This is a genomic window from Candidatus Magasanikbacteria bacterium, assembly GCA_021648085.1.
GTDB lineage: Bacteria > Patescibacteriota > Patescibacteriia > Magasanikbacterales > UBA922 > JAKITS01.
Genome location: JAKITS010000001.1, coordinates 1 through 57,671, shown reverse-complemented (window position 1 = coordinate 57,671; position 57,671 = coordinate 1). Strand labels below are relative to the sequence as shown.

The following is a 57,671-nucleotide window of genomic DNA, read 5'->3' as shown; positions in this document are numbered from 1 at the left end:
CAACGCTTTACGACAGGGTGTGTAAAACTAGCCTCTCTACCATCATTTGTACCCCAAAGAGTAAAGACAAGTTCCATTGTGTTCCAATTTATATCAGCCTCGAGCAAGATATAATTTTCTGTATCATTTAGAAACCTAAAGTCTGGATTTGGGTCATAAATTGTAGCATCTGTTCCAGGGAGATGGTTTACAGGATCATTATAATAAGGAATTGCGAGAGAGTGATTTCTACGCTCGGTAATCTTCATACCACTGTTCATAGCCATTCTAAAAAGTGTTGTTCCTATTTGGCACAAACCACCACCAATTTCTGGAATTATCTGATCACCTTTTATAACCAACTCTGGTAAATATCCGCCAGATATTGTATATGGTTTTGTATGTCTAATTGTGGAAAACTCTTCTCCTGGTTTTATCAAAACTCCGTTTAATTTATTTACTGCATTTTTAATATTTTTGATGCGATTTGAGGGACTACCAGAAAAATCAGAAATACCAGTCCCTAACATTTCTGTAATCCCCAAATCATTTACATCTCCGGTTGAAATCTCTGATACTGCTTCAGATATTATCAAATCAACCGTACTTGAAACCAATTGCAGGTCTACCCCCTCCTCCAAAAAATTTCTACTTACAAATAAATTGTTCAAACTTTTATAATTCTCCTCTAGATCTACCTTAAAACCAAGCCTAGATCCTTGAAATTCTGTCACTTTACTGTTTTCATTTATCTCAAACTTTGCATCACGCGGTTCTATGTCCACTTTTGATGCTATTTTTTCATCTATAAATTCGAATGTCCTGTCTTTGTTTAATCCAAAAACTACAACATCGTCTTGTACTTGTGCCTCAATCCATTCACTTATTTGCTGTGGTGTCACTTCCCATGTTTTTTTACCTCTAAAAACAAAGTTGTCTGCTGTTGAAAAATCATAAGTTAGAAATAGTGAACCATGCAAAAACATATTTTTAAGTGCATCTTCTGCACCATTGAAATCATCCTCTACAAAATTTGGATCTATAACATCTTTTTCGACTTCCACATTTGGAACAATCAATTTTGACCATTGCTCCCTAATCTGAAACACAGTGTCTTGATAGTCAAATACTACACCAATCGATGATGATGTTATTTTAAACTCCAAAGGATTTGTTTTAAGTACTATTACAGATGCATCAACTGCCTCAGACTCATACATACTCACCAAACTTTTAATTTCTTCTATTATTTTTTCATCGCTTATCTCTATATATTTTAAAGAAATACTTGGCTTTCCTAATGCTGAAATTATATTACTAACCCCTTTCAACATTACACCACCACTCTTTCCAAAACGAATTATACGCTCTACTTCTGCTTGTATATCCGTATAGATGAGTTCATATGCATAATCATCTGAAAGTATAACAGGATAAAGTGTTATCTCTTTTTTCCCCTCTCCATCCTTAAAAGATAAGTTTATGCCAGTGCCAACAAGTTGATCATTTTTGTTTTGTAAAAACTCTTTTAACTCATCTTTTGTAAAACCACCCACATCATAATTCCCAATCCTTAACCCTGGTGCAACCCTTTCTGAATATTGAATTCCAACCACTACCGATGTAATAGCAAAAATTGCAATAAATACACTAAAAACAATTGCAGAAACAATTAGTGCAACAAGCGCTGGGCTTTTTTTCTTTGATTTTGGCAAAATATCTGTCATATTATTCTTCTACTACAAAAACAGGTATTTTTGTGTCTGTTATTTGTTTTGGTATAGTTATTTTTAAAATTCCATTTTTATATTCTGCTTGTGCTCTATGACCTTGAACATCTACTGGCAAAACAATTGTTCTGGAAAAAGCTCCCCAAAAACACTCATTTAAATGCATTTTTCCATCACTAAGCTCTTCTACTGGCATCTCTCTACTTCCTTTTACAGTTAGTAGGTCATTGTGGACATATATTTCCACACTATCTGTTTTTGTACCAGCAATTGTAGAAATTATTACAATTTTATTTTCTGTTTCAATAACATCAACAGCAAGCTCACCCTCTTGGCGGCTCTCTTGCCAATCTTGATTGGTAGGCTTACTACCTACCATAATCCCAAAAATGTCTGTTTTGTTTTCTAACACAGATTTATATAAGAATATACAATCACTATATCATATTTTATGTTTTTTACAAAATATAAAAACTATTGACTTATTGTTTAAAATAAGATAAACTATTATCGTATTGTTTGAATATTTTTAAAAAATAAAACTGGAGAGATGGCTGAGTGGTCGAAGGCGGCGGTCTTGAAAACCGTTGAGGGTTTGCGCCCTCCGTGGGTTCGAATCCCACTCTCTCCGCAGGATAGAAGCGACACAAAGTCTTGTGTCGTGTGTGGGATGAGAAGGATACGAGTACGCGCAGTATCCAGGCTCGAGTCGGAGCGAGAGGAATCCCACTCTCTCCGCAGGATAGAAGCGACACAAAGTCTTGTGTCGTGTGTGGGATGAGAAGGATACGAGTACGCGCAGTATCCAGGCTCGAGTCGGAGCGAGAGGAATCCCACTCTCTCCACAAGAATTTAAAAAACAAAAAATACTGGAGAGGTGGCTGAGTGGTCGAAAGCGGCACACTGCTAATGTGTTGTCCGGGTATTTCCCGGACCGCGGGTTCGAATCCCGCCCTCTCCGCAAAGAAAGGGAACGAGTAAAAATCTTTACTCGTGTCTGGATGAGAAGGATACGAGTACGCGCAGTATTTATGCTCGAATCGGAGTGAGAGGAATCCCGTCCTTTTTGTAAAAATAAAAATCAGCTAAAAAGCTGGTTTTTGTTTTTATTTAAAATTTGTTATAAAGAAAAAATAGAAGACTTGCAAAAAAAAAGATTATAGTATACTAAATGTAGAAATTTATATAGAATTTCGTTATTAATTAATTAATTTTATTGCCATATGGTAACACAAGAAAGCATGGGAAAACCTATTTCCCAAAAAGAAGCAAAAAAAGATATGTTAGACCAAGAAGCTGAAATTCTTACTAATAAATCAATTGACATAAAGGAGTATAATGATATTATTGAGAAAGCTTTTGAAAATATTCCTTCTTTTGAACAATTAAAAATAGAAATTTTAGAAAAACTTAAAAATGCAGGCATTCAACTTGAAGAAAACCATCCACTTGTTGAACATGCAGTATTTAGACTATCTGAAATAAAAAAATCTCGAGCATTGGAAAACATACGAGATACAATTGATCTAGATGTTTATATGGATATATCAGATGGTATATATCAATCTGGTAGCACTAATGCACATTCTTATTTTAATTATATTGGAGGAGGGGATTTGACATTTACTACGTCAGCCTTGCAAATAAACCCAAATACAGGTAAACTTCGTGCAAATGAAATACGCGAACAAACTTCAAAAGAAAGGAAAGAACTTTCATCTGAAATAAACCGGGTTTTGAAACAAAAATAAATAAATTATTTATTTTTTATAATATATTTTAGCTAATTAGCTTTTTAATATTATTTAATCTTCTCCGCAAATACAAAAACCAGCTGAAAAGCTGGTTTTTGTTTTTATTTAAAATTTGTTATAAAATATAAAAATAGATAGAACATATAAAGATCTTTTTAGAGAAAAAAATAATTACAAAAATAAAGGAAAACTAATAATACTTGCCGCAGAAGGTTAAAAAAATATAATATTTAGAACATAAAGTATTATAGTGAAAGAACACAAAGATTACCCCCCAAAAAGAACAAGAATTAACTGCAAAAACCAGAAAATGGCTAGAAAAAAAATATCCGTACTGGAGAAGGATAAACTATTATTGGAACTGAAATTTAAAATAAGACATATAATTTATTTATATACCTTATTAATTGACAAAAATAGTAAAAAGATATAAAGTAAAAGCGGTTCATTTCAATTAAAGAATAGACAGTGAGGAAATTCATGTTTCAACAAATAATAATACTAACTCATACTATTCTTGTTATTTTGCTAATCTTACTAATTATACTATCTTTTGTAAAAGCAAACCTAGCTAGCAATCCAAAATTTGAAGGTATACATATTACAAATTTAATTGCATTATTTGTATCTTCTGGAATAATATTTCTATTTGATACAACACAAACAATGCGTTTGATGATAACTATAATTTGGGGAATACTCGCGATAATTACAATAAAAAGATCTTATTTTTGGAAAAAATACCAAAAATAATAAACACTCTGAAACATCATTCATTTGGTGTTTTTTTAATTGAAGTAAAAAAACGATAGTTTGGAAAACTATCGTTTATATTTTTAAATTGGCAAAATTTCCCAAAGTTTTTGACCTCCTGCCCCGAGAGATCTTAGACCAGACAAAACCTTACCGCCAACACCATACACAGAAGATAAAAAAATATCAGTACCTTTGAAGTAATCATCTTGCAGTAGTTTTGTGTCTTTTGGTTGGATAATAAAATCAGATCTTGTTAAATTGGCAAAAGGTCCAATCTCACAAACTTTAAGTTTTAAAGGGTAAGACTCTACAACCTCTGCAATACAAAGAGGTATTACACCTACAAGCATAACTACCAAAAAATCACCTTCGTGAGTTGTGTACAAATGCTCACTCATTTTAACACCTCCTTTTTTGTTTATATAAAGATCGACGAAGTATAAATTTACCAAATATTTTATGAATTGTCAATAGTTTATGTATTTTTTTATCCACGAACAAGAACAAAACTATCCACAGTTTGCACACCTCCACTGTGCAAAACATTTGCGCATTCATTTATTGTGCTACCTGTGGTGTAAACATCATCCACCAACAAAACTCTATTATATTTTTGAAAATCTTTTTGCGTGGTAAAAGCTCCAACAACATTTTTTATTCTTTTGTGTTTTTTCAATTTTGCTTGTTGTTTTGTATATCTTTTTCTTTTCAACAAATTCACAACTGGTTTTTCCAAAACTTTTGACAAACTTTGTGCTATTATTTCAGCCTGATTGAAACCGCGCTCAGCAAACCTACGCGGATGAAGTGGAACTGGAACAATCGCATCTATTTCTAAAAATAAAGAAAAATTACTTCGAGCAAATTCTTGCGCAAAATTATCAATGTTTTCTACCAATTCTTCTGCGTATTGATATTTCCATATACTTACCAGATTGCTAGCATTTAAATTTTTCTTGAAATTGAAAACCGCACAAACAGATTCTAAATTTGTCTTTTTCTTACATTTATCGCAAGTTTTTCCAAAAACTGTATGTGTTTTGCAAACCGCACACAAAAAAATTCCATTTGTATCAAAACTAAATCTACAATTGTCGCAAATCCACTTACCTTCTGTATCACAACCCAAACAAAAAATTGGAAACAGTGTTTCCTTTAGAAAATTATTTATTTTCTCTAAAAATTGCATATTTATTTAAGTCGAAAGTTCATAAAGTAAAAAACTCGATTTTTAAGATATTATTTTGAGCGAAGCCGAAGGATCTCGAAACAGTTTCACAAAACTAGCAATTATCAATTAACAAAGAACAAAAAGAAAGACGGACTAACGTTTTATTTTAATTATTTATATTCTGGTTATACTGCACAGGGATCCGTTCGACTCCACTTCGTTCCGCTCAGGATGACGTAAAATATTCACGTCATCCTGAGCGAAATGTAGCAAAGCGGAATGAAGTCGAATGGATCTCGAAACAGAATCATAAGAACATAAAATATTCATAATTCTGGTTATACTTTTTTGAGATATTTCGACTCCACTTCGTTTCGCTCAATATGACGCGGTCCAAGTTAAATAAGAGACTACTTTTTTTGCTCAAAATAATATATTTTTAAAATTAAGTCAAAAGCTAGAAAAAACCAAAATATAAAAAAGAAGGATTCCCCTCTTTTTTATGTTTTGCTTAATTTGATTTTTTAATCCCAAAAAAATCCACTCACTTTCCACTCTCCAGAAACCTTTACAAGCTCTATTCTACCACTTTTTTGCTCTGTATTCTCCCCTTCACTATTTTCCACTGTCTGTCGTGCTTCTATATTTACGGTCACACTACTACTTTCCAAATTTGATACATTGCTAGCTAAAATTTGAGTTGTAACACCCTCATAATCCAAACTTTTGTCTACTTTTTGAGCTCTTACCCACACAGCCATACTATCTGTGACCAAATGTATCACATCATCTATATGTTTATTATCGTTTTGATTTGAATAAGTCTGAAACCTCTCTACAAAAAGACGCGCAGTCTGTTTTGCACTCACCTCTTCTGGATTTTGCGGTGGCATATCTTCTACAGTTGGAGCTCGTTTGACCACTTCTTCTATCTCAAAAATTTCTTCTACATTTTCTTGTTGCAGATCTTCCACCTGTTGAGTGCCTTTGTTTTCTCCTCCTGTAACGGCTAATATAATCACAACTACAATAATAACAGTAAATGAAACCAATCCTATTATAATTAAAAGTCTTTTTCTAATATCTTCCATATATTTTATTTAGTTTCTTCACCTTTATCTTGCAGAAGTTTTTCTTCATATTCTTTTTTGGATTTTTCAATTTCCAAAAGCTGTTTTGGATCAGATGTAATTAGTTGATCTTCTGTATAAGATGCTACGATTTTAATGGCAGCATGCTTTAGACCTGCAAAAAATATCCCCTCGCCAACTGCACTTTCCAAAAGTAAAAACTTTTCGCCTTCTGTAAGCATAAAAGTCTTTTGTATTAAGTTTACTGCAGATGGAGACTGTTTGAGTAAAAGCTGAAGTGAAGAGTTGTTTACAATAGATTGTCCATACGGTGATCGTAAAAAATCGTTTACATCTTGTGTAATTGTAGTAATTCCAAGATAATATTTTCTACATCTTTTTACAAGTGCAAAGATAAATTTAGCACTATCTTCGTGCATCATAAGCCACCAAGCCTCGTCGATAATCAACAATCTCTTCTTTCTTTCTGATCGTACAACATTCCAAATATAATTTATAAGAGAATATAAAGCAACCGGCCTTAATTCATCTTCTAAATCACGCACACTAAAAATTACAAGCTGGTTATTTACATTTACATTAGTTGGAGAATTGAAAAGTCCTGAAAAAGTTCCTTCTGTGTATTTACGAAGTTTCAAAACCAAATTTTCTCCACCTTCCATACCTTCCAAAATTTCCAATAAATCCTGCATAATTGGTGGCTCTACTGTCGCCAAGTCTGAATCTGCTGTTATGTCTTTTTTAGCATAAGTTTCTATCAATGCTCTATCTAAAACAGAATCTTCTTGCGGAGATATTTTACCAAACATTATTCTAAGCTGACCTTTCATTGTAATAACTGCATTCCTAACAACATCTTCTGTGGAAATCTTTTGCCCAACAGGTCTCGGTAAATCAAATGGATTTACTTTACTTTCAGAGGAAAGAGAAATATTTATATAAGTCCCACCAACCGCATCATTCAAATGTTTATATTCCATTTCCGGATCAATTACAATCACATCTGTACCAAACATCATACTACGCAAAATCTCTAGTTTAATTGCATATGATTTTCCAGCTCCAGATGTTGCAAATACAACCATATTTGCATTTTGTAGACTAAATCTATCAAAAAGAATTAAACTATTGTTATGTCTATTTATACCATAAAGTACACCATTATCACTTGTAAGCTCTGCAGAAATAAATGGAAATGATGATGCAATAGGAGACGAATTCATATTGAATGCAACCATCAGCTCATCTATTCCAAGTGGTGCAGTAGAATTGAATCCCTGTTCTGCTTGGTACAAAACACGCTTACTATATATCAAAGTAGAACCAAAAACACTTTCTACATCTTCACTCAATTTATCTAATTCTTTTTTACTTTTTGCATAAATTGTAGTATAAAATGCAAATTGGAAAAAATGTTCAACACCTTGCGTAAGATCATCTCTAAGTTTTTCTATATCTCGCAAAGCTGTTTCTCGCAGTGGATCTCTTGGTGCTCCTTTTTCTCTGTCAGAGCTAAGTTGTGCCTGCAATGCTCCCACTTTTTTCTTTAGTTGTTTCAAAATTATCTCCGCTTTTATAGGATAAAAAAACATTGAGATATCCATGGTAATGCTCATATTCAAAATAGGAGAACTCCAACCAACTGCAATATACCTTGGATAAGAAATTACAAAAATAGTTCTCAAAAATACATCGCCCAACTGCAAAAAACTAGAATCAACTTTGAATGCAGAAGGTGCAATTAAGTCTTTGATTGCAACTGTCCCAGAACGAAAAACTCTTTCTTCTTCCAGACTAACTAACTCTTTTTGGACTTTTAATTCTTCTGTTTTCTTATCCCCTTTCTTGAGTCCTGGAATATTTTTTTGTTTTGTAGAAATTGGTTTAAATGCCATAGTTAAATCTGTTCAACTTGAATCTTATTTATATCCTGAAGTTGTTGCGCATAAGCTATATCAGGATTATATGTTGAATAATAAAGCTCTACCAAAGCCTGTGTATCTAGCTCCGCAACCTGCAAGCCCATACTTCCCAGTCCAGAAACTACCTGCCGAACGCGCGATGACAAGTCTTCTTTTCTTTTATCAAATCTCTCACCTTTCAACCTTATCGATGTTACCGGTTTTACAGCTTCTTGAAATCTAGACCAAAAACTTTTCTTCTTATTTGATAGCGGATCATACGGAACCACCACATAAAAACGCTTGGACATTATCTCTCCTATATCCACCAATTCACTTATAAAAGATCCGTAGTCACCTATCTGTGCTTTCAGCAATTCATTTGTCTGTTCTTTTTGCATTTTTAGCAAATTTTCTATATATGGCTGAATTTGCAATTTTCTAGACTGAATTACAACCTGCAAAGGATATTCCAAAGAATTCAAAAAACTAGCATAAGAAGAAATCAGTGCATTTTGCTCATCTTCAGATTTAAGCGCAAAATTGATACTTGAAACCAAAAGTACAGAACGCATTGTCCCGTCTTTCAAAACAACAACACCGTCTTTTATCTGTGCAATAGGAAGATAAGACTGACTTGCTGGTTTTTTACTTTTTTTACTTTTTTTATTTTTAACCATATTTATTCTTCTCCTTTATAAAACCCACCCGTGTTTACAATTAGGGATAGGTCTCTAATTTTTCTATGTGTTGTTATTTCTTTTTTCTGCTCTTCTTCTATTTCTTCTTTCATTCCAAATTTTCTCAAATATTCCAAATCTTCTTTTGAATAATCTTTTTTCCACACACGCAACCCAGGCTTTTTTAGTGTTTGAAAAATATTTAATATAAAATAATGAAAAGCCTGACCATTTACTTTTACAAAAGCCACAACGAGTGAAAAACCACCCAAAAGTAAAGTTAGCAAACCAAATAAAACAATATCAGCAAGTTTAAAAATAATAAAAAGTATCAGTGCAGTCACCAACAAAATCAAGAATTGTCTAGTTGTGACTGGACCAAAAATTTTGTCTTCTACATCTATAAATTGTGGGACTACAAATTGCTGGGGCATATTATATTTAGGACTAGGAATTATGATTTAAGAATTAAGTTAAGAATATTATTTTATTAAATTTTTATTTTCTTGTTAATTTTTACAACTACATAGAAATCTTCTGCTGAAATCTTGTGCCTATCTTCGTTCAAAACATCCTCTATTTTTCTGTTGCTATTCACCGCATCAAGCAAAACTTCCTGATAACTTTTATAAAAAGGACTTTGCAACCAAGCTTTTACAGCATCCATATAAAGTAAAAATGAACTACTTTTTAAGACACTCACCTTATTCAACAATTTTTCTATAGCTTTTCCTGCATCTTTGTTCAATCTGTGAAAATCTTCTGATTTAAATGTTCTTATCTCGTCCACCGGCCCCATTCTAATTTCACCACCTTGTACTTTTTTTATATCGTGCATTGGTTTTTTGCGTGCAAAATCACTTTTTATGTTTGTTTTTATAGAAGAAATTTTTGTAATTACTGGAGCCTGAACAGATGTTTTTTCTTCTTTCTTCTCACCTACCATTTGTGCGATTGTAAGCTTTTGTAATCCGGTAGATCTAGTTTTTTCTTTTTCAATAATTTGAGAAACTACATCATCTGTTTTTGATGGTTTTTCTGTAATACTTCCCACAGATTTCAAAAAACTTTCTTCTGCAGACTCTACGACATTAATACCCTCCTGACTTCTTTTTGTTCCAGAAACAAACCTTACTAATTCATCAGTATTTTTACCGTTCAAACCTAAACCACCATCTAAAACTTTTTTTTGTGCATATTCTCTCAACTGATCGTCATCTCTTACATCTTTCAATCTAGAAAGTATTAAAGTTCTAAGTCTTCCTTGCAAATCGTCTGCAACTTTAAAATTCATACTAGAAATTACCCTATTCGCAACAACTTCTTTGTCTGCACCACCATCATTTATATTGTTAGAAATATTTCCCAAATCTTCATCCAACGGTGACTTATAGTCACTATCTCTCCATTTCTTTTTTGGAATCTCTGCTAATGGTTTTTTTTCTTGTCTTTTTTTTGCTTCCAAAACTTTTTCAGCAACAACCTCATCTTCTTTTAGAAAACTCTTCTTTTTTTCCTTTTCTAATTCAATATAATTTTCTTCTTTTTTAACCCTAACATCTTCCACTTTTATTTTCTCTGGTTTTGGTTCTGGTTTTGGTTCTGGTTTTGGTTCTGGTTCTGGTTTTGGTTCTGGTTTTGGTTCTGGTTTTGGTTCTGGTTTTGGTTCTGGTTTTGGTTCTGGTTTTGGTTCTGGTTTATTCTCAGTTATTTCATCTTCAATTAAATCTGCTATTTTTTTCACCTCTTTATTTTCTTCTTTTTTTGAAATTTTACTCTTTTTCTCCTCCTCTTTTTTTGCAATATCTTTTTTAATCAATTCGGAAATTGGCAAATTGGCTGGAACTTTCATTTCTTTTTTTGCAAACTCTACAACAGCAGGAAGATTTTCTTCTTTTTTCATCAATTCATGCGGGGTCTGTTTTATAAGTCCAGTTTTTTCATAGCGTTTTCCTTTTTTCTCTTCCTTTTTTTGTTTTACAGGTTTTGACTGTTTCTTATCTTTTTTTGGTAATTTTTCTTCAAAATCCTTCTTCATCTTTCGGGATGATATTCCATCATTTTTTACCTCTTCTAGTTTTACCTCTTTTTTAACATTTTTATATTCCCTAAATTCAGCCATTGTCATTTTGACAGCAGTTCCATCTGATTTTTTTACCAAAATTGTAGGTCCTTGTGACATATATAAAAATTAAATATTCCAAGTAAAATCACCTTTTTCTTCATCAAAATAATACAGCTCTCGCAAACTTTCATCTTTTTGATCATCTGCAATAGAATTTAACAAAGTAAACACACTTTCTATATTTTCTATTTTTCCCTCTTTATCTGCAAACCTAGACTCAATCATTTTTTTTATATCTTCCAAAGACATTTTACTTTCTTCTGGCTTTTCTTCTAAAATAGGCTTTGTGATTTTTGTTGGAATGACTTTTTCTTCAGCTGGAGCTACTAAAGCTTCTTCCACAACAGTTTTTTCTACAGGAACTTCTTCTATTTTTTCAAGTTCAACTTTTTCTTCTACAGCCAATTCCTCTTTTAATTCTTCAATAATTTCTGCTGGTTTTTCTTCTACAAATGGAGTTTCTACAACCTCTTCTTTTTTAGGTTCTAACACTTCTTCTTTTTCTTCTTCTAAATTTTTAAGATACTCTTCAGTTTTTTCCGCGGCTTCTATTAACTCTGGATACATAAATATTTCTACGACACTTGGTGCATTTTCTGGTTTAACACCCAGGAAAAAAGCAACCAAACTTCTTAAGCTTTTTATAAAATCATTTATATCAACTTCTATATACTTATTTACAATACAACTCTGCTCTTTTATTATAGTTCTAATTTTGTCATAAAATTCTGCAGTTTCGATACTATCTTCATCTTTTCTTTCTAAAATTTTTACTTTTTCCACAAAATCACGAACTACATAATCTTTTCCATTACTTTTTCCCAAAAACGCTCTTGAATTCATAAAAGCGTCCCTAATTTTCACATAAAGACTTGCTAATTCTTTTTCTTCATAAGTTCTTAATCCTAAATACCACATTAATCTTTCCCAAACATCATAATTTAACATGAGTGCCATTGGAATTTGCAAAGCAACTGCCACATTTACAACCGCATCTTCTGGTAAAGCGTTTAATCTTTTCCAAGTTAATTCTGTATACCAACGCCAATAAGTCTCCCAATGTTTCTGAACATCAGAAAAAGTAGCATTCTTAAAAAACTCATGAAGTTCTTTCCAAGTTTCTTCTGCTTTTTTAGGGTCAGCAATCATTAATTGAAATTCTTTTTCTTTTTCAACTACTTGATCTACTGTAAGTTGTGCTAATTTAGCTGTCATATTTTATATATCTAAATTTATATGAACTTTAGAATTATAATCTGATTTTAAAGGTTTTTTCTTTTTAAAAAATTATTTGTGTTAATTCTTTATTATGTAATTTTTAAACTATTTATTTTGGTTGTGCTCTTGTTTCAAAAAGTTTTTTAGCATCAGGATTTGTCAATTCTTTTTCAGCAATATCTATTATATTCTTTCGTACTGATTCTTTAAAGCTCCTCAATTCTGCAAAAAAAGCCTCAGGTATGTGTTCTATTGAAAAAGCATTTTTACCTCTAATTATATCCCTAAAATTTCTCTTATCTGTCTCGGATAAACTTTTAACTGTTCCTGAGGCATCTTTTTGTACAAAACCATCCAAACTATTTAATTTTTGTATACCAACCCTTCCTGCAGCGTATTTACTTGCATTCATGTCTTGTGTCATTTCAAGCTTATTAAGTTTGTTGACTTGCTTTTGCTGTGATGGTGTGAGTTTATTTATATCTTTTATTCCAGAAGAAATTTGTCCTAATGACTTGTCTTTTGGATTTAAATAAATTAAAATTTCTTCATTTTTATCTCTCTCAACAGCCTGCTGTCCAAAACTGTAAACAAGTTTACCCCTCTTATCTATTCGACTTCCAATAAGACCCATTTTATTAAAGCCCCCATCCATTCCAGCAGAGGTGTATGCAGCAGAAAGATTACGAAATGTTCCTTGTGCATTTTTTGCACCACCATAAGCCTTCTCTATTTCAACTTGGGCAGCAGCTTCTTCTCCCTTTTTAACAACTCTTCCCAAAATACTAGTTTGTTCTTTTCTAATCTCACCTGATGGTCCAGTAAAATCCCCTTTTACTTCTGGATCAATTATTGCCAAAGTAGCAGCAAGACCAGCAGCCCCAGTTTCAGACCCCTCAGAAAGAAGGGAAGCTCGAACAGAAGCAGAATCTCTAATAGCTTTATCAAGAACATGACCAAGGTTTTCTATTTCTTTTTTATTTGCCGTTGAATTTTCTGATTTTAATTTAGTTATTTGGTCTCTGGTTGATTGTGCTTGATTAGTTAGTTCTTGTGCAACAGCAATTTTTGCTGGATAATCCATATAAGAAAACTGTTTTTGACTTTCCTGTCTTTGCTCATACAATCTTTTAGCATCAAGATTTGCAGCCTCTGCTTTAAGACCTCTCTCTCCTAAAAGTTCTGCTTCTACTGCTGTGGCAGAACTTACTGCTTTTTCTTTCTCTTCTTCTTTTCGATATTTTTGTTCTACTAAATCCTTATATCTTATATCTTCTTTATTAGCTCCTTCCATTCTTTTTTGGTGTAATTCAGCCTTTTTTTGTACTTTTCCTTGTTCTTTTACTGCTGTTTTTACTTCAATTTCACCTTGTATTTTACTTAAAGCCTGGCCGCCAGAACTTTCTGAAGCCTTTGAATACAATTTTAGCTTTTCCTTCATAGCTTCTGAAGTATCTTCCCATTTTTGTGCTCTTGCCTCTTTTCTAAATTTTGGCTCTATTATATGTCCTAATGTACCCAAACCCAACCTACCAATAAACTTACCTACTTTTACCCCACCACTATCATTATCTGTTGATTTTAAAGCACCTCGCAGATTGTCAGTTCCTCTACCACGCCAAAGATCAAAACCTCCTTTTGTTTTGTCAAACCTTCCTTTTAGTCCTTTTCCGTATCTTGCTAAGGCCTCCGTTCCAACTAAAGGAACTTTTTTTGCTACGACCCCCGGAACCTGCGCGACTTTAGCACCCAAATATCCTGCGGCAGCCGCACCAGTTGCTATCATAGCCCATTTTGTACCCAAACCTGTGGCTTGTCCGGCGAGAGTTCCCCCTACCAAACCAAGCTTGCTTACCTGCTGAAGACCTACAAACAAAAATGCGACAGCTATAAAAAAGCTAGCCATAGACTCCCATTCTGTGACAGCACTAAGTGATGCGCTGATTTCTGACTCTCTAGATCCACTTGACGGTGCCTGATCACTAATTGCTGCACCTTCTACACTTACATTACTTGCCACTTCTTGATTTATATTTCCACTTCCCATAGTTGCAAAAGCAAGCCAAAGGAAAAACACCATTACAGGGCCTGCAATTACATATTTTATAAATTCTTTCCAATATTCATCTGCATATTTTTTGGTGGCAGGAAGAACAGACATAAGATATGCGAGCGGTGAGAGGATTATCAAAACCCAAAGCACAAGCATACGAGAAAGCATTACCACAGCGTAAGCACCAATAGTAAGTAGTGCCACAAAAGAAAATAAAAAAGCTGCAACTGAACCACCCAAAACCTTTAACAATAAATCTCCTTCTGAAGGATTGTCCATAGCAGAACCAGCAAAAGTCATCATATCGCCCAACTTAAACATATTTATAATGTTTCCACCAGCAGTTGCAACTATTGCGTTTAAAAATGTAATTGTAAAAACATGGGCAGCGTCTATAATTATTCCAGCGATTAACTTACTAAAGTTTATAAAAATTGCTGCCAAAATTAATTTTACTGTTAACTTTTTCCACTCATACTGATCTAAACCTAAAATAGTTCCAAATGCAATTGCAAGTAGAATAACTACAAAAAACATATTGGAGACATCTCGAACCATAGTCCAACCCAAAACAACAGTATCTGCCAAAGTATGGTTATTGTACGCGGCTATTTCTACAAAGTATCTAAGTGCAAAAATAGTAAGAGCCATAAAAAAGTTAGCCAGAACTAAGAACATTCTCGCAGCGCCTTCTATAAAAAAATTGGCGACACTTTCTGTAGCACTTTGTGCAAAAACAGGGTTTATTATTAAAAAAACACCTATCGTAGCAACAAACAAAAATACACCAAACTTAGAAATTAGATGTCTTCTTTTTACACAAAAAGAATTAAGACGCTTTAGAATTTTTCGCATCTTTTTAAACTCATCACCAATCATGACTAGTTAAATTACTTTCTTTTATTGAATATAGATATTATAACACAAATTTAACTAACAATTAATAACGGACTTTTATTTTAAGTTATTTACTTTCCTATTTTAATGTTTTTTATAATAGTTAGATTTTCATTTCTTATTTCTAATTTGATTGCAGATTTATGGTTTTTATTACAATGCAATTATTAAAGTTTATGTATTTTTATATGAAAACAGTTCTAGTTTGCAGACTCTAAATTCCCAATTAGTATGAGAATAACAACAATAACTCACGTAATATTGAGCGGAACGCAGTGGAGTCGAAATATCTCGATGCTGTATCATTAGAACTTTGAATATTTTATGTTCTAATGTTTTTGAATCGAGATCCGTTCGACTTCATTCCGCTTCGCTCCATTTCGCTCAGGATGACGTGTGTTTTGTGCACATCATATTGAGCGGAACGCAGTGGAGTTGAAATAGATAGATCGAGTAAAAACATTGGGGACAATTGGAGTAATAGAACATTTAAAATTTTACAAACCCCCAGCTTTACAAAAAAAGTATTTTATGATATTGTATTATCGCTCGTTCCTAAACAACCTAAGGAGGAAAAAATGAGAAAAGAAAATTGTAGTGGTGCATGTGAAGACTGCAACAATTCAAAAGCTGAATCAGAATCAGAAAAAGCTTACAATGAAGGTTTGAAAAGTCTAAATTCAAACAAAGAAGTTTGGAGTATATTTTTGTCATTTTTAGGTCTTTTCTCTATAATTATTATTTTGTATATTTTATTTACAAGATAGAAAAATGACGGCCTCAATTAATTTTGAGGTCTTTTTTATTGCAAAAAACTAAAATAAGTTATAAAGTTAACATAAGTTCTTTTTAATATTACACAAGGAGAAAAAATGAAAAAGTTTATATTACTATTTTCAATATTTTTTTTATTATTTAGCACATCGTGCATTGAGGAAGATTTTGCTCCAAAAGTTGACGATACAAATATTTACAATTCTAAATACAACGACTCCAATGGAAACAAATTAGATGAAAATAATCCTAATGACCAAAAAGAAATAAGTAAAACTAAATGTGACAAAAATACAAAACTACCTATGAATTGTTGTACAGACCTTGAACAAAATTGTAAATACACAGAATGTAATTTTGTGTTAGTAGATGAACAATGTGTATTATCATGTGACGGTGTTTCGGTAAATATATCTGTAAATAGCACTCCAAATTGGACTGGTATTCAAAATGATAATGAGTTTGGACTACCTCCACTACCTCCACCTACAGATCCACCAATACCAGGATCACCTCCAAACAATCCAGATGGACCTCCACACCCGTACCCATCGACACCAATATCATGTTCTCCTTGGTAAAAAAATACCCTGCATTTTGTATGCAGGGTATTATTTTTAATTAAAGGAATTGTAAACAGAAGACCTACAAGCATTGTTCTGACCATCCATCCATTCAATATCATAACCACAACAACACTGCCAATATGTTGGCTTTTTGTCTTGTTCGCCACTCCAATTTCCACAATTTGGAGGAGTGTCCGAATAACAATCACTGGTCCAAAGAGGGGGCGATCCATACCCACTTCCATAATTTTCACACGACAACATATCCCAACATTGAAATTTCATACCCGGCAGACAAGTTCGAGGACAGTTTATCTCTGGTTCAGGTGCTGGAGGATTTGGTTCTGGTTCTTGCGTAGGAGGAGGTGGATCTGGTTCAGGTTCAGGTTCGAGATCTGGTGCTGTGCCGACAAGCTCAACATCACCATATTCTCCCCATTTTTCCACACAATTATTTCCACCGCTTCCATCCCAATCTATAGGAAAACCACAACAACATTCCCAACTTTCTGGATATTGTATTTCTAAACCATAACTTGAGACACATTTTGGAGGAAATTCTTCTGGAAGTACTGGACTCCAAATATCTGGACTAAAATAACCACTTCCATCACAAGTTTGTGCATCCCAACAATAAAGTTGTTGAAATTCATCACAATAATCACCCAAATCTGCGTTATATTGCCCTTCATTTTCTGTGCAAGGCTCTAATATATCACATTGTGAGACTATATAATTTGTTGGGTTATTTACATTTTCCGTAAAATTATAACAATCGAAAAGTCCACCGTTATAAATATATACATTTATATTTTGTGTAATACCCCAAGTCAAAAAACATCTTTCAAAAATCTGGTAAGATTTGACTCCTCCAGCTTTTTCTTGAACCCAATAAGGAACATCTCTACTTTCACCCATTACTGGTGCACCACAAAAATCAAAAGCATCTTGCCCGTTTATATATATTTGTTTATACAAATTCCAAAACCCACCTTTAACAACATAAGCTTTGTTATCTCCACCTAAAATTTCTGAATTATTTGTAATTAAACTGGTGTTATTATTTGGGTCATAAATTATTGTAGAATTTTTCAAAAAAGCCTTGTGCGAATTGTAAAATTCCTGAATAAAATACTTATAGTAATTTGGATAACTATAAATATAATCCACAGCCGCCTCATTTGTAACATTATTATAAACTGTAAACCCTGGCCAATATCCATCTTTTTGACTTTTGTTGTAAGCGTCTACAAAAAGATAAGAAAACTTTTTACTCCAATTTACTGCATATTGATAATCTTGTACTTTTATTTTTTCTGTTAGAGTTTTTGTATCATTTGCCAAGTCCAGTGAGACTTCACCAACAGGATATCCATCTGTAGGATACTCCTGATAAGACACACCATAACCATATTTCCAACTCAGATACCCAAACATAAAGTTTTGATAAGTTCTTCCATTTTCTACAAATTCATTTGATAATGGAACGCCAAGTTTTGAGCGAGGACCCGAGGTGTTTACACCGCTTGAATCTTGAAGCCAACCGTGGTTTGGATCTTCTACAAAACCAGAGTGAACAACATAACCCCTGCGAGCACCATGAAGTACATCGTAGACAATCGCCGAGCGACGATTTTCTGTGTAATTTTGCCAATCTTGAATTAGGACATTATTTTGGTTTGTTGATGAAAATGATGTGCTTCCATTTACAACAAAATCGTAATACCAATGAATTCCTCTATAACCTAAATTATTATACAAAATATCACCAAAAAAGTTTGTGCCAAATTCCTCTTCTATTCTTTTGAATTCGAAGTCGTTTGTTGATTTTATGTTTATAATATCACCTTTTAAACAATCCTTTTCGCTATAATCATGTTCACCAATTTTATTAAATGGAATTGATGAATAAACTCCGTTTTGTTTTTCTTCAATACAATAATGACCATGTGCAAAAGTAGAATCCCCCTTAGAGCCACAATAACTAATTATTTGACCTTTTTTTACACATTCGCCAACCTTTAAAAAACTAATCTCATCGTGATGACCCATTTTGAACTGAATATTTTTATCTTCAGAAGATTGAATAATCAATAAATTTCCATAACCACCACTTAATTCATTTTTTACAACACAACCATCGAAAACTGCAAAAAAAGGCATTCCCAAATCACTATTACCTTTATTAATATAATTTATATCAATACAGTTTCTATCTTTTTTACCTACAAAATGAGCGCTACTTTCATATTTAGGATTATTAACATTTGAACACCAACCACCACCATAATTCCACTCATCTCCAGGAGCCCAAGGTGCCTCAAAATTAGTCCCAGAAGAAGTCAATTCTCCGGTATCCTCAAAATAGTTTCCACCTTTTCCATCATCTATTTGTGGTAAAATCCCATCTTTTTCTTTGTAATCTAGAAATTCACAGCTAAAAAATAAAAAACAGCTAAAAATACACAGAAACGCTTTTTTTGTTTTCATCTTCCCATTCTCTGTTCTGTTTACATAGATTGTAAAGAGCCTACCTCCTTACTACAAAATACCTACAAGCTAGATATTTTGTAAAAGAAGTCCGTCTTAATTAGACAGCAATTCTAATGAATTTATAATTTCTTCAAATTCTTTATGCAAAGGATTAAATTTTTCGGCTTCTTTTATGTTTATATCACTAACACCTTGCAAATAAATATAATTATTATCCAAACAAATATAAGCAGACATAAAAGTACCAGGACTTTCATAATTACTTGTATATAAAAGCTCTTTAATCAAGAAATTCTCATTTTCTATTGTTTTCAAAGATTCAACAACTTGAACATACTCACCATCAATAAGTCCTGTGTCGTAACTTATTTTTTTATCAATAAATTCTTGATTACATTTTTCACTATCAAGCAAATTGTGAATGTTTATAGAATAGTTTAACCATTCATTATAAATTCCCATAGTTCCACACTCGTCAAACTGCATACACTCTTTATTTGCCAAATTAAACACATAATAGTCTGCATAATCTGGTTTTCCAAAATCTTGATACTCAACCTCATCAGGAAATTCAAAAGAGAAACCGTGGGTTTTATTTATATATTTTTGTTTTGGACCTTCTAGGTCTATTATTTCTATATCTAACTCTTCTATTGCAACCTCTTGTTGTTGCTCTTGGGTTTCTTCTATCTTACTTCCTTGTTTTGTAAGCAAAGTAAACAATCCCCACACTAAAAATGGGACTATTACAATTGTTAAAATAATTTTAAGTCTTTTGTCTGACATATTATTCCGATAATAATTCTAGTGAATTTACAACTTCGTAAATCTGTTTATACAAAATATTAAATCTTTTTGTATCATCGATATAAGTATTAATATTTCCATTAAAATTTAATAATGTATCTTTATTTAAACATAAATATATATTTATATCGCTGTTTTTTCTGTGTGTTTTTACTCTAATTTCAGGCTGACCTCCAACTGGTTCAATTATTTTTTTATTAAATTCTATTCCTTTAAAATTTAAATTATTAATTTTTCCACCAATCTCTTTAAAGTTAAATTTATTATTTTGGTTTAAATTTTTATACTCATTTAAATAAACTCTATTTTTTTCTTCAATAAATGAATTATTGCAAATTTGCTCTAATTCTTTTTCCATATTTAGGTCAAAGCCTATCCAATAAAAAAGACGGAAATTATATATTTTATCTAAAATATTACAATTACTATTTTTTGACCCTTTTAAACAAGTCCTTTCGTTTGTAAAAGATTCTTTTAAATTGTTAATTTTATAATTATTATTAAAAAGTTCTATTTCATCTAAAAACTCTAATGAAAATCCATAAGTTTTATTTATGTATTTTTGTTTTGGACCTTTCAAATCTACTAATTTTACTTCTAATTCTGTATTTAAAGGTTGTTTTATTAATTCTTTTATAACATTGTCTGTATTAACAATATTATTATTTTTAGTTAATAAAAAAGAAACCAAACCAACAGAAAATAATAATATGGACAATAATATTAAAATTTTATATTTTTTATTTAACATATATTATTTTTTATTTAAAAACTCCAATGAATTTACTATTTCTTGAAAATATTCATACGATAAATTGTATTTATTTTTAATACCATTTATATTCACATCATTTTCCACGTAATTATCCTCTAAAGTAAATTTAATTATTTTATCATCGATACAAAATAAAGTCTTTAATTTTGTATGATAACCATATTCAATACCACTTTCTCTTTTTACAAACTCGTCCACTCGTGCTGTTTTAATTTCTATATTATCTATTTTTTTTGTTTTAAATACTTGTAATCTAACATTTCTATCAAAACTACTATACAAATTTAAATTAAAAGTTATATCCTTATTAAGCAAATTAACATTGCACTTGTTATTACGATATGAATCCACTTCCAAAAGTATACTCAATCCATTTGGAAATATTCTACAAACATTAGGCTTATCTTTTTTTAAGCATTTTTTTTCTTCCAACTTAAAATAATTCTTTATAAATTCAATATCTTTAACATAAATAGAAGGTATATATTCCATCTCATCAGGAAACTCAAAAGAGAAACCGTGGGTTTTATTTATATATTTTTGTTTTGGACCTTCTAGGTCTATTATTTCTATATCTAACTCTTCTATTACGACTTCTTGTTTTTCTTCTTGAACTTCTTCTATCTCCTCATTTTGCACTGTGAGTAAAGTAAACAATCCCCAAATTAAAAATGGAACTATTATAATTGTTAAAATAATTTTTAGCTTTTTGTCTGACATATTATTCAAAAGTTAGGTTTGATGTGTAAACTGGTGAATAACACGCTTTACTTCCACCTTCTTCTTGCCAATCTTCACTATAACCACAACAACAACTCCAACTTGTTGGAAGTTTTGCAGAGTCCGTTGTCCACTGTCCACAAGCTGGCGCCACCTCCTCCAAATTGTTTGCAGTCCAAAGCGTTGGTGATCCATAACCCTCTCCATTTTCTTCGCAAGTTAGTAAATCCCAACATTGAAAGCGCATATCATCTGAACATACAGCAAGCTCGGCTTTTACAACTGGTTTTAAATTCTTTTCAATAGGTTTTTCTATTTTTTTTTCTACCTCTTTTTCTATATACACCACTTTTTCTACTATTTTCTCCACAATTATTTCTTTTTCTACAACTTCAATATTTTCTATAGTGGAGGTTACTATTTCAATAATATCTTCTTTTGGTTTTTCTTCTTCATCGTTTTTTTCTGTTTCTACTACTACAACGCTATCAACTTCCTCACTTCCCCACTCTTCCACATCTTGAAAAACATTAAACAAAATAAAAATTCCTCCAATTATAAATGCAGACAATAAAACAAATAATATAATACCACTTTTTTCTTTAAACATATTTTTTAAATTAAGCTAATTCTATCTAAGCATCTTTAGTGTTTTGTGTCAAAGAAATGGTGTTGGCGGAAGTAAACTTGAAGACAATAAAGACACTGTCTTTGTGATTGGAATAACAACTCCGATTGCCAGAAAGCTTTTACTAAAGGAAGTTGGAGAAGTTATAGAACTTTCTGTAAGAAGTACTATCTGTGAGTGGGAAATTCTAGAAATCAAGTAGAGAATAGGGAGGAATCACGTGTACACAAACAAAGTTCTATAATTTTGTAGTTATTGAAGGTGTCGACGGAGTTGGAAAAACCACACTAGCTAAAAAACTTGAAGAAGAGCTTGGTTATTATTACTTATACACAATGCTAGAATTATTTAAAAGTATTAGACTACGAGTGGAGTTGCTAAAGTATCCAGAAGTACGATTTTACTTCTATATTACATGTGTTATTGCGTTTCAAAAAGAATTAGCAACATTATTAAATGCAGGACATAAGGTATTTGCTGATCGTTATATATACTCGATAATAATAATGCATAAAGTTATGGGTGTTATTGTTGATTGTGTTGATATCAATTTACTTCCTATAATAACACCTAACATAAGTATACTACTTACCTGTGACCCACGAGAACGAAATAGAAGAATTTGGAAACGCGAAATTAAAAAACAAAAATATACCCATCTAGATGAGTTTGTATTAAATAGAGCACAATTATATTTCATGTCTCTTAAAAACGTGTTTTATGTAATAGATACAACGAAAAAGACTGAAGAAAGTGTTTTCAATTCTGTTAAATCAATATTGAATGAACAACAGCAAAAAGTAGGTGTATTATGAAAAATATACTGTCTGAACTTGAGAAACAAGGTAGGATTGTATATAAAGTATTGAAAACAATTCGTGTTAAATTGCACACACCTTGTCAATTTAGTTGTCATTTTTGCCACATGGAAGGCAATCAGTATTCAACACCCATAGATGATATAGAAAAATTGATAACTATTCTTGATAAGTTTAGACGAGAAATGAATATTAGCGAAGTTCATTTTACTGGTGGTGAGCCTTCAATTCATCCAAACGTAATTAAATACATAAAAAGATGCAAGCAAGAAGGTTTTGATGTAAAAATGACCACAAACGGAGTAACTTATCTTGATCGATATCTTGAATGCATTGAAAGTGGACTGTCAAGCTTAAATGTTAGTTTGCACACATTAAATCCTACTTCTTTGTCTAATACAATGGAACCCCCACGCTCCATTAGATGGGGTCAGAAGACAATTATTACTACACAATTTCTTTTTTTAAAAGAAATATCAAGTTTGATATCTGTTAAGGTTAATACATGTGTTGGCTCAAATGAACTGGATGCACTCGAAATTGCAGAATTCTGTGAGACTAACAATTTAGAGTGGCGTGCCATGAATCAATTGGGTATTCCAAAGGAATCGTATGCTTCGTTAAGTAGAATGAGTACGACACTAAAAGCAGTTCCTGTAGAAGCTATTGTAACAAATGGAAGCTCCTCTTTCTCAATAACCATGAGAGTAGAAAGTGGCTTTATCTTTAAAATAAAATTAATTAGACCTTTCATGCTTGCAAGTATTTGTAATAACTGTTCACTTGAGCAAAATGGTGAATGCCATGAGTATGTTTATGGACCAAGATTAGAAAAAGAAGGTGACAGGCTGAAGGTAAGAAGTTGTTTGCATAGGCAAAAAGAACCTTTTGTATTACCTTTTGAAGATTTTTTTCAGCATAGAATTTTTTCTGAATTTAAAGAACACCTCTTAAAGAAATAAAGTAAAACCGTTATGCATATTACATATGGCGGTTTTTTTATTTGTCTTTTATTGTAAAGTGATTTAAAATTATACATATACTCAATAATCAAAATAAATATGGAAATAGAAATCAGAGCTAAAATAAAAGAAAGTAATGCAATTAATCTTGTAAATAAATTGAAAGATTTAAATGCAATTTTTTCTCAAGAGTCAAGACAAATTGACATTTATTTTAAACATGTGTCTGATATAGACAGAAATTTAATTCTTCGCATTAGAAAAACAGAAAATGGCAATCAACTAACTTTTAAATCTAAATCTAAAAAACATGATACAGCATGGCCAGATGTTGACTTAGAATTAAATGAGCCTGATGAGTTAGAAAGTATTTTAAAAAATAATAATTATGTTGAAGTTGTTAAGATAGAAAAGACAAGGAAAACATATATGTTAAACTCATTTGAAATTAATATTGATTTGATAAAAGATCTTGGTTATTTTGTTGAGATAGAAGGCAGGGGTAACGAGGATGATAGAAAGCAGATTGAACAAAAAATAGAAGAACTACTCCTTAAGTTAGGTACTAGTCCTACAGACATTATTAAAGAGGGGTATGTGCCTTTAATGATTAAATCGCAAACTTTATAAGTAATACTTTTTTTAGATAAGTCACCATCATAGTTTTTTTACTGACTACTACTATCCAGAAGCAAATCTTAATATATCTTATATGTAATTATTAAAGTTTATGTATTTTTATATAAAAATAGTTTACATTTGTAGATTTTGGATTCCCAGTCGAGCTGAGAATGACGAAAAAAAACTTTATACTTTATGGACTTTATAAACTTTCGACCCCCCCTGTCCTGTCATCCTCAACTTGATTGGGGATCCAGTTTTATTTAACGTTTTACTGTTTTTAACCCTGGATTCCCGATCGAGCCGGGAATGAAAATGCAGGTTTTCTAACTTTTCACTTTACAAACTTTATAGACTTTTGACTTTTTTGAAGACTTTTTACTCCAAAAACCTTGACAAAAGTAGTAAAATATGCTATATTTTAGTAATAGTTCATTTACATTTAGCCCCGAGAGGGGTTATTTACAAAAACGGAAAAACCCACAAGAATTGTGGGAAAACAAAGGAGAAAATCATGAAACATCAAAAAGGACATCCTTTTTACTCGAAGCATCGCCGTGTCCCCTCCGTAGCCGTTGTGGCTTTGGAGGCTAGTTACCCCTTTACGATTTGGCTAATCGGTTGCATTTTTACTATGCTTTTTGTCACAGTGATGAGCGTATTGCTTGCTGGCTGTGATAATGCAAACCCACCTACCGATATGGTAGATGGTTCGGATGTTGCCAACGAATTTGTTGGTGATACCGCCGACGCGACCGAAATCGATACTACAAACACGACTAACGTGGATGTGGTAGAGGATGAGGTTGTGGTTAGCCCTTGTGCTGATTATGAATGGTTGAATAATAACTTCTGGTGTTGTCCAAATGGTGGACAGTGTGAGTGGAGAACTTGTTCTATAAATGAAGTTGACGGAGAATGTTTGGTGTTTTGTGAGAAAACACTAAACAATAAACCTGTTGACTCTCCACTTGTAATTTTTTCTCCGCCAGACTCCTTTTCTCTCGTAAATTCAGATGGTAATAATAAAGGAACTTGTTCACTTTAACAAAAGAAATTACTTACTTTAACAAAAACCCCACTTCATTCGAAGTGGGGTTTCCTTTTTATTAATCTTTTTTAGGAGGAATTATTATTATTTTATTTTTATAATACGTCCAAACTTCACTATTACCAAAATCACAATCAAAATTATCATCATTATATTGACCTGTTCCATCACTTGTATTACACCAACCCCAGTTATCCAAAACCTGAACTTTTGGTTGGAATACACACACATAATCATTTGCACCAACACCAAATTTAGATAATTGATCTCTTTGTCCTGATGTAAAGTTTGCAACTCCACCAATCTCTCCAGAAACTAATGTCCAATAATCTTTTCCTTCGTCTTCTGGCCCACAAGTATAACTATGTCCAAATTCAAAATACCCTTCTTCACAAGCACGAGATGATGAACCAAAATTATCACTAGCTCCTATATCTCTACAAGTATTATCACTTGAACAATCAGAATCTTCTTGACAAGTAAGACCTGTCTTAATATATTCTATATCTGAACGTGTAGCCTTATTTACACATACTTTTACATTTTCTGCAGTTTCACCACCACAAAATGGTTTTTTATTTTTATAAAAACCCATTTTATTTTCATTTGTAATTAGACTATTATCACTCCAATCTACCATTATTCTTCTTATTGGCATTCTATTGTCGTCCGCCCAAGCAAAAAAGTTTAAGGAAACAGATTTATTTCCAACTCCAATTATAGAATCTGTCTCACCGTTTTTATCTTTGTCTTCATCTGGAAAACCATCGCCATTATAATCTAACAAAGTTCCATTTTTTCCATTTACTGTTATTGAGTTTTTTTCTGCACCAACACAGGTCTGACTTTTTCCATTTATATTAAAACATTTATCAGGATTAAGTGAGTAAATCTGAGGTGGATATAAATCTCTAAGTTCACTTGTAATTAATATTTCTTTATCCCAATTTGAATCCAATTCACTTAAGCCTTCTTCAATAGAAGGAGTAAATATTTTTGCAAAAATAGCTTGTATAGCATCTTTACCAAATTCATAACCAGCAGGTGCAAACCTTGCTGAGGCTTCTGATAATTTACTTGTTAAAGAGTCTGGATAACCTACATTGTTTAAAGCTAAACAAGCATAATTTTTCAAATCAAATACAGTAAAATTAGAATAATCACACATATATGGAACACCTTTTATAGGATTATTCAAAACATATTTTTCTGTGAAATCCCCACTTCCATCATATTTATTCAAATTATTCATTGAAAGCAAAGTAGATCCAAAAGGTTGTAATAATGTGCTAAGAGTAATTTGTCTATAAGGGGTTACAAATCTATTTTCCCTAGCATACTTCCAAACCCTATCTGTCCATGCTTTATTTGTAGTATCTTCATCTGGATTATAAACAGAGGTAAATTCTGTACAATAATCATTTAATGTTGCAATTGTCGCAAGTTGGATACCTGCCGTTCCACTACTTTTAGTTGAATTACACCATTTAGAAATATATCCCAAAAATTCTCCACCTCTATTAAAATCCATTCCAATTGCCAAATAACCACCCTGTCCATCTACGCATCCTGCAGAAAAAGGATCTTGTGTACTATTTAATGGTGGTCCATTTTTATTTACAAAAACAGGTAAAAATCTTTCACCTTTTCTTCCAATATCTTCAAAAAATACAATAACATATCTTCTATTTATTTGATTTCTAATTCCGTTTACTTCTGGATTATTATAATTTAGAATAAATTCATTGTTTACATAATCGCAATAAGAAAACAACCCACCACATTCCGAAGATGAACCTGTTCTTTCTAACACATAAGACCAAGTAACTCCCAAATTATCATCCAGCATTAAATTTTTTGAATAATGACTACCTAACGCTTGAGAAACTCCAGATTTAAATATAGATTCATTATTTGGTTTATTGTCCTCTAATCTTTGTTTTAACTCTTTTATATTTAAACTAAAATCTGTCGTTAATAACGCAGGTGTTATCCCCTGTTCATAATTATTAACATGTTTTAAGCCAACAAAATAAACTTTTTCAAACTCACTTTCTATTAAAGTTTTTTGTATAGGAGATATGTATAAATCATCTTCTAATCCAGCAGTTTTTTCTGCCGACATTGAATCTGTGAAAATATTTCTATCATCATAAAGATCATCGTTCGCTCCTGTTTTAAATTGAGTATAATAATAATATTCCATTCCAAGAACAGTATCATCCCAAATTCGTGGTGAATGCATAGCAACTCCTGCTGTATTATAAACTTGCGGAGCAAAGAAATATTGTTTATATGGATCTGTTGTGTCTTTATCACCACTTGCCCGACCACTAAAACCATTGCCATTTAATTCCAATCTTAAAATTCTTGCATTTGTGTTTATATATTTCCAAGCCCATGATTGCATAAGTGAATAAAAGTTTTCTTTTCCATTTGAATCACTTGTTTTATTTACATAATTTTCTATATAAGGATGTGTAAAATATGTAAAACCTGAAAAAGAATCAATATATGGGTTTTTTACTGCTTTTCCTGTTTTTAAAAAAATATTATCAAATTTATCATTATTTGAAGGTGGATTGAGTTCGCCACTAATAGAATCCAAATCACCAAAGTTCTTAAAAATATACATACCCTCATCATACTCCCCAGCACCACGAGATGTACTTTGAGTACAATAAACTTCTCCACCACCATTTGGTGCGTCATATTCTGGGACTGGGTAGTAGCCAGCTTCTGGATAATAATTGTGCAAATCTATTTTAGAAGCAGAAGCGTCTACTGGAAGCCAAGTTAAACAAGCGTACTCGCCATTTCCAATAGGTCTAGACAAGTCATACTCAAGACAGAAACCACGAAGACCAATACGACGCTCTGTGTTGAATCTTTTTATACAACTTCCATAACTTGACAATCCCTCATCACTAAGAATACTACAATCTGAATTATAATTACACGGATTACCACCTAAACTACCGCTTGCACAAACACCGCCCGGGATTTCTTGATCACTTTTTGTTAATGGCCAATAATCTACAACAGACCCACCGTAAGAAACTTTTTTGTACTCACAACTACACTCTCCGTCTTGGCAAGTGTTTGCGCCGCTGAATACACGTTTTTTGTCTGTTATTCGTTTTCTTGTTGCAGAAACTCCATTTGTAATAAGTGTTTTATATGAATTTACAACAATATCAAAACCAAATGGACTATCTTTTTCTGGGAAACTTTTACAAATTCCAACATCTAATGTCTCTAAAACCAATCTACTATTTCTAAAACTTTTTTCATTTTTCTCTTCTATGCCACCAATAAATGCACCATCCGTAGGTTTTATACATTGACCATTATCAGTACAAATACCCCCATTTGTAAGACCACAAACCTGGAACTGTTCTTTTTTTACACCATTCAAAACGCAACCAAACTGCTCAAAACTAGGAGCTGGTACAAATTCATATCCCAAAAACAAACTATCTCCAAACTCATCGTCTAATTCTTTATCCGCATCATCACTTAAATCGAAATCTACATATACAAAATCTTGAACTGGGTATTTATTAAGAAGTGAATAACCCGTATATTCATTGTCGTACCAAGAAGTTCCTCTTACAACATACTCCTCTGGGCTAAGAGTTATATTTTCATTATCATCTCCAACCCAACTTATACAACCTACTCCCGGCAGAGATTCATTACACAAATCGTATTGATAACAAAGCTCTGTGCGAACTCCTTTTTCATCTGTAAAAGGTACAGAAGTTTTACAAGCTAGCCACTCTGAACATTCTCTATCTCTGTTTACTTTCAAAATTACATTTGTGTCTTTAACGCCGTCCATAACAGGATTTACTGGTCCAAATTTAGGATCTGCATCTTCACTATTTTTGTAAGTTTCTACAGAATTATATATTTTATTTGGATTGTCTGTTTTATCAAAAAGTACACAGCCGTCATTTTGACTAACTTGCCCACCACACTCACCAGATTGATCTTGCATTTTTTCGTCGTAAACTACAAAGTATGATTTACCGTCTGCATTATTTGATGTGTCTGCAGGATCTACAAGTTCTGTACAAGCATTATATTGCTGTTCACAAGCTCCTACAAAACCGTCATAATTTACAGATTCATTGGACCAAATTCCAAGCTCTCCACCTTGTTTTATATATCCATCGTAGCAAGCAGTAGAACCTACATTTTCACAAATATTAGTATCACCACTACAATCGTCATCCACCTTACACAAATCTCCATTTCCAGAACTACAGGAACCGATTCCGTCCAAAAACCAACCATAGTTATCACTTCCTGAAGCTCCTATACTTTTGTATACACAAACACTTCCTCCTGTTATTTTTGGATCTACAAAGTAGCTAATATTTTTGTCTGATCTAAATTCCCCACAACCAACTTGGTCTGATTGGCACAAAGTTTCTTGATAATTGTTTGGATTACTCAATACAAATTGCTCACTAAACTCAAAAGCTTGAGGTTGGTTAGAAGGTAGAATGTGTGATTCCAGTGCAACTTCCTGACAACCAAGTTTTTGAGGTGAACATTTATATTTTTGACTATTTGTAAGGTAAATAGGATTTTCTATTGAAGTGTCTGCTGGAATTATTACTGTTGTTTCCACTCTAACATAGTCTAAATCACCAATCTCAATATGGGATGGGACAATAATTTTTGAAATATAACAACCGTCTTGATCAATATCCACATTACACGATCCAATATTTATTTTCTTTTGAATTTGTGTATTATTTCTATCCGAAGTTGGCTCATCGACAGAAATAGTACACTCACCCACACCACCTTCGCACCAAGCATTGAAAATTTGAGCCAATTCTGAATCTTGTCCTTCGGTAGTATTGAAAGTGTCTAAAAGTGGTTCACATCCTACAGCTTCTACTCTACATAAATTTTCAAAACCTGTGGCATAGTAGGTAGTTCCAAGTTGATCATTGAAAGCCTCACAGCCAAGTGCGAACCCTGGCAATGAATCCTCTGGAGTATTATCACAAGAAAGAGGAACATTGTATCCTTCTGAAGTTTGCCATGAATCTTTTACCAAATATGTAAAATCATTTACTTTTGTAAGTCTCGCGTTATCTATAAAATATACACCCAAAGAAGTACTACCTATTGCACTTCGTGTAAATTCTATGTTTGCAACACCTGCTCCCTTGAATTCTACAGGCCCAAGTTTGTATTCTTTCCAATTGTCTCCAATTGAAACCAGTGCAGTTGAATTTGTAATTGAGTTTACTGTAAAAGATACTCCTAAACCTGAGTCATCTTTCATTATAATATCTAAATTTTGCGGTACTCCGCGAGACCAAAATGAAAGCTCGTAAAAAGAATTTGGAGTTATATCACCTGCGTCAAACTCACGAGATATAATATCTGAATTTACCTGCAAAGAATGAAGTCCAGCTTGAGTAGCCTCTCCAACCACACTTAGACCTGTACCATCTGAACTGTCCCAACCTTCGCGTGCTGAGAGAAGTGCATTTGGTGAATTATCAAAAGGCTCAAAACTATCGAACATTATTTCTCTGATATTATTTCCTGCGTTTCCTACATAAGCCCTACAACCATTTACAGAAACTGGACAAGAGTTTGATTCGCTAGGACTAGAAATAGTTTGATAGATACAAGCTCCATTTTCATAACTTCCACCATTGAAACAACGCTCACAGCTTGCACCGTCCCAAACTCCATTTTTTAGATCACAAGAATTTTGATCACCGATTGTATTATCCACAAACAGTCTTGACTCTGTTTTTCTAATTTTATGACAAGAGTTGGAAACTGTAATAGTTTTTGCAAAAAGCCTATAAAATACTTCACCTTCATCATCATAAAAAGCCCTACAATCTTCGTCTGCAGAATCTATACTAAAAGGATCGTTTATTAAAATGTTATAGTTTTTTTCATTACAAGATTTGTAATTGTTTTTTAATGATTGTGCTGTATCATCTGAATAAGCTGGTGAACCAACCACCAAATCATTTTTAGCATTTGCAAATAATGATAAATTTTGAATATAGGAATTTCTAGCATCATCTATTGGTGATAGATGATGAACTTTTAACACAAAACCTTCTGAAACTGAACCTTCCCAAGAATAGAAAACCTTGTCATTTCCACTATCTGGTTTTTCACATTGTTTGAAATCACTATAATACTCCAAAGTTTCTCCTCCTGCTGAACCAGCTTCAATATTTGTAAACTCGTCACAGCCTGCATATTGAGCAGAACAGACATCTCCATTTGTTGGGATGAGATAAAGTGGGTATTCCTCTGGTGCAAAAGATGTGGACTCTTGTCTAAAAGTATCATAACCTACACATTCGCTTGCACAAATATTGTTGCCAATTACACCAGAAAGTTCTGGACCACCCGCAAGCGGAGTATATAAATCACAAGCAACCTCCTCAGGAAGACAAACTTCTGCATAAGCATCACACTTATCATTGTTTGTAAGAAGTGATAAATCAGCTTTTGTTGTTGGCCAGTCTATTTCTGGTGTTGCAGGCTGTGTATCATAACAAGTTAGATAATCTGGAGCTTTTTTGAGATAAGTCAATCTTCCTTTTTCTCCTTCCTGATTTAAAGTATAAAAAGCACTACAACCAGCTGCATTTGCAGGACAAGTGGAAGCATTTATTTCACTTCCAAAATAAATTGTCTGATTTCTACCTAAATTTTTCAATCTAGAGCTTGCGTCTGCACTAGAAGTCCAAATGTCTCCAGACTTTTCTGTACTATAAGCACGACAACCAACACTTTCTGCTCTACACTCTCCATAATCAACAGTTCTAGAAAGATAAGAGTTTATCTCTCCGCTTTGCGCCACATAATTGCGACAAGTTGTGTATTCTGCCGGACAAGTCTCTCCTTCTATTCTCCAGACATTTTTTTCTTCTGTACAATAACCAAAATCACCGAGGCATTCTCCGTTCTCCCCTTCTGTCACACAAGTTGAGACATCTACACATTCTTCTTTTCTATTTGAAATATTACTATCCAAAAGTTCTGGTCCGTTTACCAAAGATTCACAACGAGTTTCTGGAATTTTTATTGTCCAATTTGGATCCACAAGATGACAAAATGGTTTTGCTATATCAAAAATAGCTTTACCATCTCCATCTCTGGTACAATCTTCAAAACCTGCCATTACTTTCCCAAGTGTCCAAGCCTGCAGATTGTCTGGGTCTGAGCGAAGAGCCGCAAGCTCAAAACCAACAGGTAAAACACGAACTTTTCTCAATTTTTGAAGGTTTGAATAACAAAATCCTTTTAGATAACAAGTCTTAACATCGTTGTGATCTAAAAGTCTTTTTGGTGAAATAAAAGGCTTATTTGGATCTAGCATTCCTTGGTCAACAGCTTCTTGTACTGTAAGTGGAGTACCTTGTTTTGCGATTTGTAAAATTCTTTGCATTCCACTATCTATTACACAATTGTTTAACCCAGGATTGTCTGGGCAAGCTGCAAAAATTGTTTCCAAACTATAAGCATTTAGCTGTTTTGTAGGAACAGAGGTAAAAAAGAAGCTAAATGCTGACTCTGCTGCACGGCGATAGTCTCCTAAACCTGCCGAACCAAATGAAGAAGAATCACCTATTGGAACTGGAAGCAGACCTTCTTGCATAATCTTTTTAAGCATTTGCGACGCAACATTGTTCAAGAAAATTCCAGAAGCGCCAATTACAACATTTAAAGCCTGAGAACCATAAAGACCTGCAACTTGAGTATTATTAATCTGTGCAAAACTTTTTCCAGTTAAACCTTCGGCCTCCTCACCTATTAAATGTGCGGGTGTGACAATAGCGCCTGAAACCAAATCTTTTACAGGCTTAAAACCATTTCCTTCTAACCGTTCATTTTTTGCACCTTCTGTATCTCGTGCAGCTTTTTTCCTTACCAAATCTATTGCTCCAAAAGCTATGCCAAAATCTGAATCTGCCAAATTGGCACTCTCCAAAAAAGCAACTTCAATTGGCGGAGCGTCCAAAATTCCTTCTAACTGATTGACTGTTTGGTAGTATGCATTTGACCAACCCTTTGACATTTTTTGCCAAGTACAAGCTGGTGGTGTTGGTGGTCCTATCTCTGGAAGAAGAAGATCTTGAATTCCTACATTTAGGAAAAATTTAATTTCGGTATTTGGTTCACACAAATTTATCCCATAATGATCTTCAAGCTCTCCAAGTGCAGCCATTGTACTTGCCTCAAAAGTTTTTTCTAAATAGCTACCAAATCCGTCTTGGAAAACTAAAGCACCCTGCCCACTTCCACCAGAGGTCACATATAAAGCCGTGTCGTAAGCAAGCTGATTCATAAAATGTGAAAAACCACCCATTAGTGCATTTAAACTAGCTTCATATATTGATTGCCAAGCCATCTCTACATAATCTCCCAAATCTGTCGTAACTACTACAGGATAACCAAGTTTAGAAGCAGCTTTATCAGCAGCTTCATTAACAACATCTCCAATAGGACTATCTCCTGAAAATTTATTTATAAAAGAACCAGCACTTTCCATAGTACCAGCTTTCACCGGCCCAGCAAAAAGTAAACCAATAAAGACTTGTGTGCTTATTACAAATCCTATTATTACTTTTCTTGCAAAACCTTGTGTTTTTTTAAACATATTATGGTGTGATATTTCCAGACTCCTCTGCTAGCATTTTCTCTACTAAACTCATTAGCGTTTGGTCATCTATCCCGTCTAATTGCTCTTGTGAAATTTGCCCAGTATCTAATAATAATTTTCTAACTTTTTCTGGATCTTGCAATATATTTTGTAGGTCTTCTATGCTAGTACCCCCTGTCTGCACCGCACTAGCATCTACAGAACCAATATTTTTTATTGGGCTTAGGTTTGTTGTGGAGCTTGCAATATAAACCTCTTCACAAACTTCACTTTCTGGACAGTTTGGGTCTGTGCCTGCAGTTATTTCTTCTTTATCACCAATTCCATCTGAATCTGTATCTGGTAAATATGGACTAGTCTCGTAAAAATATAATTCTTCATAATCATTTATACCATCTCTATCTGTGTCTATATTTTGAAGTTTTGTATTTTCATCTGATACACCTATTTTACCTTGATTGTTTTCAACTTTTACCACAAAAGGACTGTAAATAGTGTTTCTCATTTGCAAAAAACCCAAACCTACAACCAAAAGCGTGAACACAAACAACAAGACGAACCCCGTCTTTTGTGTACGATTTAATTTATTGTTTTGACCTTCTATATTATCCATGTTTTGAATAGGTCTTATTTATGTAATTATATTATAACAAAAAAACACAACTACCGACAATAAGGTAGCTGTGTATAACATAAAGAAAAGATGGATCATTGTCGCTTGATGTATCGAAAAGCTGTGCTTTTCTTGATGAATCACTAAACTTCGTTCAGTTTAATAGATCGCTTCGCTTGGATTGGAAAATGATAGAACAGGATAGGACTGGGCTGATGTTTTATTTTAATTATTTATATTTTAGTGATATTAAACCAAGATATTTCGACTTCACTTCGTTCCGCTCAATATGACGACGTATCTTGGTTTTTCGACTCCGCCTTGCTTCGCTCAATATGACGTATTTTTTCACACGTCATCCTGAGCGAAGCCGAAGGATCTCGCAACAGAATCACAAAAACGCAAAATATCCAAAGTTCTAATGATACTTTCACGAGATATTTCGACTCCGTTTCACTCCGCTCAATATGACGTATCTTGGTTTTTCGACTCCGTCCTGCCTCGTTCAATATGACGTATGTTGTGTTTTCGATTCCGCCTTGCTCCGCTCAATATGACGTATCTTGGTTTTTCAATTCCGCATTGCTTCGCTCAATATGACGTGTTTTTTATAAACTTTTTACTTTACAAAATTTTTCATTTTTTCAACCAAAACTTTCCATTCTCCCAAACTCAAATCTTGTGCTCTCACTTTTTCTGTTCCAGTTAAATCTTTTAAAATTTCTTTTATTCTTTCTCTTGGTAAATCTATAGTATTGCTTAAATTTCTCCAAAGCTGTTTTCTTTTACTTGCAAAACCTGCTTTTGCAAGCCTAAAAAACTCGTCTACATTTTCCACTTCTCCTATGTTTGTAATATGTAAAACTGCGGAATCCACCTTTGGTTTTGGCCAAAAAGAACCCGATGCGACTTTCGCAACAATTCTTGGATCACCAAAAAACTGAACAGAAAGTGCAAGCAAATTCATATTACCTCTTTTTGCCAAAATTCTTTGTCCAACTTCTTTTTGTACCATTATTGTTATACTTTTTGGTTTGTTTTCTAATTCAAAAAAAGTGCGCAAAATGTGTGAAGTTATTTGATATGGTAAATTTGCCATAACTTTATATTCTTCAATTTTATTTTCCTTCAAAAATATTGGCAATTTTTTTAAAACATTCCCCCAAATTATTTCTATATTTTTATTTTCTTTCTGTTTTTCTTCCCAATATTTTTCTAACTTTTTTTCTATTTCAAAAGCTATAACCCTTTTCGCCAACGGAGCAATCGCAAAAGTTAAAACTCCAAACCCAGGACCAACCTCTATTACAATATCATTTTTATCTAACTCTCCCGCCTCTACCATTTTTTCTATTGGATGTGGTGAAACCAGATAATTTTGACCATAAGATTTACTTGGTCTAAGTCCGCACTCTTCGCAAATTTCTTTCAATTTACTTGGTTTATATAAATCTGTGTCCATGTTTTAAGTTTATAAAGTTGGAAAGTTAATAAAGTAGAAAGTTAAAAACGTCATCCTGAGCGAAATGGAGCGAAGCGGAATGAAGTCGAACGGATCTCGCAACAGAATCATAAAAATGTAAAATATCCAAGGTTCTAATGATACTTTCACGAGATATTTCGACTCCGCTTCACTCCGCTCAATATGACGTATCTTGGTTTTTCGATTCCGTCTCACTCCGCTCAATATGACGCATATGACTTTTCTCTTTCTTTTAGTTAAATGTAAACGCTTCATCGCTCTATTCAACCAATTTCAGTCCTGCTGTTGTATACCTATTTGATGCATTCCAAAGCAACCAACCAGCATCGCTATACTTTTCTACCATATCTATTTGCGCACGAATTCTAGCTGCATTGTAAGTAGCACCCATATGAAAAGCTTGGATCCATGGGCGAGCTTGCGCGCGCTTACCTTCAAAATAAGGAGCTCCTTTTTTCATTCCATTTTCTATCACTGGTCCTGGATTTGCTGCTGGATTTATCAGTCCCAAATGCCCAGAAGGATAGTGAGATGGATACATCATAGGTGAAATATAATCAACATTATCCACAGCATCTTCCAATCTTTGACCGATTGAAAGTCCATTGTGGCGCTCCATTACAAAACCAAACATATCTATTGAAATCCAAGCTGACTCATCTTTTAACTCATCCCCCAAAAATGTATAAAATTCACGCATTACATCGTGTTTTTGTCTGTCGCCCAAATCATTGTAAATGGCTGCACGAATATTTCCGTCGGATGGAAAACGAACATAATCAAAATTAATTTCATCAAATCCCAAAGCAATGGATTCTTTTGCAATATCAACATTGTACTGCCAAACTTCTTTAACTGTAGGATCAACCCAAGCAAGACCTTTATGATCTCGCCAAAGCCAACCGCCATAACGCTTTATTGCCCATTCTGGTTTTTTTTCTGCCAAAATTGGATCTTGAAAAACTGTCTGGCGTGCTATTACATAAATTCCTTTTTCGTGAAGTTTTTCTATTATAGCTCGCAAATCTCCAACTCTGTCGTCCTCCAAACCCAACTCATTTACCATTTCAATATTACTATCATATAAAACTCTTCCACTATAATCTTTTGTATCAATTACAACTGCATTCAACTCTGTTTTTTCTAGCAAATCTATCATTGCATCCAACTTTTTTGGTGAGCCTGCTGAATATGCTGTTAGGTAAATTGCTTTTGCTTCAATTTTAATTGGTTTTTTATCCTCCTCTTCTACAATTTCACCTATTTTTTCATTTATTTTTTCTGTAAAAGAAGAGTTAAAATAAAAAGAAAAAGCAGTCAAAAAAGAACCCGCGATTAAAAGAATAGAAACTCCAAACCAAAATTTTCTAGATTTTAACAACTCTTTGTTAAAATATTTTTTACACTTGTCGCAATTGAACATATTAGAAAAGAATTAAGGATTAAGAAAAAAGGAGTTAATGTTTTATTTTAATTATTTGTGTTTTGGTTATATTGTATAGGGATATTTCGACTTCGTTTTACTACGCTCAATATAACGTTAAATGTGCGACAGATTAAATAAGAACAAATAGAACATTTGGAACTTTCTAATCCAAGCGAAGCCATTCATCAAGTACTAGCGATTCATCTTCACTTGTCCTTGTCTTAAAACTTCTAACTCACCATTTAACAATCTTATTATAGTTGAAGGACTCTCTTCTGGCAATTCTCCTGCATCAATTATTATATCTGGTTTATTTTCTTCTTTTTCAAAAATACTTATAATTTCTTGTGCGTCGTACGGATCATTTTGAGATGCCAAATTTGCAGATGTTGAGACAATTGGCTTTCCAAGTTTTTGTGTCAATTCTGCGACAAGTGGATGGCTAGAAATTCTAAATGCAAGAGTGTTATCACCTGCCACAACCCCAGACGCCAAATTGTGATTATTTTTTGTTGGCACTACAACTGTAAGCGGACCTGGCCAATATTTTTGTGCCAATTCATCCAATTTTTCACTCCATTCTACATATTCCATTGCCATATGAATATTTGGCATCACGACCAAAACAGGTTTTCCTTTTTGTCTTTGTTTAATTTTAAAAATTTTATTTACAGCTTCTTTGTTTGTAGCATCTACTCCAAAACCATATGAAGTTTCCGTAGGATAAACAATCACTTTACCACTCTGCAAAGCTTTTACTATTTCTTTTATTGAAATGTCTTTTTCTTTTATTATTTTCATATTTATTTTCACTTTGTAGTGAAGTAGTATATAATTTTAAAATCTTGTCTTCGATTCACATAACAGAAAACTCTATTCACGTCATATTGAGCGGAGTGAAACGGAGTCGAAACATCTCGTGACAATGTCATTAAGACTTTGAATATTTAAAGTTCTGGTGTTTTTGTTGTGAGATCCTTCGGCTATCGCTCAGGATGACGTGTGTGTTTATGGTTTTCTACTTTATAAACTTTCAACTTCTCTACTTATTCTGCTTTTCTCCCTTTTTCCATCTTAAATACGCTTCTGCAAGTTCTATTAATTCACCATTTAATACTTTTTCTGTATCTACGGTTTCATATTTTGAACGCAAATCTTTTACCATTTTGTAAGGATGCAAAACATAAGAAATTATCTGATTTCCCCATTCAGCACTTTTGTATTCACCTCGCAATTCTTGCTTTTCTTTTTTCAACTCCTCTTCTTTTAATTTCTGAAGTTTTGATTGCAACACCTTCATTGCGGTATCTTTGTTTTGAAGTTGAGAGCGTTCGTTTTGGCATTGTACTGTAATGTTTGTTGGAAGATGGACTATACGAACCGCACTATAAGTTGTATTTACACTTTGCCCACCTTTTCCGCCAGACATAAATGTATCTATTCGCAAATCTTTTGGATCAATTTCCAGGTCTATTTCCTCATCTATTTCTGGAATTATTTCAATTGATGCAAAAGAAGTATGGCGCATTTTTTCTGCATCGAAAGGTGAAATACGAACCAATCTGTGCGTACCACTCAAAGCCTGCAAATATCCGTAAGCGTATCGCCCTTCAATTCTAATCATACAAGATTTTATTCCAGCTTCAGATCCACGAGACTCGTCTATCATTTCCACTTTCCAACCCTTGTCTTCTGCAAAACGCATTACCATTCTGCGTATCATTTCTGCCCAATCTTGAGCTTCTGTACCTCCGCTTCCTGCACTAAAAGTTAATATTGCATTTCCCTTGTCATATTTTTCGCCAAGCAATAAATAGAATTCCAACTTTTCAAATTTGGTGAACAAATCTTTTGTTCGGTTTTTCAAATCTTCTTGAAGTTCTTCGTCTGGACTATTTTCTAGCTCATTTCCAAACTCAAGAAGTTCATTTATTTCATTTTTCATTTTCTCCCAAACTTCCACTTCTTGTTTTACTCCATCATATCTTTTTGAAACATTCTTTGCATTTTCTGCGTCAGACCAAAAATCAGGACTTTGCATTTTCTGCTCCAATTTTTCCTGCTCTACTTTTAAATTGTCTATTTTCAAAAGCTCCCAAGTATTTTCAACTTTTTCTTTTAGCTCCTGAAGTTGTTTTACCTCTTCTTTCATGGGTCTATACTAGCACAAAAATCAGTTTTTGGCAACAAAAAAACCCGCGTTTTGGTACGCGGGTTTTTTGTTGTTATTTTTTTACATCATTCCCATTCCAGGCATTCCTCCGCCCATTGGCGGCATCATTGGTTCATCTTTTTTTGGCATATCTGTGACAGCTGCTTCTGTAGTCAAAAGCATCCCTGCTACTGACACTGCATTTTGCAGTGCACTACGTGTGACTTTTGTAGGGTCAATAATTCCAGAAATCACCATATCTTCTGCTTGCCCAGTTGCTGCATTAAATCCATAGTTTCCATGACCTTTTTTCACCATGTCCACTACTACAGCACCCTCAAAACCTGCATTTTCTGCAATAATTCTAATTGGTGCTTCTAGTGCACGGCGCAAAATTCCAATAGCAACCATTTCTTCATCATTCAAATTCAAATTGTCCAAAGCGCGAGATGCTCGCAAAAGTGCAACTCCACCACCTGGCACAACACCTTCTTCAATTGCAGCTTTTGTGGCTCCAACGGCATCCTCAATTCTATGTTTTACCTCTTTCATTTCTGTCTCTGTCGCTGCACCAACTTTAATCACTGCAACTCCGCCAGCCAATTTTGCAAGACGCTCCATCAATTTTTCTTTATCAAAATCTGAATCACTTTGATCTATAAAAGTTTTAATTTGATTTACTCTATCTGCAACAGCACTTTCTTCTCCAGCACCACCGACTACTGTTGTGTTTTCTTTTGTAGATACAATTTTTCTAGCTCTTCCCAAATCTACTAGCTCTACATTTTCAAGTTTCAAACCAACATCTTCAGAAATAACTTTTCCTCCAGTCAAAACTGCCAAATCTCCAAGCATTTCTTTTTTTCTATCTCCAAACCCAGGAGCTTTTATTGCTAACACATTGAAAGTGCCACGCAATTTGTTTACAACCAAAGTCGCAAGTGCCTGACCTTCTACATCATCAGCAATAATTACTAAATCTTTTTTACCAGTCTGAATGATTTTTTCCAACAATGGCAAAATATCATCAACAGAAGAAATCTTCTTGTCTGTAATCAAAATGTAAGCATCTTGAAACTCTGCTTCCATTCTATCTGGATTTGTCACCATATATGGAGAAACATAACCGCGGTTAAACCTCATTCCTTTTACAGTTTCAATCTCAAGTCCAAAAGATTGTGATTCTTCAACAGTAATTACACCATTTTCTCCAACCTCTCTCATTGCTTCTGCAATTTTTATACCAATCTCACGATCGTTTGCAGAGATAGATGCAACATTTGCAATTTCATCTTGTTCTACTTTTTTTGAAATTGTTTCTTGAAGTTCTTTTACAATAGCGTCGCATGCTTTGTGCAGTCCTTTGTTTATTGCAACCGCATTTACTCCAGCAGAAACATTTTTGATTCCTTCGTTTACAATTGCCTGAGTCAAAACTGTTGCTGTAGTTGTACCATCACCCACAACATCATTTGTTTTGCTTGCTGCTTCTTTTACCAATTCAACTCCCAAATTTTCAAATTTATCTTCCAGCTCAATTTCTTTTGCAACCGTCACACCATCTTTTGTAATAGTTGGCGCGCCATATCCTTTGTCCAAAACTACATTTCTACCTTTTGGCCCCAAAGTCACTTTCACCACATTTGCCAAAGTGTTTACTCCATTTATAAGTGATTCGCGAGCATCTCTACTAAATTTAATTTGCTTTGCCATATTTTTTTATTTTAAAATAATTGCCAAAATTTTATCTGCACTCAAAATTTTGTATTCATCCCCTTCAACCTTAATCTCTTCTCCTCCCCATTTTTCAAAAATAACTTTGTCTCCAACTTTTACCTCCATTGCACTTCGCTGTCCAGACTCTAAAATTTTTCCAGGTCCTACTGCTACGATTTCTCCTTCTGCTTTTTTTTCTTTATCAATTGTATCTGGCAATAAAATTCCAGAAGCTGTAATCTCCTCTTCTTTTACAGCTTTGATAACTACACGATCACCTAATGGTTTTATGTTCATAGTATGTATTTTAAATGAATTAACCTCTTGAGACATCTTATACTAATTTTCCCAAAAATGTCAAGGTTTTTTGTATTAAAAAAACCCAGAGTAAGAGAATAGCTCATATCGCCGTCCGCACACAAGACCGTGATGCCTGTCTAAAGACACGATATTATGCCGGCGTACGACTGTGCTATTCTCCAGCACTAGGCTCTTTTTATAGTGTTATTTGATTGTGCTATACTTTGTGTTTTTTGTCAAGAAAATACTTGTAAATAACCGCAAAATATAAAGAAGGTAGCAGTAGCCCAACAGAAAATGAGTATAGATAATGATCAAAAATTCCTAAAATTATAAAGAGACATAAAGATAGAATAGTAGTTAAATTAAGACACTTTTTAATCTTTATTTCTTTAACTAAAACATACAAACCACCAAATAAAATAGTAAAACCAATCAAACCGTATTCAACCAAAAACAACATAAAAATATTATGGACTGGTTGATATTTCCAAGGTTTTAGGTTTGGATTTTTTTCTTTCAAAGCTAAAGTGTAATTTCCACCACCAACACCAAAAAATAAATTTTCAATAAACAAATCTTTAGCTTCAGAATATCCAAGCATTCTATCTTGCACAGATTTTATTTCTGTTATAGAATTTCCCGATATACGAGTTTGGACTAATGGAAAAAATATAAAAACTAAACTAATTATAAAAAAACTTAAATAAAATAAAGCACGAACAAACGCATCTTTTTTTTTCAAAAATGAAATAAAAAAAGTAATAATGAAAACAAGTAAAAATACTATCCAAGCCGAACGACTAAATGTTAAAAACAGACCGGTCGTTGGGAGTAAAAATATAATAAATATAAGTAAAGAAGAATATTTTTTTGAATTGTAAAAATAAATAAATAAAGAAACTAAAACAAAAAATAAATACCCACCAAAAATATTTGGATGCGCAAAACTTCCATAAGCGCGGAGCCAGTAGCCAATTGTTGGATTGGAGATTACAGACGACCCACCTACCCACGGAAGATGTTCTGAAATTCCAAGCAAAGTAGAGCTGAACGAATTTTGTGCTATAAACTGCCAAACACCTAAAACTGTTGGCAATATAGAGCCAATAAAAAACCATTTTACAATAAAATTAAACTTTATTGGGAGTGAAATTATTAAAAATAAAAATAATAAAACTTGAATAATTTGTCTTAATTTTTGAAAAGCTAAAGCAGGATCACCTACAAAAAAACTAGATATTATTAAAAATAAAAAAATTAATGAGGTGAAAAATACTGGGATTATTTTTTGTTTTAAGGAATTATTTTCAGATATGCTTTCGTTAGTAAAACTTTTAAATTTTGAGCGCGACGAAAAGAAAAATTTTTGCTTATACCACAGTATAGACCAACTTTTTTCTTGAAGTCGTAGCCAAAATTTATAGGTTTTAGTAAAAATGATACCTGAAGATAGTTCCCGTGTTTTTAGGTTTTTAAAATTTTTAATTTTATTTTTCCAAAAGTAAGAAAAACCAAAAAAAATAAAAAACCACAAAACAACTTCAAAAAAATAAAAATTTAAAGTTCCGTATTGCCACTTTGTACTTTCCCAAAAAACTTCTCTAAAAATATATACCGTTTGCCAAGGTAAGACGAACAAAAATAAAGCTAGTGAAATTTTACTAGCTTTTAAAAAATCTATTTTTTTATTCAAAAACCCCATATTCCACACATTTTTCTTGCCATTTTGTTCTATAGAATTCTCGTCTGTCATTTTCATGAAATTTTAACATTTCGTCATTTATTACAACCCTATTATCTAGTTCATTTTGTATACTTTTATTTTTACGCATTTTGGACATCTGAAGTCCACGAGATTGACTTTCCAACAAATCTCCATAAGAAGTTCCCCATATTTTTTCAAAGAATTTTACAAATCCAAAACCACGCTTTAATCTATTAACATTCCAAGACATACCGACACTTCTAGCACGCCCAAAATGACGAAGTATGTTTTTTACCCAACCATTTTCTTTGATAATTCTTTTCAAAAAATTATCTGGATCATAAACTGGAATAAGATGACTAATCCAATACGCCAAATAAATATCATCACCAGGAATGCTAACACGCGATAAATCTAAATTTTTATCTGTAATAAAAAAACTTAGACAAAACTTATTACTCATTTTCTTTTTTGTGATACGAAGACGAAGTAGTATAAAAAGTACTATAACTAAAAAACGCGAAAGCCAAATACGACCGTGTTTTATAATTATAAAAAGGTCTATATCACTACCCTCTCCAGCTGTGGACGAAGCAACAGTATTGCATACAAAAACAGCACGAACAAAAGGTATAAAACGAATCAGCTTTACACCACGCTTTGCTATTTTCATTTTCTTATCCAAATACCGTACCTTACTCTCACGAATTTTTATCAAATCCGAGCGACCTGAAAAAAAATAATATCCATTTTTAAACTCAACTAAATTTTTCTCCACCATCTCTTTCAAATCTATCAAAAAATCATAATAACTCATCTTGCGCTCCAATCCCCACAAATAAAAATATAACTCCCTAGATTCTAAAGGGTGTTTGAATATATCAAAATAAGCCAAAGTGCTGAGCACTGAATTTTTGAATTCTTTATCCATATATTTAAGGACTGTTATTAAACATCATTTCTATTAAATTTTCTAACAGTCCCTTATAGTGTATATGTAAAATCAAAGTTTGTATATTTTTAAAACAAAAAACCGTGAATTTTCACAGTTTTTTGTTTTAAATATTTTAATTAAGAAATAACCTCAACTTCTGATTTCTTGTCTCTTTTGAGAATAAACAACTGCTGTAAAGCTGTAAGAAGTGTAGACAAGAACCAATAAAGCGCTACCCCACCTGCAAGCTGCATACCTATAATTACTGTTAGAACAGGCATAAAGTAAAGCATCTGCTTGTTCATAGAAGAAAGCATATTTTCGTCTTTTGCACCTTCTCCTGCCACCTTTGGAGCTTTCTTCGTTTGCATCATCTTGGCTTGCCAGAACTGTGCTGCACCAGCCAAAACTGCCAACACAATGTTTGATTTGCTCAAATCAATAAATCCCAAAGACATTGGATCTAAAACCTCTGGAGCGCTTACAAATGAATAAAGTAAACTAAAATCTGTAGTCCCAAGACTATCTTTTAACACCCAGAAAAGTGCTAAAAATACCGGCAATTGCAATAACATCGGCAAACAAGAAGAAAGTGGATTTACATTACTTTCTTTGTACATCTTCATTGTTTCTGCTGCCAAAGTCTGTTTATCATCTTTATATTTTTTCTTCAGTTCCGCCAATTTTGGTTGAATATCTGTAAGTTTTTTCTGTGATTTTAGAGATATATTTGTAAGTGGATAAAGTGCAAATTTGATTATAATTGTAATAATCAAAATTCCAACACCCACATCTGGAATCACATTGTAAAGTGCAACCAATGCATTAAAAATTGGTTGGTATAATATTGCTTGAAATAATTCTTGCATATTTATTTGTCTTCTTTAATTTCCTCAACCTCTTCTTTTGATTCTTCAGTTTTTCCTTCTACTGGAGCTTCTTCTTTTGTCTCTTCAGTCTTTTTTTCAGCAACTTCTTCAGATGTTTCTTCTTTTACACCCTCAACCTTCTCTTCTACAACCTCTTTAGTTTTCTCCTCAGCTTTTTCTTCAACTGGAGTTTCCTCTTTCACTTCCTCCACTTTTTCTTCTGTGGAAACTTCTTTTTCGTTAGGCGACTCTTCTTTATTTTCCTCATCAACTTCTCCTCCTTCTTCATCTACTTGAACCACCTTAATTCTCCAACCAGTCAATTCTGTGGCCAATCTTACATTTTGACCACCCCTACCAATTGCTAAAGAAAGCTGATCTTCTTTTACATTTACAGCTGCAGTTTTTTCTTCTTCATTTAAAACAACTGTTTCTATTTTTGCTGGAGCGAGTGAATTTTTTATAAATGTCTCCACTTTTTCATCGAAATGAATTATATCTATTTTCTCTCCACCAAGTTCATCTATTATAGTATTAATACGACTTCCACGCTGACCAATACAAGACCCAATTGGGTCAACAGATTCATCTTTTGTGAATACTGCAACTTTTGAACGACTTCCAGCATCACGCGCAATTGCTTTTATAACGACCTCACCTGTATTAATTTCTGGAATTTCTTTATCGAAAACAACCTCAACCATTTTTATATTTGTGCGTGAAAGTATAATTTCTGGTCCTCTATTTCCCATATCTACAGATTGTACGAAAAAAGTCATTCTATTTCCTGGTATATAGCGTTCTCTTTGGACCTGCTCTACAACAGGCAAAATACCAGTAATCTTTCCTAAATCTATAATTACGACACCACTTCTGCTGTCTCTTCTTTGGATTACACCTTGTACTATATCACCTTCCTGATTTTTAAAATCCTCAAAAACACTGTTTCTTTCTGCTTCACGAATTTTTTGGATAATAACTTGTTTTGCTGTTTGTGCTGCCATTCTTCCAAAATCACCAGGTATTTCCAAGTCTATCTTTATAATATCGCCAAGTTTTGCTGTTTTTTTGATCTTTTTTGCCTCTGAAATCATCATTTGATTTTTTGGATTAAAGCGTATCAACCCTTCCATCTCATCCTCTTCCAACTCACGACGCTCCATATGAGCAATTTCTCTAAGCTCTGCCAATCTTTCTTGTGACTTTTCCAACTCCTCCAAATCATAGTCTTCTGCAACTTCTTTTTCATCCCAAACTTTCATATCACCTGTCTCTGGGTCAAAATGAACTTTTATATTTTGCTGCTTATCTCCAAAATCTTTTCTATAAGCTGCTGCCAAAGCAAACTCTAATGCCTCCATTACAGTTTCATATTCCAATCCTTTTTCATTACAAAGAAATTGAATTGATTTAATAATTTCTGATGCCATATTTTTAAATTATTTATCTTTTTTTAAATTAGGTTGTAAAAAAAGTAGCTATTGTGTAGCTACCATTTACCTAAAAATAATAACATTAAAATCCCTTTTTGTCAAACACTCTAATTAATTGGTATTACAAAGTGGTTTATTTTGTCTTTTTCTTCTGTAAAGACGCTAACATGTTCAAAACTAATTGGTGAATTTTCAATATTTACACCTCTTTCTATACAAAAACTTCTAGCACCACACATTATGTGTTGTATTTTTTTATAATCTACCGCTCGCTCTGCACTTCCATCGTTAAATTTTCTAGTTTTTACTTCAATAAAACAAAGTATTTTTTCTTTTCTTTCTATTTTCCAAGCTATTACATCCACTTCTGCTTGTTTTATTCTGTAATTTTTTTCAAGTATTTTATATCCTTTTTTACGCAAAAATTTTACCGCCAACTTCTCACCATTATTCCCTATATCTTTTTTACTCAAAAAATTATTCATGTTTATATAGTATAATTCCAGCATGGTGTGGTCCTGCGACAATTGAGTCTTGTACAACAAAATTATTCTCGACACCCCAATCTCCAAGCTCTGAAAAATTAACAAGTAAATCTTGACTAACACCAAATTTATGACTTCCCCTATGCCAATCTACTATAACAAGCCTAGACTTATTCTTCATTAATCTAGACGCTTCGTTTAAAATATCTGCTTTAAAACTAGACTGAGATAATGTATTTACAATAAAAACAATATCTAAGCTATTTTTTGGAATTGTCACAGCACCAAGCTTTTCTATGTCAGCCCAAACAGTATGAATATTTTTTAACCCTTTACCTCTTTTTCTACTTTCCACATTATGTAAAACATCTTTTAAGATATCCACAGCATATACACAACCTTTATCCCCAACTTTTTGTGATATTGGAAAAGTGAAGTGTCCCGTTCTACCACAACCAAAATCAGCCACACGCATTCCCTCTCTTGTGTGAGACTCTTCCAATATAAAATGTGGGTCTAGTAGATAAGTGCCCGATCTATACATATATTTAAAAAAGTTCTAAATGCTTTACCTCTTCGCTTGCTCGAAGTGTTCTTTTTATTTTCCTTTCTTTTTTTTATTTTAAACCTACCGAACATTTAATTACATTTTGGTGTCAAGAAATAAAGTGAGAAAAACTTGGTTTCGGGTTTAAAGATTTTGCAAAGCGGAAAAAAACTCTAAATTTACTTAAAACAATTTTCCAACTGTTCCCATTACAAAAGGCCCTAGCATTCCAGTAATAGACATCATTGAAATAAAAATAATAAGTATCCCGATAAGCTTATACATAAGACGAGTTCCTCCGCTTGTACCAAGATTTTGTTCTGCCCAATTGTTTGTGCCAAAATTTTGTACAAACCACTCTGTTTTTATGACTAAAACAACGCCGAATGCAATTCCCAAAAATCCTAAAAAATATTTCATAAATATATTTATAATCTTTTTATATATTATATACGATTTTCCATATAAAAGAAATTGACAAAACAAAAGTCAAAGCATATCATAAATATATTTGGAGGATAAAATGAGAATATGCCATATTAGTATTTGGGTTTTAGTCCCAAAAGATCTTTTTAAAAATCCGCATACAACTAAAAATTTATTGTATTTTGTAAGAAATAATATACAAGGTTTTTCCACTTTAAAATTTTTTAGAGTTGCTAAAATGAAAACTTTTTTAACCCACAGACTTATAGAAGAAGAAAAAGGTGCTTTTGAAAGAAGTGATATGAATTCAATTCCAGGATCAAACCAAGAAATAATAAGTTTTATTGGAAGTATAATGGAATCCCAAATTGAAAAATTAGAAAAACACCCGCTTGTAGTTTTTGTAGACCAAACAATAGACTCAGACTGTTTTGGATAAATAAAATTATTGCACAAAAAACCGCGAATTATACGCGGTTTTTATTTTATAAATCTTTTCTAAACTCACGACCATATTCACAATCATAACCAAGTGATTTATAAAATTTTATCAAACCTGTTTTAGAATTTCGAAAACAGCCCACAATTTTATAACAATCTTTTTTTTCCGCTTCTTTTTCCAATTCTTCCATAAGTTTTTTTCCACAACCTAATCCACGAGCCCAATTTTCAACAAACAAATCTTCAATAAAACCAAAAGGTCTTTTATTTAAATCGTTTGTCATAATGTACAAATAAACATGCCCAGCTTCGTCTTCACCTTGGTAAAAACTAATTCTAATACTTATCAAAAGAGCTTCTTTTCTTTTTACCATACCCATAGTTCCCTCCTATATTTTTGATGGCTCTCAATAAGTATACCAAAAAAATTAAATTTCTTTCATATACTATATTTTGCTATAATAAAATCAACATAACAAATAAAAATATGTTTTCAGTTCTCATCGCCACAATTGGATATGTTTTATTGGCATTTGTTTTTATTTTGGACAAAATAATTCTCAGCAAATCCGTGAGTAAACCGGTTGTATACACTTTTTATTCAACTATTTTTTTGCTGGCAGTGTTCCTACTTTATCCACTTGGAGTTCAGACCCTGTTTGGTGTTCATCTGTTTTGGGCTTTATTTTCTGGACTCACTTTTGGGTTTGCTTTGTGGTTTATGTTTATTGCAATCAAAAAAGGAGAGACAAGTCATATCTCCCCTTTTATTGGTGGAATTATCACTGTTGCAACATATATAATTTCATATTTTGTACTTAGCGAACAGCTCTCAACTTTTCAACTTTTTGGAATTGGCATATTAATTTTCTCTTCATTTTTACTATCTTTTGAAAAAAGTCGCAAGCATAATGGTTTTCACATTGGTTTTGTTTGGGCAATAGGATCTGGGATTTTATTTGCACTTTCGCATGTTAGTGCCAAATATATTTATGAGCTTTATCCATTTTTAACAGGAATAGTTTGGACTCGCGGAACAACTGGTTTGGTTGGAATTATTACTTTATTTTTTCCTTCAGTTCTAAAAACATTTAAAAAGAGAAAAAGAAAACGAAAAACAAAAGGCAAAAAACATGTTGCACTACTTATTATTGTTACAAAAATTTTGGGAGTTTTGGCAAACCTTTTGGTTCAATATGCACTCGCAATTGGAAGTGTGACTATTGTAATGGCATTAAGTGGTTTACAATTTGCACTTATGTTTTTATTTATTTTACTTCTTACAAAATTTTTACCAAAAATATTCCGCGAATACTTCACTCGTCGAGAAATATTTGTACAAACAACTGCAATTTTACTCGTTGTTGTTGGCTACATCTTCTTTGTTTTTTAAAGTGAGTTTATTTTATCAATATTTTCGCCAACTTTTTTTAGCATTTTCTTACCTTCCACAAAAGTAATCTTTTCTAGTGCATCTTCAAATTCAAGCCAAACATAATCACCGACCTCTATTTCTTGTTTCGTCACATCTTTGCTATTTGCAATTCCTACAAAATATTTTACAGTTTTATCTATGTGAATTCCATCTTGCTCAAAAGAATATTTTTCAAAAAATTCTAGACCCTCAATAATTTTAACATCTTTTACACCTGTTTCTTCTTCCAACTCTCTTTTTGCAGATTCTATTTCTGTCTCACCAACTTCCGGATGACCTTTTGGAAAAGCCCAATGCCCACCTTTTTCGTGCAAATGTTGAATAAGAAGAAATAAGAGTTTATCACCCTCTTTAAAAACAGGAACCACTCCAAAAGAAAAATCTTTCATATATTTTATTGACAAAATTGATTTATTACTGTAATTTAACACTAAATTCAGTTCTTTTCAAACAGGAGAAAAAACAATGGGAAAAAGATCTCGCCAAGATATTTTGTATAGTGAAAGACGATTAGATAATGAAGTTAAAAAATTAAGTGAAAAAATAAGAGAACTAGAAGAAAGAAATACTAATAAAACTTTAACTATCTGTGGACTTTTAGCTTTTTACTTTTATCCCATTCTTATTTATTGGATGGAAATTTTTACAACAAAAGATGTTGTAGCTCATTATATTATTGGTATTTGTTTTTTCTCAATTGTACTACTTTTTTGTTTATTGTGGAGTTTATATAAAAATTTTTCTACTAAACCCAAAAAGTAAAAGCACTGAAATTCAGTGTTTTTTTATTTTATATTTTGTCTGTCATCCTCAGCTTGACTGAGGATCCATGGTTTATATCACTGTTCTATTTTGTAGACTCTGAATTCCCAGTCGAGCTGAGAATGACAAAAAAAATCCGTATGCCATATTGAGCATGGTGAAACTGAGTCGAAATATCTCGGGAAAGTATCATTAGAATTATGAATATTTAGAGTTCTGGTTATTCTGTTGCGAGATCCTTCGACTTCATTCCGCCTTGCTCCATTTCGCTCAGGATGACATATTTTTATTCCAAACTACAGAGATCATTATGCTTCTCTCAAGATGAAATATTTAGGTTTTTTGCTTTTCTATTTTTTTCTTTACTTGACCTGCTTAGTCTACCATTTTCTTGATCCACCAGGCGTAAGAGATTCATCGTTCTCTTATTCATTTAACATACTTTCAAAAATTTCAGCCTGTTCTTTTGCATCAAACAGTGCATTGTGTGGTAATTGATTTTCTTTCAAACCGTATTTCCTGCGAATTGCCTTTTTACTTATATCTGTCCAAAGCATTTTATTTTTCCCCATATAATATGCTTTTATGTCCACCGGATCATACCGAAATGGATTTTCACCTACATATTTATTAAAATACGCATTTATAAACTGCCAGTCAAAAGATGCGTTATAGCCTAAAAATAATGGCCTAACATCTTTTGGTGAAACTTCTTTTACCCAAGAAAAAAAATCCTCCATCACATCTCCAGGTTCATGCCCCACATCTTGCAAAGCATAAAGTATATCACTTGGTTTTTTATCCTCCATTTCTTTTAAGTGCACTTGTGTATCCTCGGAAAAACAACTTCTACAAACATCTAAAGCTTCTTTTTCAAAATTAAAATTAACCGGTTTTAATTCTCTATAAAATTCCTTGTCTTTTTGACCAACAATAACAGCACCAACAGAAAGCATACTATATTTTTCTGGTACAGTTCCGGCGGTTTCAATATCCACTGAAATATAAAATTCTTTTGACATAATAGATTTAAAGATAATTTAACAATTTATCATAGTCTATAAAATTGAATAGTTTAAAAAAATAGGTAGTCCAAATAGCAAAACTATTTGTAATAAGTAATATACCAATAAAAACCAAAAATACACCACCAACAATTGAAATTATATTTAAATACTTTGATAATTTTCTAACATAATTTGTAGCATGCCCAACACTGAGGGCTATAAACAAATGAGGTAATGCCAATCCAAAAGCAAAAACAAAAAGCAAGAAAGTTCCTTGCAAAACAGTTCCAGAAGATGAAGCTAAAATAAAAATACTTCCTAAAATAGGACCTATGCAAGGTGTCCACCCAACAGCAAAACTCATTCCAAAAATAAAAGAACTTAGCGGTTTTCCAGGTTTTATCTTGTTTGTAAAATTTAATCTTTTTTCTTTTTGCAAAAAAGGTATTTTAAATAATCCAACCAAATAAAGTCCAAAAAATATTATAAAAAGTGCACCCACCCTATTTAACCAAGTTTGATAAGCTGAAAGTATTGAACCTAAAAACCCAAACAAAACTCCAAAAAGTATAAAAATAAAAGAAAACCCCAAAACATAAAAAACTCCGTTTATAAAAATTTTCTTTCTTACATTTTCTCTTTCTTTTTCACTATTTATGTCTTTTACAGAAACACCACTTATAAAACCCAGATAAGCAGGAACAAGTGGAAATGTACACGGCGCAAAAAAAGTAAGTAAACCTGCAACAAAAGCAGAGATAATTAAACCAAAATCCATAATAATTTTTTTGTTAAGTAAACACATTATACACTTCTTTTATTTTAAGAACAAAAAAAGCGGATTTTACTCCGCTTTAAAACTTAACTTTTAAATTTTACCGTTTTTGTAATTTTTGTGATTTCACTCCAAATTAATTTCATATTTTTACCTTCAAAAAAAACTATTATTCCTGTATTGTTTGGTAATCTAACAATAAACCTAACTACAACACTTTGACCGTGCCCGGCCAAAGTGAGAGTAATTTTCTCATTTTTTTTTGCATTAAAATTTCGAAGGTTACTACCCTCGAAAAAGAGCTCATGTTTATTCATTTTAACCTCCTTTATTATAATGATTAAACAACACAAATACATTACCTTATTTTTACAAAAAAGTCAATCATTTATTGACAAAAGGACTAAAATATGGTATAAATATAAGGTCTTATTTATTGTAGATGATCGCCTTGTTAACTGGGATTGTCATTAAATACGCTTTCGTTATTGAAATTTCTAAATTTTAAGCGAGACAACAAGAAAAAATCTTTGCCCATCTTTAGCTGCGGAAATATTTTTTCTTGAAGTCGCAGCTAAAATTTGAAGTTTTCAATAGAAATGGTATTTAATGACAATCCCACAAATAGGGAGGAAAGTCCGAACTCCACACGAACATTTTATTTATTTAAAGGTTCCAAAAAGATAATGGGTAACACCCACCGGCAGGCTGGCAACAGTTTGCTAGGGATAGTACCACAGAGACAATACTAGCCATTTTATATGGTGAAAGGTGAAAAGTGTATAGATGTGTTGATTTTACTGAAATTTGTTTTACAAATTTCTTAGCTTAAGCTTGGAATCAATACTACTATACTCCACGCATAGTGATATGCAGTGGCGGCAAACCCTATCTGGAGAAAGAACAGCGTTTTCTCGCCTTGAGCGAAATTCGAAAAGGTAGTTCGTTTGAGCTTGTTGGTAACAACAAGCCTAGAGAAATGATCATCATCTGCTTTGCAGATACAAAATTCGGCTTATCGCAATGAATAAGATAATAAAAAAACACCAAATCTGGTGTTTTTTTATTATCTTAAAACAATGAAAAGTTTGCTAAAAAAACTATTTTTACTATATACTTTATAAAAATAAACATTTTAATAAAATTTACTATATGAATAAAATAGAAGGAAGACGATACCCACAAACAGAAGAAGAACAGCAAACAGAGATTACACCTAAATACGCACTACACGAAGACTATTATAAAGTTCTCGATGGTGATGACTATGAAAAAACACTAGAAACATATCGTGAGATAGAAACATTGGTTAGTTTTAGAGATGATCTCAAACAAACTCCATTTGGGACTTTTCACACCCTTATTGAAGAAGTTACAATAATAAAACAAAGTAAGAACTCTAAAGAAATAAAAAACAAACTTATAAAAGAATTCGTAGAAAATACAGAAATAGGACTTAGTCGACTTTCTCCAAGAGTAGCTGACCTCTATAATGCTATGACACACCAATTAATAGAAGAGTCTTACACACCAAAACATAAAACTACAGCAGAACAGCTAGAGATACTTTTAAAAACAGGAGATTTAGATGTTTTGTTTTCACCAAAAACTTCGTGGAAAATAAAATCTAACAGAATAAAAACTAGACTAACGGACTATTTATCTGTCGTAAGAAGTATCGACAAGCGAGATGGTAATATTATGGATGATGATACTCGTAAATGGCGTGAAGAGCAATTAAAAAAAGCACCCTCAAAACCACCAGAAAGACAAAACGAAAGTAAACCTGGTGTAGACGCAATGGAACGCCTAAAAGAAGGAGAAAAAGTACCCGCTATCTGGTCAATTACTCCAGCTTATGGTGGATATTACAAAGAACGATCATTTTCAGTATGGAATGATACAAAAAATGTATGGACTGAAGGTGAATCTAGTTATAGTGATGTGGAGGTGGTGGCACTTTGTGTAGAAGAGGATCTCAAAAAAGGATTGGTAAATTTAAAAATGAGTGCTCGAATAACTTGTGGGAAGTGGACATCTTTACCAACCCCATATACACACAGTTTCCACAAAATTGAAGCTGGAAGTAAGAATTATTCAATACAAAAAGATCAAAATGGTGATTTGATTATTTTTGTTGATGGAGATGGAGAAGAATTAGATATAACAGTTGTGTTGTCTCCAAATTTGGATAAAAGATTTACTTCAAAACAAGAAGATATAAAATTGCCAAATATGCCTTCTGAGTTTTCTGAAGAAACTAATAATCAGTTAGAGCATATTAAAAAAAACAAACGCGGAAACTTAGCAAGAGCTTTTGCAACTGCTTCATATGTAAAAAAACGCATTACTTATCTTGCACCAAAAGACCAAGAAGAAAGTGATTATTATAATTCATTTTACAATAATCACGAAAAAGGTTTTTCTAGTGCTGTAGATGAAATTAAAAAAGCAGATTGTGATGTTGCAAATACATATTTTGCAGCACTTTGTTCAAAAATAAATATTCCTATTAGACATTGCATTGGTCATAGTGTAAAAGGCAAAGATGAGCAGAATGCATCGAATATAAATTCTGGGACTGGACATGGTTGGAGTGAAGTTTGGGATGAGGTGAAAAAGGAATGGAAAAGAGTTGATGCAACACCTCCAGGAGATAGTCAATTGGAAGAGAACGAAGAAGAAGAAGAAAGTAGTGATAACATTCCGGGAGATTATGGCGAACAAGAAGCTGTTGGACCAACAAATGAAGAGTTAGAAAAATTGCGTGAAAAACTAAAAGAACATACAGAAAAATTAAGTTATACAAAAGAAGAGCGTGAACTAGCTGAACACGCAGGTATAGAGCACAAAGAAGCACGGCAAATAGTTAAAGAAATACACGAAGCAGAAAACACAAGACTTCCAAATGGTGAAAAAATTGTCGACGCTCTATCTCGCCTATTTAATACAATAGTAGAATCACGCAAAACACTGGTATCAGGCTATGAAGGACCCGTTAGACGACGAGAAGGAGGAGAAGCTATAGAAGATATAGTTCGACACTCAATTGGTGTGCGTGCAAGAGAAACTGACCCTGCATCTAGAGAAAAACCAAAAGAAAAGACAGAAGAAAAAGAATTTATAGGAGGGTTTGATTTGTATATAATTGCTGATAAATCTGGTTCTATGCACAGTACTGTCGACGGAAAACCACTTTGGAAGATGCAAAGACAGGCAGAATATCTTATTTTTTCCTCTTTGTATCGTTTTCACAGAAATTTAAAACGCGCAAGCCTTCAAGAAAAAAATGCACTTTCAGTTCGTACACAAGGAGTTTCTTTTCGTGGAAGTGGTCCAGACGAAATAGATCTAGACAAACAACTTTCTTCAGAATTTTCTTCAAAAGATAAAGTGAAACTTTGGCATAGTTTAACAAATGTTGGTGGTGGTAATGGTGATGTAGCAGCACTCGCATATGTTTATGAGCAAATTAAAAGTGAAAGCGAGGAAGCTACTAAAAATAAAAAAGACACTAAACTACGACTTGTTATTGCCTGTTCGGATGGTGGTTATACTAACAATGATACTAAAACGATGCAAGAGCTATCCAAAAAACTTGGTAAATTAAATACTATTGTGGTTGGCATAGGTCTTACAGAAACAGCTCAAAATGTTCGTGAAGTAATGGACAACCCACCTTATAGTTATGGTGCTTTGATAGAAAATGTAGATGATTTACCTGCTGTTGTTGCTAAATATTTAGTATCCGAAATTATAAAACTTTTTCCTAAAAAAGCAGGTCAAGGTGTGCAGACTATAATAGATAATTCTTTGCATAAATTTAAATAAACCTATGTCAAAATGTGTTCAAATTAAAGAGGAGTATAAAAGATTGACCACTCTTAAAGATGCTTTTGTTTTGGAATCTGAAAAAGCTGTTGAAACTGGTGATCTTGATAATGCTAAAAAACTTAAAGCTGAATTAGAAAAAGCTGTATCTGAATTTAAAGAAAAGCTAGTTTACCCAGGAATGATATTTAATCGTTTGAAGAGTTTGGCTAAAAAGAATAATATTGAGATTCAAGATTCTAATAATATTCACACTCAACCAAATGGTGATTTGGCTGGGGGTGTGGGGGTTGATGGTGAATGGAAACCTTTTGTTGGTGATAAGATTATTGATAGGATTGGTGGGAAAGAGTTTGATGATGTAGAAGATATTCACACCCAACCAAATGGTGATTTGGCTGGGAGTGTGAGGGTTGATGGTAAATGGAAACTTTTTGTTGGTGATAAGATTATTGATAGGATTGGTGGGAAGGAGTTTGATAGTGTAGAAGATATTCACACTCAACCAAATGGTGATTTGGTTGGGAGTGTGTGGGTTGATGGTAAATTGAAACTTTTTGTTGGTGATAGGATTATTGATAGGATTGGTGGGAAGGAGTTTGATGGTGTAGAAGATATTCACACTCAACCAAATGGTGATTTGGCTGGGCGTGTGAAGATTGGTCGTAAATGGAAACCTTTTGTTGGTGATAAGGTTATTGGTAGGATTGGTAGGAAGGAGTTTGATTATGTAAAAGATATTCACACTCAACCAAATGGTGATTTGGCTGGGCATGTGGGGGTTGATGGTAAATTGAAACCATTCATTTTTGATGGTAAAGATTATGTTTTTTATGATAAAATTAATGAAAAGGATTAGATAAGCCTATGTCAAAATGTGTTCAAATTAAAGAGGAGTATAAAAGATTGACCACTCTTAAAGATGCTTTTGTTTTGGAATTTGAAAAAGCTGTTGAAACTGGTGATCTTGATAATGCTAAAAAACTTAAAGCTGAATTAGAAAAAGCTGTATCTGAATTTAAAGAAAAGCTAGTTTACCCAGGAATGATATTTAATCGTTTGAAGAGTTTGGCTAAAAAGAATAATA

At 32.8% G+C, this 57,671-nt stretch carries 51 protein-coding genes, 2 tRNA genes and 1 other RNA gene (1 of these 54 running past the window's edge); 18 read left to right on the top strand and 36 right to left on the bottom strand.

The annotated features are described in order from the left end of the window. Together L3J07_00270 and L3J07_00265 are read right to left on the bottom strand one after the other, a co-directional pair. Positions 1-1,706 carry the 5' portion of a VanW family protein gene (locus L3J07_00270; protein ID MCF6276266.1) on the bottom strand. Its footprint begins 229 nt before the window's first position, so only the first 1,706 of its 1,935 coding nucleotides appear in the window; it begins with the start codon at positions 1,704-1,706; its stop codon lies off the left edge, out of view. A 1-nt stretch (position 1,707) separates the two neighbouring features. Beyond that, complete coding sequence (locus L3J07_00265; GenBank protein ID MCF6276265.1) at positions 1,708-2,121, bottom strand: Hsp20/alpha crystallin family protein; 414 nt, start codon at positions 2,119-2,121, stop codon at positions 1,708-1,710. A 132-nt stretch (positions 2,122-2,253) separates the two neighbouring features. Here L3J07_00265 and L3J07_00260 point away from each other — a divergent pair. The 4 genes from L3J07_00260 to L3J07_00245 all read left to right on the top strand — a co-directional run bounded on the left by L3J07_00260 (position 2,254) and on the right by L3J07_00245 (position 4,216). Beyond that, positions 2,254-2,340: transfer RNA gene (locus L3J07_00260), tRNA-Ser, on the top strand. 240 nt (positions 2,341-2,580) lie between these two features. Further along, positions 2,581-2,670, top strand: a tRNA-Ser gene (locus tag L3J07_00255). Positions 2,671-2,932: 262 nt separating this feature from the next. Beyond that, positions 2,933-3,460 (top strand): hypothetical protein, encoded by a 528-nt coding sequence (locus L3J07_00250; protein ID MCF6276264.1) that lies wholly within the window; start codon positions 2,933-2,935, stop codon positions 3,458-3,460. A 483-nt stretch (positions 3,461-3,943) separates the two neighbouring features. After that, entirely contained in the window at positions 3,944-4,216 is a 273-nt protein-coding gene (locus L3J07_00245; protein ID MCF6276263.1) for a hypothetical protein, read from the top strand. Positions 4,217-4,299: 83 nt separating this feature from the next. On the opposite strand, the gene L3J07_00240 is transcribed toward L3J07_00245, so the two are convergent. The 9 genes from L3J07_00240 to L3J07_00200 all read right to left on the bottom strand — a co-directional run bounded on the left by L3J07_00240 (position 4,300) and on the right by L3J07_00200 (position 15,337). Next, on the bottom strand, positions 4,300-4,617 hold the full coding sequence (locus L3J07_00240; protein ID MCF6276262.1) for a hypothetical protein: 318 nt from the start codon (positions 4,615-4,617) through the stop codon (positions 4,300-4,302). A gap of 89 nt (positions 4,618-4,706) precedes the next feature. Next, entirely contained in the window at positions 4,707-5,408 is a 702-nt protein-coding gene (locus tag L3J07_00235; protein MCF6276261.1) for a ComF family protein, read from the bottom strand. A gap of 506 nt (positions 5,409-5,914) precedes the next feature. Continuing rightward, complete coding sequence (locus L3J07_00230; GenBank protein ID MCF6276260.1) at positions 5,915-6,481, bottom strand: hypothetical protein; 567 nt, start codon at positions 6,479-6,481, stop codon at positions 5,915-5,917. A 5-nt stretch (positions 6,482-6,486) separates the two neighbouring features. Next, positions 6,487-8,376, bottom strand: coding sequence for an ATP-binding protein (locus L3J07_00225; protein MCF6276259.1), 1,890 nt, complete (start codon positions 8,374-8,376; stop codon positions 6,487-6,489). 2 nt (positions 8,377-8,378) lie between these two features. Further along, on the bottom strand, positions 8,379-9,062 hold the full coding sequence (locus L3J07_00220; GenBank protein ID MCF6276258.1) for a TraC family protein: 684 nt from the start codon (positions 9,060-9,062) through the stop codon (positions 8,379-8,381). A gap of 2 nt (positions 9,063-9,064) precedes the next feature. Continuing rightward, entirely contained in the window at positions 9,065-9,496 is a 432-nt protein-coding gene (locus L3J07_00215; GenBank protein ID MCF6276257.1) for a PrgI family protein, read from the bottom strand. Between the two features lie 56 nt (positions 9,497-9,552). After that, positions 9,553-11,244: a hypothetical protein gene (locus L3J07_00210; GenBank protein ID MCF6276256.1), complete on the bottom strand. Its 1,692-nt coding sequence runs from the start codon at positions 11,242-11,244 to the stop codon at positions 9,553-9,555. A 9-nt stretch (positions 11,245-11,253) separates the two neighbouring features. Continuing rightward, positions 11,254-12,402 carry a hypothetical protein gene (locus L3J07_00205; protein ID MCF6276255.1) on the bottom strand — a complete coding sequence of 383 codons (1,149 nt, stop codon included), beginning with the start codon at positions 12,400-12,402 and terminating at the stop codon, positions 11,254-11,256. Between the two features lie 112 nt (positions 12,403-12,514). After that, a complete protein-coding gene (locus L3J07_00200) occupies positions 12,515-15,337 on the bottom strand; it encodes a hypothetical protein (GenBank protein ID MCF6276254.1) in 2,823 nt (940 codons plus the stop codon). A 596-nt stretch (positions 15,338-15,933) separates the two neighbouring features. Here L3J07_00200 and L3J07_00195 point away from each other — a divergent pair. Together L3J07_00195 and L3J07_00190 are read left to right on the top strand one after the other, a co-directional pair. After that, positions 15,934-16,122, top strand: a complete 189-nt coding sequence (locus L3J07_00195; protein MCF6276253.1) for a hypothetical protein — start codon at positions 15,934-15,936, stop codon at positions 16,120-16,122. A gap of 105 nt (positions 16,123-16,227) precedes the next feature. Continuing rightward, positions 16,228-16,710 carry a hypothetical protein gene (locus L3J07_00190; protein ID MCF6276252.1) on the top strand — a complete coding sequence of 161 codons (483 nt, stop codon included), beginning with the start codon at positions 16,228-16,230 and terminating at the stop codon, positions 16,708-16,710. Positions 16,711-16,746: 36 nt separating this feature from the next. On the opposite strand, the gene L3J07_00185 is transcribed toward L3J07_00190, so the two are convergent. The 5 genes from L3J07_00185 to L3J07_00165 all read right to left on the bottom strand — a co-directional run bounded on the left by L3J07_00185 (position 16,747) and on the right by L3J07_00165 (position 22,100). After that, positions 16,747-19,185 carry a M23 family metallopeptidase gene (locus tag L3J07_00185; protein MCF6276251.1) on the bottom strand — a complete coding sequence of 813 codons (2,439 nt, stop codon included), beginning with the start codon at positions 19,183-19,185 and terminating at the stop codon, positions 16,747-16,749. Between the two features lie 96 nt (positions 19,186-19,281). After that, positions 19,282-19,974 carry a hypothetical protein gene (locus L3J07_00180; protein MCF6276250.1) on the bottom strand — a complete coding sequence of 231 codons (693 nt, stop codon included), beginning with the start codon at positions 19,972-19,974 and terminating at the stop codon, positions 19,282-19,284. Position 19,975: 1 nt separating this feature from the next. Continuing rightward, the gene (locus L3J07_00175) at positions 19,976-20,746 is read right to left on the bottom strand and encodes a hypothetical protein (protein MCF6276249.1); all 771 of its coding nucleotides are present in this window, start codon (positions 20,744-20,746) and stop codon (positions 19,976-19,978) included. Positions 20,747-20,749: 3 nt separating this feature from the next. After that, positions 20,750-21,490, bottom strand: a complete 741-nt coding sequence (locus L3J07_00170; GenBank protein ID MCF6276248.1) for a hypothetical protein — start codon at positions 21,488-21,490, stop codon at positions 20,750-20,752. Between the two features lies 1 nt (position 21,491). Further along, positions 21,492-22,100, bottom strand: a complete 609-nt coding sequence (locus L3J07_00165; protein ID MCF6276247.1) for a hypothetical protein — start codon at positions 22,098-22,100, stop codon at positions 21,492-21,494. Between the two features lie 43 nt (positions 22,101-22,143). On the opposite strand from L3J07_00165, the gene L3J07_00160 reads away from it, so the two are divergent. The 5 genes from L3J07_00160 to L3J07_00140 all read left to right on the top strand — a co-directional run bounded on the left by L3J07_00160 (position 22,144) and on the right by L3J07_00140 (position 25,567). Continuing rightward, on the top strand, positions 22,144-22,320 hold the full coding sequence (locus L3J07_00160; protein MCF6276246.1) for a GreA/GreB family elongation factor: 177 nt from the start codon (positions 22,144-22,146) through the stop codon (positions 22,318-22,320). Positions 22,321-22,372: 52 nt separating this feature from the next. Further along, the gene (locus tag L3J07_00155) at positions 22,373-22,933 is read left to right on the top strand and encodes an AAA family ATPase (protein ID MCF6276245.1); all 561 of its coding nucleotides are present in this window, start codon (positions 22,373-22,375) and stop codon (positions 22,931-22,933) included. Then, positions 22,930-23,898: a radical SAM protein gene (locus L3J07_00150; GenBank protein MCF6276244.1), complete on the top strand. Its 969-nt coding sequence runs from the start codon at positions 22,930-22,932 to the stop codon at positions 23,896-23,898. Before L3J07_00155 ends, L3J07_00150 begins: the two co-directional genes overlap by 4 nt. A gap of 99 nt (positions 23,899-23,997) precedes the next feature. Then, the gene (gene cyaB, locus L3J07_00145; protein MCF6276243.1) at positions 23,998-24,528 is read left to right on the top strand and encodes a class IV adenylate cyclase; all 531 of its coding nucleotides are present in this window, start codon (positions 23,998-24,000) and stop codon (positions 24,526-24,528) included. A gap of 625 nt (positions 24,529-25,153) precedes the next feature. Further along, entirely contained in the window at positions 25,154-25,567 is a 414-nt protein-coding gene (locus L3J07_00140) for a hypothetical protein (protein MCF6276242.1), read from the top strand. A 61-nt stretch (positions 25,568-25,628) separates the two neighbouring features. Here L3J07_00140 and L3J07_00135 read toward each other — a convergent pair whose 3' ends face one another. The 15 genes from L3J07_00135 to L3J07_00065 all read right to left on the bottom strand — a co-directional run bounded on the left by L3J07_00135 (position 25,629) and on the right by L3J07_00065 (position 48,327). Then, positions 25,629-34,238: a hypothetical protein gene (locus L3J07_00135; protein MCF6276241.1), complete on the bottom strand. Its 8,610-nt coding sequence runs from the start codon at positions 34,236-34,238 to the stop codon at positions 25,629-25,631. A 1-nt stretch (position 34,239) separates the two neighbouring features. Further along, positions 34,240-34,854 carry a thrombospondin type 3 repeat-containing protein gene (locus L3J07_00130; GenBank protein ID MCF6276240.1) on the bottom strand — a complete coding sequence of 205 codons (615 nt, stop codon included), beginning with the start codon at positions 34,852-34,854 and terminating at the stop codon, positions 34,240-34,242. A 619-nt stretch (positions 34,855-35,473) separates the two neighbouring features. After that, on the bottom strand, positions 35,474-36,316 hold the full coding sequence (gene rsmA / locus L3J07_00125; GenBank protein MCF6276239.1) for a 16S rRNA (adenine(1518)-N(6)/adenine(1519)-N(6))-dimethyltransferase RsmA: 843 nt from the start codon (positions 36,314-36,316) through the stop codon (positions 35,474-35,476). 280 nt (positions 36,317-36,596) lie between these two features. Further along, the gene (locus tag L3J07_00120; GenBank protein MCF6276238.1) at positions 36,597-37,760 is read right to left on the bottom strand and encodes a putative glycoside hydrolase; all 1,164 of its coding nucleotides are present in this window, start codon (positions 37,758-37,760) and stop codon (positions 36,597-36,599) included. A gap of 195 nt (positions 37,761-37,955) precedes the next feature. Next, positions 37,956-38,564, bottom strand: a complete 609-nt coding sequence (locus L3J07_00115) for a threonylcarbamoyl-AMP synthase (GenBank protein MCF6276237.1) — start codon at positions 38,562-38,564, stop codon at positions 37,956-37,958. 241 nt (positions 38,565-38,805) lie between these two features. Then, complete coding sequence (gene prfB / locus L3J07_00110; GenBank protein ID MCF6276236.1) at positions 38,806-39,915, bottom strand: peptide chain release factor 2; 1,110 nt, start codon at positions 39,913-39,915, stop codon at positions 38,806-38,808. An 81-nt stretch (positions 39,916-39,996) separates the two neighbouring features. Then, positions 39,997-41,628 (bottom strand): chaperonin GroEL, encoded by a 1,632-nt coding sequence (groL, locus tag L3J07_00105; protein MCF6276235.1) that lies wholly within the window; start codon positions 41,626-41,628, stop codon positions 39,997-39,999. A gap of 6 nt (positions 41,629-41,634) precedes the next feature. Then, positions 41,635-41,928: a co-chaperone GroES gene (locus L3J07_00100; GenBank protein ID MCF6276234.1), complete on the bottom strand. Its 294-nt coding sequence runs from the start codon at positions 41,926-41,928 to the stop codon at positions 41,635-41,637. Positions 41,929-42,148: 220 nt separating this feature from the next. Next, a complete protein-coding gene (locus L3J07_00095) occupies positions 42,149-43,687 on the bottom strand; it encodes an O-antigen ligase family protein (GenBank protein MCF6276233.1) in 1,539 nt (512 codons plus the stop codon). Next, the gene (locus tag L3J07_00090; protein ID MCF6276232.1) at positions 43,620-44,570 is read right to left on the bottom strand and encodes a hypothetical protein; all 951 of its coding nucleotides are present in this window, start codon (positions 44,568-44,570) and stop codon (positions 43,620-43,622) included. Before L3J07_00090 ends, L3J07_00095 begins: the two co-directional genes overlap by 68 nt. 140 nt (positions 44,571-44,710) lie before the next feature. Further along, positions 44,711-45,442, bottom strand: coding sequence for a YidC/Oxa1 family membrane protein insertase (locus tag L3J07_00085; protein ID MCF6276231.1), 732 nt, complete (start codon positions 45,440-45,442; stop codon positions 44,711-44,713). Between the two features lie 2 nt (positions 45,443-45,444). Then, on the bottom strand, positions 45,445-46,872 hold the full coding sequence (gene nusA / locus L3J07_00080) for a transcription termination factor NusA (protein ID MCF6276230.1): 1,428 nt from the start codon (positions 46,870-46,872) through the stop codon (positions 45,445-45,447). A 110-nt stretch (positions 46,873-46,982) separates the two neighbouring features. Next, positions 46,983-47,360, bottom strand: a complete 378-nt coding sequence (locus L3J07_00075; GenBank protein ID MCF6276229.1) for a YraN family protein — start codon at positions 47,358-47,360, stop codon at positions 46,983-46,985. Further along, positions 47,353-47,904, bottom strand: coding sequence for a class I SAM-dependent methyltransferase (locus L3J07_00070; protein MCF6276228.1), 552 nt, complete (start codon positions 47,902-47,904; stop codon positions 47,353-47,355). The genes L3J07_00075 and L3J07_00070 overlap by 8 nt, the downstream gene beginning before the upstream one ends. A gap of 186 nt (positions 47,905-48,090) precedes the next feature. Continuing rightward, a complete protein-coding gene (locus L3J07_00065) occupies positions 48,091-48,327 on the bottom strand; it encodes a hypothetical protein (GenBank protein MCF6276227.1) in 237 nt (78 codons plus the stop codon). A 103-nt stretch (positions 48,328-48,430) separates the two neighbouring features. On the opposite strand from L3J07_00065, the gene L3J07_00060 reads away from it, so the two are divergent. Beyond that, positions 48,431-48,772 (top strand): hypothetical protein, encoded by a 342-nt coding sequence (locus tag L3J07_00060; GenBank protein MCF6276226.1) that lies wholly within the window; start codon positions 48,431-48,433, stop codon positions 48,770-48,772. 46 nt (positions 48,773-48,818) lie between these two features. On the opposite strand, the gene L3J07_00055 is transcribed toward L3J07_00060, so the two are convergent. Continuing rightward, entirely contained in the window at positions 48,819-49,154 is a 336-nt protein-coding gene (locus tag L3J07_00055) for a GNAT family N-acetyltransferase (GenBank protein MCF6276225.1), read from the bottom strand. A 107-nt stretch (positions 49,155-49,261) separates the two neighbouring features. On the opposite strand from L3J07_00055, the gene L3J07_00050 reads away from it, so the two are divergent. Beyond that, positions 49,262-50,167 carry a DMT family transporter gene (locus L3J07_00050; GenBank protein MCF6276224.1) on the top strand — a complete coding sequence of 302 codons (906 nt, stop codon included), beginning with the start codon at positions 49,262-49,264 and terminating at the stop codon, positions 50,165-50,167. On the opposite strand, the gene L3J07_00045 is transcribed toward L3J07_00050, so the two are convergent. Beyond that, positions 50,164-50,598, bottom strand: a complete 435-nt coding sequence (locus L3J07_00045; GenBank protein MCF6276223.1) for an NUDIX domain-containing protein — start codon at positions 50,596-50,598, stop codon at positions 50,164-50,166. The two genes, L3J07_00050 and L3J07_00045, sit on opposite strands and share 4 nt — an antisense overlap. Positions 50,599-50,674: 76 nt before the next feature. Between L3J07_00045 and L3J07_00040 the strand changes: the two genes are divergently transcribed. Next, on the top strand, positions 50,675-50,971 hold the full coding sequence (locus L3J07_00040; protein MCF6276222.1) for a hypothetical protein: 297 nt from the start codon (positions 50,675-50,677) through the stop codon (positions 50,969-50,971). A 425-nt stretch (positions 50,972-51,396) separates the two neighbouring features. Here the strand turns inward: L3J07_00040 and L3J07_00035 are convergent, their stop codons facing one another. The 3 genes from L3J07_00035 to L3J07_00025 form a co-directional block, all read right to left on the bottom strand. Continuing rightward, positions 51,397-51,993, bottom strand: a complete 597-nt coding sequence (locus L3J07_00035; GenBank protein MCF6276221.1) for a 3'-5' exonuclease — start codon at positions 51,991-51,993, stop codon at positions 51,397-51,399. A 7-nt stretch (positions 51,994-52,000) separates the two neighbouring features. Beyond that, the gene (locus L3J07_00030; protein MCF6276220.1) at positions 52,001-52,756 is read right to left on the bottom strand and encodes a cytochrome c biogenesis protein CcdA; all 756 of its coding nucleotides are present in this window, start codon (positions 52,754-52,756) and stop codon (positions 52,001-52,003) included. Between the two features lie 83 nt (positions 52,757-52,839). Continuing rightward, entirely contained in the window at positions 52,840-53,070 is a 231-nt protein-coding gene (locus L3J07_00025) for a hypothetical protein (protein ID MCF6276219.1), read from the bottom strand. 286 nt (positions 53,071-53,356) lie between these two features. On the opposite strand from L3J07_00025, the gene rnpB reads away from it, so the two are divergent. The 4 genes from rnpB to L3J07_00005 all read left to right on the top strand — a co-directional run. After that, an RNA gene (gene rnpB / locus L3J07_00020) (RNase P RNA component class A) lies at positions 53,357-53,787 on the top strand. A gap of 118 nt (positions 53,788-53,905) precedes the next feature. Continuing rightward, positions 53,906-56,584, top strand: a complete 2,679-nt coding sequence (locus tag L3J07_00015; GenBank protein ID MCF6276218.1) for a hypothetical protein — start codon at positions 53,906-53,908, stop codon at positions 56,582-56,584. A gap of 4 nt (positions 56,585-56,588) precedes the next feature. After that, positions 56,589-57,443 (top strand): hypothetical protein, encoded by an 855-nt coding sequence (locus tag L3J07_00010; protein ID MCF6276217.1) that lies wholly within the window; start codon positions 56,589-56,591, stop codon positions 57,441-57,443. A gap of 8 nt (positions 57,444-57,451) precedes the next feature. Continuing rightward, positions 57,452-57,671: hypothetical protein (locus L3J07_00005; protein MCF6276216.1), on the top strand; the 220-nt coding region annotated here is incomplete at its 3' end.

Coding starts and splice junctions, on each gene's coding strand:
- L3J07_00220 (MCF6276258.1), bottom strand. CDS start 9,062: ATGGTTAAAAATAAAAAAAGTAAAAAAAGTAAAAAACCAGCAAGTCAG.
- L3J07_00050 (MCF6276224.1), top strand. CDS start 49,262: ATGTTTTCAGTTCTCATCGCCACAATTGGATATGTTTTATTGGCATTT.
- L3J07_00170 (MCF6276248.1), bottom strand. CDS start 21,490: ATGTCAGACAAAAAGCTAAAAATTATTTTAACAATTATAATAGTTCCA.
- L3J07_00210 (MCF6276256.1), bottom strand. CDS start 11,244: ATGTCACAAGGACCTACAATTTTGGTAAAAAAATCAGATGGAACTGCT.
- L3J07_00140 (MCF6276242.1), top strand. CDS start 25,154: ATGCTTTTTGTCACAGTGATGAGCGTATTGCTTGCTGGCTGTGATAAT.
- L3J07_00150 (MCF6276244.1), top strand. CDS start 22,930: ATGAAAAATATACTGTCTGAACTTGAGAAACAAGGTAGGATTGTATAT.
- L3J07_00205 (MCF6276255.1), bottom strand. CDS start 12,402: ATGACAGCTAAATTAGCACAACTTACAGTAGATCAAGTAGTTGAAAAA.
- groL (MCF6276235.1), bottom strand. CDS start 41,628: ATGGCAAAGCAAATTAAATTTAGTAGAGATGCTCGCGAATCACTTATA.
- L3J07_00195 (MCF6276253.1), top strand. CDS start 15,934: ATGAGAAAAGAAAATTGTAGTGGTGCATGTGAAGACTGCAACAATTCA.
- L3J07_00245 (MCF6276263.1), top strand. CDS start 3,944: ATGTTTCAACAAATAATAATACTAACTCATACTATTCTTGTTATTTTG.
- L3J07_00085 (MCF6276231.1), bottom strand. CDS start 45,442: ATGCAAGAATTATTTCAAGCAATATTATACCAACCAATTTTTAATGCA.
- L3J07_00190 (MCF6276252.1), top strand. CDS start 16,228: ATGAAAAAGTTTATATTACTATTTTCAATATTTTTTTTATTATTTAGC.
- L3J07_00065 (MCF6276227.1), bottom strand. CDS start 48,327: ATGAAATATTTTTTAGGATTTTTGGGAATTGCATTCGGCGTTGTTTTA.
- L3J07_00250 (MCF6276264.1), top strand. CDS start 2,933: ATGGTAACACAAGAAAGCATGGGAAAACCTATTTCCCAAAAAGAAGCA.
- L3J07_00135 (MCF6276241.1), bottom strand. CDS start 34,238: ATGTTTAAAAAAACACAAGGTTTTGCAAGAAAAGTAATAATAGGATTT.
- L3J07_00030 (MCF6276220.1), bottom strand. CDS start 52,756: ATGGATTTTGGTTTAATTATCTCTGCTTTTGTTGCAGGTTTACTTACT.
- L3J07_00010 (MCF6276217.1), top strand. CDS start 56,589: ATGTCAAAATGTGTTCAAATTAAAGAGGAGTATAAAAGATTGACCACT.
- L3J07_00200 (MCF6276254.1), bottom strand. CDS start 15,337: ATGATTGGTGATGAGTTTAAAAAGATGCGAAAAATTCTAAAGCGTCTT.
- nusA (MCF6276230.1), bottom strand. CDS start 46,872: ATGGCATCAGAAATTATTAAATCAATTCAATTTCTTTGTAATGAAAAA.
- L3J07_00185 (MCF6276251.1), bottom strand. CDS start 19,185: ATGAAAACAAAAAAAGCGTTTCTGTGTATTTTTAGCTGTTTTTTATTT.
- cyaB (MCF6276243.1), top strand. CDS start 23,998: ATGGAAATAGAAATCAGAGCTAAAATAAAAGAAAGTAATGCAATTAAT.
- L3J07_00095 (MCF6276233.1), bottom strand. CDS start 43,687: ATGACAGACGAGAATTCTATAGAACAAAATGGCAAGAAAAATGTGTGG.
- L3J07_00060 (MCF6276226.1), top strand. CDS start 48,431: ATGAGAATATGCCATATTAGTATTTGGGTTTTAGTCCCAAAAGATCTT.
- L3J07_00055 (MCF6276225.1), bottom strand. CDS start 49,154: ATGGGTATGGTAAAAAGAAAAGAAGCTCTTTTGATAAGTATTAGAATT.
- rsmA (MCF6276239.1), bottom strand. CDS start 36,316: ATGGACACAGATTTATATAAACCAAGTAAATTGAAAGAAATTTGCGAA.
- L3J07_00165 (MCF6276247.1), bottom strand. CDS start 22,100: ATGTTTAAAGAAAAAAGTGGTATTATATTATTTGTTTTATTGTCTGCA.
- L3J07_00130 (MCF6276240.1), bottom strand. CDS start 34,854: ATGGATAATATAGAAGGTCAAAACAATAAATTAAATCGTACACAAAAG.
- L3J07_00115 (MCF6276237.1), bottom strand. CDS start 38,564: ATGAAAATAATAAAAGAAAAAGACATTTCAATAAAAGAAATAGTAAAA.
- L3J07_00230 (MCF6276260.1), bottom strand. CDS start 6,481: ATGGAAGATATTAGAAAAAGACTTTTAATTATAATAGGATTGGTTTCA.
- L3J07_00180 (MCF6276250.1), bottom strand. CDS start 19,974: ATGTCAGACAAAAGACTTAAAATTATTTTAACAATTGTAATAGTCCCA.
- L3J07_00090 (MCF6276232.1), bottom strand. CDS start 44,570: ATGGATAAAGAATTCAAAAATTCAGTGCTCAGCACTTTGGCTTATTTT.
- prfB (MCF6276236.1), bottom strand. CDS start 39,915: ATGAAAGAAGAGGTAAAACAACTTCAGGAGCTAAAAGAAAAAGTTGAA.
- L3J07_00075 (MCF6276229.1), bottom strand. CDS start 47,360: ATGAATAATTTTTTGAGTAAAAAAGATATAGGGAATAATGGTGAGAAG.
- L3J07_00070 (MCF6276228.1), bottom strand. CDS start 47,904: ATGTATAGATCGGGCACTTATCTACTAGACCCACATTTTATATTGGAA.
- L3J07_00035 (MCF6276221.1), bottom strand. CDS start 51,993: ATGTCAAAAGAATTTTATATTTCAGTGGATATTGAAACCGCCGGAACT.
- L3J07_00120 (MCF6276238.1), bottom strand. CDS start 37,760: ATGTTCAATTGCGACAAGTGTAAAAAATATTTTAACAAAGAGTTGTTA.
- L3J07_00045 (MCF6276223.1), bottom strand. CDS start 50,598: ATGAAAGATTTTTCTTTTGGAGTGGTTCCTGTTTTTAAAGAGGGTGAT.
- L3J07_00025 (MCF6276219.1), bottom strand. CDS start 53,070: ATGAATAAACATGAGCTCTTTTTCGAGGGTAGTAACCTTCGAAATTTT.
- L3J07_00015 (MCF6276218.1), top strand. CDS start 53,906: ATGAATAAAATAGAAGGAAGACGATACCCACAAACAGAAGAAGAACAG.
- L3J07_00225 (MCF6276259.1), bottom strand. CDS start 8,376: ATGGCATTTAAACCAATTTCTACAAAACAAAAAAATATTCCAGGACTC.
- L3J07_00040 (MCF6276222.1), top strand. CDS start 50,675: ATGGGAAAAAGATCTCGCCAAGATATTTTGTATAGTGAAAGACGATTA.
- L3J07_00175 (MCF6276249.1), bottom strand. CDS start 20,746: ATGTTAAATAAAAAATATAAAATTTTAATATTATTGTCCATATTATTA.
- L3J07_00100 (MCF6276234.1), bottom strand. CDS start 41,928: ATGAACATAAAACCATTAGGTGATCGTGTAGTTATCAAAGCTGTAAAA.
- L3J07_00235 (MCF6276261.1), bottom strand. CDS start 5,408: ATGCAATTTTTAGAGAAAATAAATAATTTTCTAAAGGAAACACTGTTT.
- L3J07_00215 (MCF6276257.1), bottom strand. CDS start 9,496: ATGCCCCAGCAATTTGTAGTCCCACAATTTATAGATGTAGAAGACAAA.
- L3J07_00240 (MCF6276262.1), bottom strand. CDS start 4,617: ATGAGTGAGCATTTGTACACAACTCACGAAGGTGATTTTTTGGTAGTT.